Raw genomic sequence first — 56,076 nt, 5'->3', positions numbered from 1 at the left:
TGTATGGAAATGGATTTGTAATCAAAACGTTTTCGACAAAAGTCGAGGTTTCCTCTATAATAGGTGAAGCTCATATCATTCGATCGCGAAGGAGAAACTCATGAATTCAAGAACCCAAGCTCGTAGACGGCGCAAAGGCCCGTCTGCGTTTTATAAGCTGTTCAGCGCCCTTGTATTGATTGCCGTCATCGTTGGCTCAAGCATGTATGGAACGGCTTTTTATAAAGCGCATAACATGCTGTCAGGTACTCAAGTGACGCTTGAGGATGATCCGACTATCGAACCGACTCGATTTGATAAAGAGGATACCGAGAGCTTCCTCGTGCTCGGGACGGACTTGTCCCCGCAGAAGAAAGCGCGCGGCGAGTATGGTCGGTCTGACGTCATGATTGTCGTCATTCTGAACAAGAAAAACAAACAGACGACGATGCTCAGCATCCCGCGTGACTCGTACGTCAACATCGACTATACGGGCTTCAATATCCCGTACGGTAAGACGGGTCTCGATCAAGACAAAATCACGCACGCCTATTACTTCGGGTCGATGGATGAATCGAACCCGAACAACGGTATGCGGATGGCGACGAACACGATTGAAGACTTGGTCGGCATCGACATCGACCACGTCGTCTCCCTCAACTTCCAAGGGTTCGTCGACTTCATCGATGCCGTCGGCGGGGTCGAAATCGACGTCCCGTTCTCGTCTGAACAGAAGAGTTACGACGCCTCACGAGAAGTCGTCCAAGTCGAAGCAGGGCTTCAGCAGTTATCGGGCGAAGAGGCACTCGCTTACGTCCGTAACCGCTATGACGACCCACGCGGAGACATCGGTCGCGGACAGCGTCAGATGGAAGTCATCAATGCCGTCCTTGACCAAGCGCTCGGCACGTCGCTCATCAACAACTACGACAAAGTGTTGAAAGCAGTCGGGGACAACATGCAGACGACGCTCGGTCCGAACGATTATATGCGTTTAATCGAGGACGTCGGCGCCCTCAACAACACGGTTCAATATCAGTTGACCGGTGAAGGGGCCCGCGGTGTCGACGGTCATTTCTATTACTTCTTGAACGAGCCGTTGCTCGAAGAAGTTCGTTACCGCGTCCAACAGGCCGATGCCGGGAATGAAGTCGAGCCGATGACCGATACCGAGCTTGAGACGTATATGTACGACCCAGCCGGAATCACGTATGAAGCACAATAAAAAAATGGTTTGCCGTCCGCGGCAAACCATTTTTTATGTGCGTTCCATCGCAACGGTGAACGAGTAGGCGTCGCCGCGGAACAAGGAACGGCTATATTCGAACATGTCCCCGTTCTCGAGATACGTCCGTTGGTCGATTAAGAGCACAGGGGCGTTCGGAGAAATCGTCAACAGCTTTGCTTCCTCCGGTCCCGCGCTCCTCGCCTCGAGGGTTTGGGTCGCATTCTTCAACCGGAGCCCTGACTGCTCGGCGAACTCGTAAATCGAACCGACGGCATCTGTCTCGGTCAAGTTCGGTAGTAAGGCGACCGGGATGTATGCCGTCTCGAGGGCGAGCACGTTCTCATCGGCGAGACGGAGACGTCGCATCTCATAGACGGGCGTGTCGAGCGCGACGCTCAATTTTTGGGCGATTTTGGCCGGGGCTGAAATCGTCTGGAACGACAACAGGCGGCTAAACGGACGCATGCCCCGATGTTTGATTTCTTCCGAGAAACTTGTCAATCCGGACAAGGCCATCGTGATTTTCTTGTTGGCAACGAACGTGCCTCGGCCTTTTTGACGGCTCAAATAACCGGCGTTGACCAAGTTTGTGATCGCTTGGCGGACCGTCATCCGGCTCACGTTATAGCGCTCGGAAAACTCCCGTTCGGATGGGATGGATTCCCCGGGTTGGAGCTCGCCGGCATCTATTTGTTGCTTTAAATAGGCTTCGATTTGATAATAAATAGGTAGCGGTGATTGTTTATCAATCTGTAACATGCATATCGCTCCTGACTGCTAAAGTAAGTGTTTCTTATTATAGACCAAATTAGACTAGTTGTCTGAACATATCCTACAGAAAAGGCGGCGATCAAGATGAAGCCATGGCAATTTGAAACGACGGTGACCGACGTGCGCACCGATGCGCGCGGGACGTGGGTCGCGCTTGAATCCACATTATTTTATGCGGAAGGCGGGGGCCAACCTCCGGACGTCGGAACACTCGACGGACAACCCGTTCTCGATGTGCAACGGGTCGAGGAGGTCGTCTGGCATTTAGTCGAACCGGGGCTCGAACGTGGGACGTTCGTGACCGGCATAGTCGATGAAGCGATCCGTCACGACCACTCGATTCAACACACGGCTCAGCACGTGTTGACAGCTTTATTGGAAGACGAATACGGCATTCAGACGCTCAGCTTCGGCATCGGACAAGAGGAGTCGTCGCTTGAAATCGAGACAGAGACGCTCGATTGGACTCAAATCGAGTCGTTGGAACGAGACGTGCAACGCATCATCTTTGAGAACCGTCCCGTCTCCACGTACGAACTCGCGTCCGCAGAGGTCGAGGTCGATCGGTTACGCAAACCGACCGATCGCACCGGGATGATCCGGATCGTCGACATTGAGGGACTCGATTACAACGCGTGCGGTGGGACACATGTCGAGACGACCGGCCAACTTGGGATCGTCCATGTGACCTCGATGAAGAAAGTTCGTGGGAACGTTCGTTTGACGTATGTTGCCGGTCACCGGGCCTTGTCCGCCATCCATTCGTCACGGACGGCGTTGCGGACGATTCACCAAACGTTATCGACGACGAACGAGACGGTCGCTGCCCGTGTCCTCGAGGAACGAAATCTTCGTCTCGAGCGGGACAAGGAAGTGAAGGCGCTCGAGGCGCGTGTCGCGAAAGCGAAAGTCGCTGCCTTTTTGCAGGAAGACAATTACGTCATCACCCATATCGGTAAGACGGAAGCGGAGACGTTGACGACGACCATCGTCGAACGCATCGCCGCGACGGGCCGAATCGCTGTCGGAGCCAATCATACGGGTCAAAAGCTATGGCTCATGCATGACGGGACACATGACATCGCCATCGGTAAATTCTTAAAACGGACGCTCGACGACCTCGGCATCGGTCGCGGTGGCGGCAGTCATAAACAAGCCCAGGCCCGATTCGAATCGGTCATCGAGTTGGAACGCGCGACGGCAGAAATCGTGAAACGGCTTCAGGAAGGGATGGTATCATGTTGAAGATTGAGCACGGCAAGGAAGCAGAACTGATTGAACAGGCACGGGTTGTGCGGGCGACAGTGTTTATTCACGAGCAAGGCATCGCCCCTGAAATCGAATATGATGAGCTTGACCCAGACTGTATCCATTTCGTCGGGACAGTGGACGGTGAGCCGGTGACGACGGCGCGTCTGCGTCCAATCGGTGACGCGGTCGGGAAAGTCGAGCGCGTCGCCACACTCGCTTCGGCGCGCGGCAACGGATATGCCAAGGAGGTTATGCTCGCTATCGAGTCCTTCGCCCGGACGAGCGAGTTACATGAGCTCAAACTTGGCGCTCAACTGACGGCACTCCCTTTCTATGAGCGTCTCGGATATGAGGCGTACGGGGACGATTTTTTAGACGCGGACATCCCGCATCGGATGATGAAGAAGACGTGGTGATTGTTTTTAGAAATTTTCCTTTTTTCTAAAAAAAGGTTGGCAAGCCGGGATGCATTTGTTATAACTAAAACTAACAACTGACAGATAGAGGTTGCGAATGACATGAGTACGCTTGATCGACACGGACGCATTCCGGATCGAGCCGAAAGGGGAATTTCGCCGAAGTCGACGTTCGCATGCGTACGAACGAAGGCTGGGGTAGTCGTGAATAACGCCTACACTGCCATGGATGAAATGCCATGGAGCGCTATCTACGGAACGATTCTTTAATCGTTTTTCAACTGCGCGTACAAGCGGCAGACCGTAGGGAGAGTGCTTCCTACCGGTCTGCCGCTTTTTCTGTTGGTGGACATCATGAAAGTGGGGAACCTGATGACAACCGTATTGAAATTTGGAGGCAGCTCCGTTGCCACGATTGAACAAATCCAGGCCATTTCCGAATATTTACAGACACGGGCCGCGGCCGGAGAAAAACTTGTCGTCGTCGTCTCCGCGATGGGGAAAACGACTGACTCACTGTTGTCACTCGCCAAACAAATCACGGAACGCCCGATGATTCGTGAACTGGACCGCTTGCTCGCGGTCGGTGAGGAGCAGACGATCAGCCTGCTCAGCATCGCTTTAAACTCTCGAGGCGTGGCTGCCATCTCGCTTACCGGACAACAAGCCGGGATCGACACGATGGGCATTCACACGAAAAGTAAAATCAAGGCGATTCGCAAAGAAGTGCTCGAAGAGAAGCTCCGGACATATGACGTCGTCATCGTCGCCGGTTTCCAAGGTGTCAACGAGTTCGGTGATGTGACGACGCTCGGACGAGGCGGATCGGATACGACCGCTGTCGCCTTGGCCGCCGTCCTCAGCAAACGCTGTGAGATTTACACAGACGTCGCCGGTGTCTATACGGCTGACCCGCGCATCCATCCGACGGCCCGCCGATTAGATACCGTCTCGTATGACGAGATGATGGAGATGAGCGCGCTCGGGTCGAAAGTGATGGAGATGCGTAGCGTAGAGCTCGCGAAAAAATTTGATGTGAACATCTTTGTAGGAAAGACGCTTGCGAGCGAAGGAGGAACATGGATCATGGATATGACACAGGCGATGGAACAAAAAGCGGTGACGAGCGTGAGCGTCGTGAAGAACGTGCTCAGCGTCTCAATCAAACATATTCCACATTCGGTGGCAGGAGTTGCCGACATTTTCGAGAAATTGTCACAGCGTCATGTCAATATCGATATGATCAGTCAGACCGCGTTCGATGGTGAAGTATTCCTGTCGTTCACCTGTCCGCTCGATGAAGAAGCGTTTCTCGAAGAGGCGCTCGCGGAACTGACTGAGACGTTCCCACAAATCAAAATCGACCGTCATACCGAGCATGCGAAAATCTCGGTCGTCGGCATCGGCATGCGTGACGCGACCGGTGTCGCAGCCGAACTGTTCGCCACGTTCCGCGAGAGCGGAATCCCATTCTATCAAGTCACGACATCCGAGATTAGCATCTCGTACACGATTAACGAACAAGACGTCGAAGCAGCCGTCGCGGCCATCGCGACCCGCTTCAAGTTATAAGGAGGACGCCACATGTATAACGTAGCCGTCGTCGGTGCGACCGGTGCCGTCGGCCAAAAGATGATTGAAGTATTGACCGAGTATGAATTCCCGATTAACGAATTGATGTTGTACGCATCATCTCGTTCGGCCGGGAAGACCGTGAACGTGAACGGCAAGGACGTCGTCATCCGGGAACTGTCGGACGCGATTTATGCGGACCCAATCGATATCGCGCTCTTCTCAGCCGGTGGGAGCATCAGTGAACAATATGCGCCTCGCCTGAGTGAACAAGGTGTCATCGTCATCGACAACTCGAGTGCATTCCGGATGCAGGCGGACATTCCGCTCATCGTACCGGAAGTGAACCGAGTCGAACTGAGCCCGGACAAGACGCTCATCGCCAACCCGAACTGCTCGACGATCCAATCGGTCGTCGCGCTCGCACCACTCGCGGAAGTATACGGATTGACGCGTGTCGCCTATACGTCGTATCAAGCCGTCTCTGGCTCGGGCCAAAAAGGGATTGAAGACTTGGAACGCGGAGCACGTGGGGAAGAGCCGAAGAACTATCCGTATCCGATTTACGATAACGTCTTGCCACACATTGATGTGTTCTTAGAGAACGGTTATACGAAAGAAGAACAGAAGATGATTGAAGAGACACGCAAGATTTTAAACGCGCCGAACCTCGGTGTCACCGCAACATGTGTCCGTGTCCCGGTCCGCAACAGCCACGCCGTCTCCATCACAGTCACGCTCGACCGCGACGCGACGCTCGCCGAAGTGAAAGCCGTGCTCGCGGACGCGCCAGGTGTCGTCTTGATGGATAACCCAGGGGAACTCGTCTATCCGACACCGCTCGATGCGAACGGGACAGACGACGTGTACGTCGGTCGTATCCGTGTCGACGAGTCACAGCCGAACACGTTCCATCTCTGGTGCGTCGCTGATAACGTTCGAAAAGGCGCGGCAGCGAACGCCGTCCAAATCGCCCAATGCATGATTGGGCAGACTGCTACGAAATAAGGGGGAGATTATATGTTCACAGGAGTCGCAACCGCACTCGCTACACCGTTTCAAGCAGACGGTCAGCTAAATCTCACAGCATGGGAAGCGTTGATTGAAGATCAAATTAAAGAAGGTGTCAGCGGTCTCGTGATCGGGGGAACGACTGGTGAGGGCATGACCATCACGGACGAAGAGTTCGAGACGCTTCTCGTCAAAGCGATTGAAGTCGCTGCCGGGCGCGCCGTTATCATCGCCGGAACCGGGTCGAACAACACGGCGCTCAGCATTCAAAAGACGAAACGGGCCGCCGAACTCGGAGCCGAGATGGCGATGGTCGTCACGCCTTATTACAACAAGTCGACGCAAGCGGGTCTGATTGCCCACTTCACAGCGATTGCCGACGCGTCACCGATTCCGCTCATGCTCTACAACGTACCATCGCGGACGGGCGTCGCCCTTGATCCGGCAACGGTTGGGGAACTCGCTGATCACCCACGCATCGCTGCGCTCAAAGAAGCGAGCGGGGATATCTCAGTGATGGCTCAAATGATGGCGCACGTGCCGGAAGGGTTCCCAGTCTATTGCGGGAACGATGATCAAATCCTTCCTTATATGGCTTGGGGGGCGCAAGGTGTTGTCTCGGTCCTTTCGAACGTCTATCCGGGTGCAACGGTCGCATTAGCTGAAGCGCTCCTCGCCGGAGATTTGGAAACGGCACGCACATGGCAGCTCCGACTGCTCCCGGTCATCGACGAATTGTTCGCGGAAGTGAATCCGATTCCGGTCAAAGCAGCATTGAATGCACGCGGCTTCGAGTTCGGTGCACCACGTCTCCCGCTCGTCCCGATGAGCGCGACGGCCGAGGCCCGCTTGTTATCGGCAATGGAGCAGTTCAATGAGGTGAGACAGTGAACTTACTCATTCATGGATACGGCGCGATGGGACAGATCGTCGAAGAAGTCGCCCGGACACAAAACTTGACCGTTGCAGCCATCGTCTCACCGGCCGGAGGGGAACATCCCGTCTCGATACAAGATGTCGAGGCCGACGTCGATGTCGTCATCGACTTCTCGAACCCGGCGTTGTTGGATGACGTACTCGCGTTCGGGAAAGCCAAGCAAATCCCGCTCGTCATCGCGACGACGGGCTTCTCGGAAGCAGAGCTCGTCAAAATTGAAGCGGCGTCTCAGGAGATCCCGATTTTCCAGTCGTATAATACGTCTTATGGGATCGCGCTCCTGAAACAGTTGCTCGACCAACTCGTCCCGCTCACGCTCGGTTACGACATCGAAGTGATTGAGGCGCACCACCGCAAAAAAGTCGATGCACCGAGCGGGACGGCGGAATTGCTCGCCCGTGCCATCGAGGCGAAACGCGACGTGACACCGGTATATGACCGGACACCGCGCCGCGAAGCGCGTGCAGCCGATGAACTCGGCATGCATTCGGTACGCGGGGGGACGATTTTTGGAGAACATACCGTCCTCTTTGCCGGAGACGACGAAATGCTTGAATTGAAACACACGGCCCTGTCCAAACGCGTCTTCGCGAACGGGGCACTCGCTGCGGCGGCAACGATTCTTGACCGCCCAGCCGGACTATACAATTTAACGAACCTATACGAGGAGGCCACTCATGTTACTCACAAACGCTTATGAAATCGCGCAATACATTAAAGATGCCAAGAAAGAAACGCCTGTCAAATTGTACGTTAACGGTCAATTGGCCGGTCTGACAATCGAAGATGCCAAAGCTTTTGGAACAGACGAGTCGAAACTGTTCCTTACAACGGCTGAACGTGCGGCTGCTTTCCTAGAAGCGAACGCTGCCGTCATCACGGACACGCACCTCGAATACGATCGCCGGAACAGCGCCGTACCGATGCTCGATACGACGCAGTTGAATGCCCGCATCGAACCAGGTTCGTTCATTCGCGACCACGTTCAAATCGGGAACAACGTCGTCGTCATGATGGGTGCTGTCATCAATATCGGTGCCGTCATCGGTGACGGGTCGATGGTCGATATGAACGCGGTCATCGGTGCCCGCGGGACACTCGGGAAAAACGTCCACCTTGGCGCTGGCGCTGTCGTGGCGGGTGTTCTTGAGCCACCTTCAAAAGATCCGGTCATCATCGAAGACGGTGTCATGGTCGGTGCGAACGCCGTCATTTTGGAAGGCGTCCGCATCGGTGAAAATGCCGTTGTCGCAGCAGGTAGTGTCGTCACGCAAGACGTACCGCCAGGCGTCGTCGTTGCCGGTACACCAGCCCGCGTCATTAAGCAAAAAGATGAAAAAACCGCAGAAAAAACACAACTTGTTGATGACTTACGCTCCCTGTAACGTATAATAGACAGAAAATATCAAAAATGAATGGGAGAGTTGAACAATGGAACAGTATGGACAATGGATGTGGCAAGACGGGGCTTGGATCGAGCCGAGTGATGCGAACACGAGTATCATGACGCACGCAATTCACTACGGTAGTGGGTTCTTTGAAGGGATTCGGGCATACCACACAGAGGAAGGCCCGGCCATCTTCCGACTCCGTGAACACTTGGAGCGACTCGTTCGTTCGTGTGCATACTATCACGTCGACTTGCCGTACACGGTCGATGAGCTCGAACAAGCAACAATCGAATTGATTGAACGCAACGGATTTGAAGCTTGTTACATCCGCCCATTCGTTTTCCTCGGCACACCTTGGCAGGCACTCATGCCGACGCAGGAAACAAAAGTACACGTCGCGATCTCGTGCTGGCCGCTCGGCGAATATTTCAGCAAGACGGTCGGAATCCGTGCGAAAGTCGCCTCGTATCGCCGCGTCTCTTCGACGATGATGCCGATGCAAGCGAAAGCGGCAGCGAACTATATGAACTCGCAACTCCTTAAAGGAGAAGCGGTCCGTGATGGATATGACGAAGCGATTGCCCTCGACATGAACGGAAACGTCAGCGAGGCGAGCGTCGCCAACATCTTCCTCGTAAAAGGAAACAAAATTTTCACACCGTCACTCGATTGCTCGGTGCTCGACGGCATCACGCGTCAAACGGTGATCGAACTTGCCCGTGAGGAAGGGTTCGAGGTCATCGAACGCCACATCGGACGTGACGAACTATATGTGGCAGATGAGATTTTCTTAACAGGAACGGCGGCTGAAGTGACGAGCGTCATCGAAATCGACAATATTTCGATTGGTGGCGGCGTTCAAACGGTCGCGACGAATATGCTCTCGCGTTACCGTGAGGCTGTGACAGGACAAATCGCAGGCCACCGTGATTGGGTCACGTTCGTCAAAGCTGGAGTCAAAGAGTAAAGGAGTTTTTTGTATGGGAGTCACAATTGACTTGAATGCGGTTCGCGAAAACAAACGTCGGATTGAAGCGCTTGGCCGACCGGTGTTCGCCGTCGTAAAAAACAACGCCTATAACTTAGGGATGGAGCCAGTTGTGACGACACTGTACGAAGAAGGGGTGCGTCACTTCATGGTGACGACGCTTGACGAGGCGAGCGAGGTCCGGGCATCAGCTCCGGAAGCACGCGTTCTTGTCATGAACCCGGTATACGAGTGGACAAGCGTCCATCGTGACCAACTTGACGTCGCCATCGGTTCCTATGACTGGCTCGTCTCGCAACGGGACCAGCTCGACGGGGTCCGGCTTCATTTGAAGCTCGACGTCGGCATGAACCGGTTCGGTGCGAAGACGTTCCAGGAAGCGTTGGCCATCGTCGCCTTTTGCCAAGACGAGGGGCTCGATCTTGTCGGGTTATGTACACATTTCCCACTCGCTGACGCGGATAACGCCGAAATCGAGCACAGTGTGCACGTGGAGCGGTTCGCCGACTGGTCGAATCGTCTCATGGAGCGGCATACGTTCGACATCGTGCACGCAGCCAACAGTGCAGCGACGCTTCAAGCGGACCCGCGTCTCGGGCATTGCACGCACGTCCGTGTCGGTATCTTTCTCTATGGCTACTCTTCGGTCGAACCGGTCGATTGGCTCATCCCGGCGTTTCGCTGGGAAACAGAAGTCGTCGCCGTGCATGACATCGAGGCCGGTGCCCACGTCGGTTACGGTACGGGCTACACGGCCGAGACGAAAGAACGCATCGCCGTACTCTCGGTCGGCTATGGTGACGGACTCATGCGAGCCCGGCGCTTCTTACCAGCCCATATCGAAGGACGAGCCTATCCGTTCATCAGCAACATTTTCATGAGCCACAGTTTTTTACGCGTCGATGACACCGTACAAGTCGGAGATCGTGTGGAGCTGTATGGCCATCTTACGAAAATCGATGACGTGACCCGTACCGGTCACGCCAATAACTCAGAACAATTATGCGCACGCTCATGGCGTGTCCCGCATCGCTTTGAAGGAGGCAATGTATGTACACCACCAACCAATCAGTTTGTATGATCGAAGGCGTGTCCGTCCGTGAACTTCAAGCGACGTACGGGACACCGCTCTATATCATGAGCGAGCCTGAACTCGAACGTCGTCTCGACCTTGTCCGGAACGCGTTCCTCGACAAGTATCCGAACACGTACGCGCTGTACGCATCGAAAGCGATGTCGATTGCGGCCGTATACGATAAAGTGATGGCAGCGGGTCTGAGCATCGACGTCGTCTCGCGGGGCGAGATGTTCGTCGCGCTCCACGCCGGTGTCCCGGCTGACCGGATTCACGTCCACGGCTCGAACAAGACGGTGCAGGACATCACGTTCGCGCTCGAGAACGGAATTACCCACTTCACCATCGACAACATGCGTGAGATTGGGCTGTTGTCGGGTCTGGCCGCTGAGCAAGGGGTAGACGTCGATGTCTTGCTCCGCATCGTCCCACAAGTCGTCGGAGGCGCCCATGAGGCGATTCAGACGGGCGGGGTCGATACGAAATTCGGCTTCCCGACCCATGATGATACGTATCTCGAAGCGATCAAAGCAACGCTACAAGCGGAACGACTGCAACTGCGAGGCATTCACTGTCACGTCGGCTCGCAGATTCAAGAACCGACGCTGTTCATCAATACGGTCAAAACGATGGTCAACTTCATCGAGACGATCCGTCAAGAGACGGGGTATACGGCCGACGTCTTGAATATCGGTGGCGGCTTCGGTGTCGCCTATCTCGAGTCGGACGACCCGCTCGACTTCGCCGACACGATGACGCAAGTGATGGACACGCTCGTCGCGGAAGTGGAACGCTTCGGCTTGCCGCTTCCGAAAATCGGCATTGAACCGGGCCGTTGGCTCGTCGCCAACGCCGGCGCGACGCTCTATGAAGTCGGGACGGTGAAAGAAGTGAGCGGTGTCCGCACGTACGTCTCGGTCGATGGAGGGATGACGGATAACATTCGTCCCGCTCTCTATGACGCTGAATATGACGTCATTGCGGCGACACGGATGGATGAAGCGAAGACGCTCGAGGCGAAAATCGTCGGGGCGTGCTGCGAGTCGGGAGACATCATCTCGAACCGTTCGCTTATCCCGCCGGTCGAAGCTGGTGATCTCTTGCTCGTCAAAGCGACGGGAGCGTATAACTTCTCGATGGCAAGCAACTATAACCAGATGCTCCGCCCGGCCGTCGTCTTCGTGAAAGACGGGACACATCGTCTCGTCGTCCGGAGACAGACGCTCGAAGACTTGGTCGCCTGTGAGATTGTCGGACAATCGACGTGACGCCATAAACGCATTCCTGATTCAGGGATGCGTTTTTTAATGGAAGTCGTTCTTCTTCAAATGAGAAATGCTTTTAATTATGATGGGGGAGAGAGAACAGAGGGGGAAGTGACTTCAATGGAAAAGACAGCAGGACAACAGTTGATTGAATCGCGGCGGACGATTCGCATGTTCACGGAAGAACCAATTGCGACGAAAGTACTCTATGAGTTGTTGGCGTCAGCTCACCAAGCGCCGTTTCATAACAAAGTCGAACCGTGGAATCTCTATTTGTTCAACGGGGATGGAAAAGACGTCTTGCTTCAGGCGCTCGAACCGGCGTTTCAAGATGGACCGGAATCGAAACGTGAGAAGATCGCCGGGCGGATTCGTAACGCGGCCGCATGTGTCTACGTGACGACGAAAGCGTTCGAGACGGACAAAGGGAAGAAAGATGCGCTACTCGCGACGGCGACGATGATTCAAAACTTTCATTTATTGTGTAGTGAGCAACAAATCGGCCTCGTCTGGCGGACGGGCGGTATTTTTGAGGATGCTAGGCTTCAAGAGATGATTGGAGCTGAAGGGGAGACGTTTGTCGGGTTACTCCAGCTCGGTCGTTACGAAGACGTGCCACCGACGAAGCAACGTCAATCGATTGACGCTAGTTTGACAATTTTTGAGTGAACGAAAAGGCCCGAGCGTAGGTGACTACGACCGGGCCAATCTTTATAGGTCAATGAGACTGAGCCGTTCATGTGAGCGCTCAGTTTATTTTTTTAACTTGGCTGCAAGCCAGTCTTGAATGACATTCGTTGGAATCATTGTGTTCACGTTCCCTCAGTTTTAATTTCTTTCTCTATATTATTATCCAATTGCAGTCGTTCCCAAACCTCTCGATGTGTACCTTGTAGCGTATCATCGAACGAATCCTCGATATGCAGGCAATAACTTGGGTTAACGGACGAAGCGTACAAGTCTAACATCAGTTCGGCATGATTTGGATACATACAAATTGGCCCCTTTCGACACGTCGGCTTGACTACATCCTCAGTATACAAAGGAAACATAAAGAAAAATCGGGGAAATCGTTAACATTTTATGAATCTTGTAAACGCTTTCACAAACTTTATGTGGATGTCAGTGGTTCACACGTCTGTCTGTACTGCTCGGCTCGTTTCGCATATTTGTTGACGGTCCGTTCCATGATGAAGCGATCTTCGTCGTTAAGCGGACGGACGACTTTGGCAGGGACGCCCATGACCATGACGCCTTCCGGAATTTGCATGTTCGGTGTGACGAGAGCACCAGCGGCGATGAACGAGCCCTTCCCGATTTTTGCACCGTCGAGAACGGTGGCATGCATCCCGATGAGACAACCTTCTTCAATCTCACAGCCGTGAATCATCGCCATATGTCCGATGGAGACGCGGTCATGAATGACTGTCGGGGAACCTTCATATTGGTGGACCATCGATCCGTCTTGGATATTCACGTAAGAACCGATGCGAATCGGTCCCTCATCGCCTCGAATGACCGTGTTGAACCAGACGCCGGAATGGGCGCCGATGGTGACATCACCGATCACGTGGGACCCAGGTGCGAGAAAAACCGTCTCGTCAACTTGCGGCATCAATTTGCCTAATTTGTACTGCATAAGTGTAACCCCTTTCAAACAGATATGCTTTCATTGTCGCATAAGTTGAAAAAGAAATTGCGTCTGAAAGATTATTCTTGTTAAGATAGTAAAAATACGTAGGAAAAAGGAGACACATAGATGGAGAAACAACATTTGATCGACATCGCGGCGAAGAAAAAGAAAGCAGCGGTCGTCTTTAAAGATGTGGCGGTCATCGACGTCTACAGTCGTGAGACGATTCGCACGGATGTCGCTATCGATGCGGGATACATCGTGGCCATCGGAGACGGTTACGAAGGGGAGACGGAATACCACGACCCGTCCTGGACGCTCGCACCGTCGTTCATCGATTCACACGTCCATATTGAATCATCGATGGTACCGCCTCACGAGTTCGCCAAGGCGGTCCTGCCGCTCGGAGTCACGACAGTCATCGCCGATCCGCATGAGATTGCGAACGTCAACGGGGCGCTCGGAATCGAGTATATGTTGGCGGATGCCAAAGGCTTGCCGCTCGATGTGCGCATGATGCTCCCAAGCTGTGTGCCGGCGACACCGTTCGAGCACGCAGGTGCGAAGCTATACGCCGAGGACTTGGCACCGTTTTTAGGAGATCCGGGCGTACACGGTCTCGGCGAAGTGATGGACTATCCGTCCGTCGAGTCGGGTAGTGCGGATATGCTTCAAAAGATCGCCCAGACAGAACTTGCCGGAAAAGTCGTCGACGGTCATGCCTCAGGTCTTGGCCCGGATCAGTTGAATGTGTATCGCACGGCCGGCATCATGACCGATCATGAGTGTACGACGGCTGAGGAGGCGCTCGAACGGGTGCGTCGCGGCTTTTACGTTCAAATTCGTGAAGGGTCGGTTGCCCGGAACGTGGAAAAAGTCAGCCGGGCCATCACGGAGAGCAACGCCCACCGGTTCTTATTCTGTACGGACGATAAGCATTTGGACGATCTCGTCGTTGAGGGTGGGATCGACTACAACATTCGCATGGCGATTAAACAAGGCGTCAAGCCAGAGACGGCCTATGCCGTTGCTAGTCTGCACGCGGCCGAGGCGTATGGACTAACCGACGTGGGTGCTATCGCCCCGGGCAAGCGCGCGAACTTTGTCATCTTGTCAGACGTCGAATCGGTAACGATTGACACCGTCTACGTGAACGGGAAAGTCGTCGCTAAAGATGGTGAGGCGACGTTCGAGGCTGACGGGATTGAAGTGCCGAAACCGATGAAAGGTGAGCTGAAGCTGCCGGACTTGACGGATGATTCGTTCCGTTTGGCCGTGAAGGAAGAAGCGGTCGATGTGATTCAAGTATTGCCGAATAGTCTCTTGACGAAGCGACAGCGTCTTGTCTTCACACCTGACGCGTCCGGAGCCGACCTCAAGCAAGATATCGCCACGCTCGCCGTCATCGAACGCCACCACGGGACGGGTCATATGGCCCTCGCACCGGTAACCGGTTTCGGCTTGAAACGAGGGGCGCTCGCGGCCACGGTCGCGCACGACAGCCATAACCTCGTCATCGCCGGGGTGAGCCCGGACGATATGTTGCTCGCTGCCGAGACGCTTGAAAAAGTGGGCGGTGGGGTCGTCGCGGTGTCAGAAGGCAAGGTGCTGGCCGTCTTACCGCTTGAAATTGGTGGACTCATGACGAAACGTCCTTATGCGGAAGTGGCGGACGTGCTCGAACAGTTGAACGATGCGCTCGACGTCGTCGGGGCCCATCGTCACTTCAACCCGTATTTGACGATGTCGTTCCTGGCGCTTCCGGTCATCCCGGATTTGAAATTGACCGATATGGGACTATTCGACGTGACGACGTTCTCATTCATCGAGTCGTAAGTCAGTCTAACGTATGATTTTTGTTAAGAACGACCCGAAACGATTGAACGGCTCGGCTTAAGTTGGTATAGTTACGACAAGTTTCATCGGTACAAATGGAAAGGGGGGATATAACAGATGGAACAAGTTGCTTACAACAGGTCGTATGATGAACATGAGGATTTGATCAATTCTGTGTATCGTGCCTTCCAGGATCGATGTGAAGAATTGCCTGACGAGACGCGGACGAAACGGCGGTTGCGTCAACTCGTCTTACTGACGATTAAAGACCATACATCGTCACACGCCGAACGATTCGTCTTGTATCATTTCTTTAGTGATTTCTTTAAAGCGGTCGAGTCTGACGATCAAGCCGCACTCGCTGTGTTAAAACAAATCATCCGAGATGAAAAAAACTATTGATTAGTCACTATGACCTATGATAATTTAGACGTAACTTTAAATGAATATTCGTGCTATCGATGAGGTAGAGGTGCGATGCTGATGAGTAAGTAGTCCGAGGATGACAACGGTGAAGACTACAGAAAGGCAAGATCGCCGAAGTGTAAAGTCATGTCTCTGACTTTGTGCTGGGCTGACGGGAAATACCCGTCAGACTGCCATACATATTTACGTATGGAGCGCTCCAAGTCGGCTAAGAAAGACGGAACATCCAGCGAGGGTGTCGGCTTTGTTGCCGATGCCCTCGCTTTGCGTTTTTTTAAGCATAGGGGGGCCTCATCTCAAATAGAAGAGGAGGAAATCAGCATGGTAGATTATTCAACTTCGGTACTATCACTCGTACCGGCTTTACTCGCCATTATTATGGCCATCACAACACGGAAAGTCATTCCGTCACTCGGTGTCGGGATTATTGCAGGGGTCTTATTGCTTCACAATTTTAACCCGCTCGAATCGATTCAATATTTGTGGTCGAACGTCATCGCCTTATTCTGGGTCGACGGAGCCATTAATGAATGGAACGTGCTCTTGATTGCGTTCTTGCTCTTGCTTGGGATTTTGTCATCGATCATCCAAACGTCGGGCGGCGCCCGCGCGTTCGGAGAGTGGGCCGCTTCAAACGTCAAGACAGCCCGCGGTGCTCGTCTCGTCTCGTTCGGACTTGGGATTTTAATTTTCATCGACGATTACTTTAACAGTTTAGCCGTCGGGAACATCAGCCGACCGCTCACAGACCGTAAAAAAGTATCACGTGCAAAACTCGCCTACATGATTGACTCGACTGCCGCACCGGTCTGCGTCATCAGCCCGCTCTCGAGTTGGGGAGCTTATATCATCGCCATCATCGCAGGTATCCTGGCGAAGTATTCGATTGATAGCTACTCATCGTTCTCAGCGTTCATCCAAATCATCCCGATGAACTTCTACGCGGTATTCGCGCTTCTCTTGACGGCTTACGTCGCCTACACGGGACTTGCTATCGGACCGATGCGCACACATGAACTCCGTGCCCTCCAAGGGGAGCTCTACGATACATCGAAAGGTGCACCGATGGGGATGAGTGAAGACTTGAACGAACATGAAGGCGGAAAAGTACGTGACTTGATCGTTCCGATTATTGCCTTGATTATCGCGACGGTGTCGGCCATGCTCTACACGGGCGGACAGGCGCTTGCCGCTGACGGTCAGAGCTTCTCGTTGATCGGAGCGTTCGAATCAACAGACGTGACACGTTCACTCGTAACGGGTGCTGTCATCAGCTTGATTGTTGCCCTCTTATTGTTGATTGGCCGCAAGATTCCGGCGAAAGACTATGGACAAGCGACATGGGGCGGAATTCGCGCCATGTGGCCAGCCGTGCTCATCTTGTTGTTTGCTTGGACGATTATCGCCGTCATCGGTGACATGAAGACAGGTGACTACTTGGCAAGTTTCGTTACGGATTCGATTTCACCGTCTTACTTGCCGTTCCTCTTGTTCATGATCGCCGGTCTCATGGCGTTCTCGACAGGAACGAGCTGGGGAACGTTCGGTCTCATGCTTCCAATCGGAGCCGATTTGATTATGGCAGTCGAGCCGGAACTCTTGCTTCCGACACTTGCCGCTGTTCTCGCCGGAGCGGTGTTCGGAGACCACTGTTCACCAATCTCGGATACGACGATTCTCAGTTCGACGGGTGCCGGATCGCACCATATAGACCACGTGTTGACGCAACTTCCATACGCGTTGATTGCGGCTAGTGTGTCGGCGGTCGGATATTTGGTCCTCGGTATCTCAGGCTCGATGTGGGTCGGATTCTTCACGGCACTTGCGACATTCGTTGTCTTGCTCGTCATCGCGCAAATCATTTCAAAACGTGGACGCGTACCAGCCGATATGCGGGCTGAGCGCGAAGCGTAATCATCTAGATAAGGGACGTACCACAACTTCGTGGTACGTCCCCTTTTTTTGCGTCACAACGGCATAGCCCCAACAAACAAACCCTACCGCAAGCAAGCGGCAGGGTTTGTGGGTTAGTTGACGTCCAACCATTTGAAGCTAGCGTCAGCTCCGAACGGGTGGCGGTACATGTTTTCGATGTTTGAACGCTCAAGGTAAGCTTCACCTTTTTGGTAAATCGGTGCGATCGCGAAATCATCTTCGAGCAAGATGCGTTCTGCTTCTTGCATCGATTCCCAGCGTTTCATTTGATCGGCTTCTTGTTTCGCGCCTTGAATCAACTTGTCGTACTCGTCGTTCGAGTAAGCCATGCGGTTGAACGGACCGTCTGTGACCCACATGTCGAGGTACGTCATCGGATCTTGATAGTCAGGACCCCAACCGGCAGCGGAGACGTCATAGTCGCCAGCACCTTCAAGTTCAAGGAAGTTTTTGAACGGCTGTTGCTTAATGTTAAGTGTGAGGCCAGGAAGGTTCTTCTCGAGCTCACCTTTGATATACTCGTTGACTTTCTTGAACGCTTCTTCGTCACGTGAGAGGAACTCAAGTTCGATTGTCTCGACACCGAGTTCGGCAAGACCTTTCTCCCATGCAGCTTTCGCCTCGTCGACGTTATAGCTTTGAAGGTCTGGATACTTCTCGCGGAAGTCAGCTCCATCTTCTGTGAACGTGAAGTCTTTCGCGACGATATAGTTGGCCGGCTGTGAACCGTCCGTCAAGATGACGTCTGTGACGCCTTGCTTATCGAAGCCTTTTGCGAGTGCCTCACGAATGTTGACGTTTTGAAGTGATTCGTTCTTCTGGTTGAAACGAAGGAAGTTGATTCGTGCGTCGGCACGTGTCTTGAACTCATCCGAGTCTTGGAATTGTGGAACGAATTCAGATGACAAGAGCGTGTAATCGACTTCGCCCGATTCGAACAAGTTGACGCCCGTCGCGACTTCTTTAACGACCTTGACGTTGATCGTATCCATCTTGACGTTTTCAGCGTCCCAATACTCAGGGTTCTTTTTATAGACCCAACCTTCATTGTCTTGCCAGCTATCTAACACGTATGGTCCGTTGTAAAGTGTCTTATCGACAGCTGTCGCAAACGACTCGCCTTGTTCTTCGACGAACTCTTGCTTTTGCGGCATGTACGTCGGGAATCCTGTCAACCCGAGGAAGTAAGGGGCAGGTGCCTCCAATTGTACTTCGAGTGTCTTCTCATCGAGCGCTTTCGCGCCAAGCGTATCGAGTTCTTCTTCGCCTGCGAGAATCTTATTGGCGTTTTTCAAATCTTGAAGGATATACGCGTACTCGGCACCTGTCTCAGGATTGAGGGCACGTTTCCATGAGTAGACGAAATCTTCAGCTGTGACCGGTGAACCGTCTGACCAGTTCGCGTCACGCAATTTGAAGGTGTATGTAAGTCCATCTTCTGAAATTTCTACGTCTTCAGCAATTCCCGGTACCGGTTGGTTATTTTCATCCAGACGATACAGTCCCTCGAAGACGTTGTTCGTCACGATGATTGACGTCGAGTCCGTTGTGAGCGTCGGATCGAGCTGTGGTAAATCTGTCGCCGAGACGAGCGTGATTTCCTTTTTCGCATCACTTGATGAAGATCCTTCAGACGAATCTGTTGTTTCTTCTCCGCCGCCACATGCTGCTGTCGCAAGCAAAGCGACACCCGATAAAGCTAACCATTTTTTGTTGCGCATTGTGTTACCTCCCGAAAATTCTGATTGTTTCGAATATATTGCAATTAAACTACAAACAAGATGAATGCGCAATAAAATTTTTTAAATTATTCGAAAATATAAACATTAGCAAAATACCTATCTAAACACCATTAGTTTCAGTAGAATAAGGAAATCATCGAATGATTATACATTATCGATGTATAGTTATTCGTCAGACGTCAACTTTTTGTGGAGGGTTTTAAATGAAGTCACAGTCAGCCGGAATCGGCTTTTTTGGGCTTGCTGCCATGGTCGTTGGAACGATGATTGGCGGAGGCGCATTTAATTTACCGGGAGCGATGGCACAAGGTGCTGGAGTCGGTTCGGTGTTAATCGGATGGACGATCACCGGTATCGGGATGGTCATGCTCGCGTTCGTGTTTCAATTTTTAGCCAATACACGTCCTGAACTTGAAGGTGGGATTTACGCCTATGCGAAAGAAGGATTCGGCAAGTTTGTCGGATTCAATAGCGGGTGGGGCTACTGGATGTCGGCGTGGATCGGGACGGTCGCGAACATCACGTTAATCTTCAGCACGCTCAGCTACTTCTTCCCGATCTTTTCGGCCGAGCACCGGACGTTCCGCTTACTTATGAGTGCGGTCGTCATTTGGGGGCTGTTTTGGATTATCTCGCGCGGGATGAGAGAAGCGGCGCTACTCAATATCGTCACGACGATCGCAAAACTTGTACCCATCTTTTTGTTTATTGTCCTCATCTTGTTTGCGTTTCGAATCGATACGTTCCAAATCGACTTCTGGGGTCAATCTGGATTCAGCTGGTCACAAGTGTTCCCGCAAGTGAAGTCGACGATGCTCGTGACGCTTTGGGCGTTCGTCGGGATTGAAGGGGCGGTCGTCCTATCATCACGGGCTCGTCATAAACGAGACGTCGGTCGGGCGACGGTGATCGGACTCGTTGGAACGCTTGTCATTTATATGATGATCTCGATTTTATCGTTCGGGGTGATGACCCAGGAACAACTCGCGGCACTTTCGGAACCGTCGATGGCGTACGTGCTCGAGGCCGTCGTCGGACCGGTCGGTGCGACCATCATCAATATCGGACTCCTCGTCTCGCTCTCGGGTGCCCTGCTCGGGTGGACGATTCTCGCGACGGAGATTTCGTACGTCGCCAGTCGTGACGGCGTGTTCCCGAAACTGTTCAATCGGCTCAATCGAAATGAGACGCCGGTGAGCGCCTTGTTCATCACACAAGCGTTCACGCAACTCGTCACCATCATCGCTCTCTTCTCGGAACAGACGTACTTGGTGCTCTCGAGCATCGCCGGCATCGCTGCGCTCGTGCCGTATTTGTTCTCGGCCTTGTTCGGTTGGAAAGAGGCACGGCGGACCGGAACACGCTCGATGCTCGTCATGTCCGGGATTGCGACCGTTTATGCGGCCTGGCTCCTTTATGCGTCAGGTGTCGAGTATATGCTCATCGCCATGATTTTGTACGCGCCGGGCGTGTTCGTCTTCATGTTGGCCGAACGCGAACAAGGCCGGCCGTACCTCAGCCGGTTGCAATACATGATTGCGGTCGTCATCCTCTTGGCAGCCACGTACGGTGTATATGGACTATGGACGGCGACAATTAGCCTATAATAAAAAGTCATCGTACGTCGGGAGACGCGCGATGACTTTTTTCATTGACTGTTGTCCGTCAATAAGCGAACGACTTCAATTGGAGGAAGCGGCTTGGCGTACAAGAACCCTTGGAACGAGTCGCAAGCGGTTTGCTTCAAGTGGTCGAGCATCTCTTGGTCCTCGACACCCTCGGCCACGACGTGCAGATTCAGGCTCTTGCCGAGGTGGACGATGACATCGAGTAAGTGTGACTTCGACGTCAACCAATCATCGAGGAAGACTTTATCGATTTTTAGCTCGTCGACCGGGAACGACTTCAAGTATTGCAGTGACGAGAAGCCGGTCCCGAAGTCGTCGATGGATAGGCGATAATCGAGACGTTTGATTTGATCCATCCGGGCGATAATCTCGTCCGTCTGCTGCATGACGAGACTCTCGGTAATCTCGAGGATGATGTCGGACGGGTTCAAATTGAGCTGTTGCTTGATATTACGGAGCGTATTGATGAAGCTGTCGCTCCGGAATTGATTCGGTGAAATGTTGACGGCCATCGACAACGGGCGATCGACGAGTTGCTGCCAGACTTTCAACTGTTTGGCCGCCTCAAGAATGACCCAGTTGTTGATTGGGACGATGAGTGCCATCTCCTCGGCGAGTGGGATGAACTCTGAAGGTGGGATCTGTCCAAGTTCATCATGATGCCAACGGAGAAGCGCCTCGAACCCGATGAGCGTGTCAGTCTTTAACTCATATTTTGGTTGATATTCTAAATAGAAGTGTTTTTCTTCAAGTGCTTGATAAAGTGCTTTCTCGATATGGATTTGACGGGAGAACGCATCGTCCATATCTTTCGTGACGAACTGGATTGTCCCGACACCGATTCGTTTGCCTTTGAACAGGGCGCTCTCGGCGCGCGTGTACAGTTCTTCTAATGAAGACGTGGCGGACGGATAGAAGACGCACCCGATGGAAATCGATACCATGATGGAGTGATGATAAATCCGGAACGGACGCTGCAATTCATGTTGCAGTTGGCGCAGCAACTGGAATACTTCTTCTTTCGACTGTTCAAAGAAAATCAACCCGAACAAGCCACCCGACGGATGGAACATGACGCTCGTCTCAGGCAAGAACTGCGCAGCCCGGTCCTTGATTTGAAGGAGCAATTCGTTGCCGACGCGTGAACCGAACGATTCATTGATGATTTTGAAGCGATCGATATCGAACAATGCGACGTGAACCAAGCCATCTCCTTGATCGACATCCGTCAACACGTGGCTGTACTGACGGAGCCATCCTTTCTTGTTCAAGAGTCCGGTCAAGTCGTTATGGTACGCGAGATAATTGACCTCTTGCTCGAGTCGCTTTTTATCTGAGACGTCAAAGCCGAAGGCGGTATACTGTACGATTTCGCCTTCATCACTCAAAATCGGGACGACCGTCAAATTGAGCCAACACATGTTGCGGACATGCCGCTCGGAACGGACGGGCATTTCACCGTTCCAGATGCGGTCGGTCGTAAGTGCTTGAAGCACGTCCTCGGCGATCGGGTCATTCTCGAATGACGGATGGATGAGCTCGAACCAATTACGACCGATAAATTGGTGGTCGGGGGCCCCGATCAATCCGCATAGCAACGAATTGATTTCTGTAATCTCGCCGTAAGCGTTTGTTGCCAAATAATACGTCGATTGTTCAATCATCGCTTGAAAGTGGTGAAGCAGATTGAACTGTTCCGTGCTGATGAGCGGACTAAACCCTTTCGGTAAAAAGGCTAAAAAATAGCCGGTGAAATCGTTGATGGAGAAGGATTGTAAATAGGCGGTCGCATAGACGACCGAACCGTTTTTATGTTTGAACGGCGTCATCGCCGTCGTCGAGAACGGATATTGAAGGAGCAGTGGCGACCACGTCTCGAGCGTATGCTCTAAGTGCTGGACGACCGGGAGTGGGTGGTGAAGGACCTCGTCCCGTTCCCATCCGAAGAGCGTTTCCGCATGCTCGTTCCAAAGAAGGACGTTGCCGTCGAGGTTGATGTAACAGCATGGGACAGATAAAGCATCGATGAACTCGTCAATCGGCAAATCGCGCAATGAAGCCACAGCATTTCCTCCAATCTACATCAAATGAATCGTACTCTACGTTCAGTGTACCTTATTTTCCCAACCCGAGGAATGGGCAAGTTGGTCGTTGTCAAAAGAAAGACGGTCATCATATACTGAAGGAGTAAGATAGTTTTTTGATAAGGGGGAAATCAAATGTCAAAGACACAAGAAGTGATTGAATTGACAGAGAAGTTCGGGGCGCACAACTATCATCCACTCCCAATCGTCATCTCGGAAGCGAAAGGGATCTGGGTGACGGATCCAGAGGGGAACCGCTACATGGATATGTTGAGTGCCTATTCGGCCGTCAACCAAGGTCATTGTCATCCGAAAATCATCCAAGCGCTAAAAGATCAGGCGGATAAAATCACGCTGACGTCACGTGCGTTTTACAATGATCAACTCGGTCGTTTCTACAAAAAAGTGGCAGCGCTTACAAACAAAGAGATGGTGTTGCCGATGAACACGGGTGCGGAAGCAGTCGAAACGGCTGTCAAAGCATCACGTCGCTGGGCGTATGAAGTGAAACAAATCCCAGGCCAAGCGGAAATCATCGTCTGCTCGGGCAACTTCCACGGCCGGACGATGGCAGCGGTGTCGATGTCGACAGAAGCGGAATATCAACGCGGATTCGGGCCGCTATTGCCAGGGTTTAAAGTCGTGCCGTACGGTGACATCGATGCGTTCGAGGCGGCTATCACTGAAAATACGGCGGCGTTCATTGTCGAACCGATTCAAGGCGAAGCCGGGATCATCATCCCACCGGCTGGTTACTTGAAACGTGCCAGTGAGCTCTGCCAGCAGCATAATGTCTTGTTCGTGGCCGATGAGATTCAATCGGGGCTCGGTCGCTCAGGTAAATGGTTCGCCATCGAATGGGAAGATGTGGAGCCAGATATGTATATTCTCGGAAAAGCGCTCGGGGGCGGCGTGTTCCCGGTATCGTGTGTGGCGGCCAATGAAAACGTCTTGAGTGTATTCAATCCAGGCTCACACGGTTCGACGTTCGGAGGGAATCCGCTCGCGGCGGCCGTGTCGATCGCGTCACTCGAAGTGTTAGAAGAAGAGCAGTTGCCACAACGTTCCCTCGAACTCGGGACATATTTCATGGACCGTTTGAAATCAATCGACAATCCGCTCATTAAAGATGTGCGCGGTCGCGGTCTGTTCATCGGGATCGAATTGACGGAAGCAGCCCGTCCATACTGTGAGGCGCTTAAAGAACGTGGCCTGCTCTGCAAAGAGACACATGAGACGGTGATTCGATTGGCACCACCACTCGTCATCACGAAAGAGGAGCTCGATGAGGCGTTCGAGGCCATCTCGGCCGTGTTCGCACCAGCAGCTATTTCGTGATTGCGCATCGCTTGTTATAATGAATACAGACTTAAACACCTGTCTCGCGACGTGCTCGCGGCAGGTGTTTTTTTGAAGGGAGACGGGGCCATGCTCTATGTATACGTCGGCTTGGCGGGAGCGCTCGGTGCCTTGGCACGTTATGGGATCGGAACAGGCATCGAGACGTTTTGGATCGGTATGTTTCCGCTCGGGACGCTGCTCATCAATTTATCAGGCAGTTTCGCGCTCGGTTGGCTGACACACTTTCTGTTTCGGTCCGGACGACTCTCCCCGAGTGTCGTCACCGCGGTCGGAACAGGATTCATCGGCTCGTTCACGACGTTCTCGACGTTCAGTGTGGAGACGATTGAGTTGCTGGAGTCCGGCGCAATTGGCATGGCCTTGCTCTACGTGACACTAAGCCTTATGCTCGGTCTGTTCAGTTCGTGGCTCGGGTTTTGGTTCGGACGGCGTCGGTTCAAACAGTTCAGGCGAGAAGAGGTGGTGCGATGACGATCGCCATCATTATGCTGGGGGCGTTCTTTGGAGCGATGGCACGGTTTGGCATTGGTCAGCTCGTCAAAACATGGACGACATCTATGTTCCCGTGGGCGACGCTGTTCGTCAATGTGAGTGGGTCGTTTTGTCTCGGCTATTTATATGCGTCGAGTGCCGGCCCGTCGCTCATGCTCGGACTCGGTGTCGGCTTTCTCGGTTCGTTCACGACGTTCTCGACGTTCAAGCTCGAAGTGATGCGGTTCGTCGCCAAAGACTGGCTTCGTTTCGGGATGTATTTGCTTGCGACCTATGTACTTGGTCTGCTGGCGGCCTATCTCGGTTATCATCTGCCATGACAAATCCCTCGGAACACGTTTCCGAGGGATTGTTTTATTCGCTAAGTTGGAGTTTTTCAGCACAAGATGGGCACGTGTTCTCGTAAGACTCGCACTGCTCATCCATCTGTTTCCCGCACTCTTGACACGTCTTGTCCGGTAACTTCCGATAAAATTCGACGGAAGATTCAAGTCGGCTTGCCCATTCATTCATTGTAACTGCCCCCTTTATTTAAGTAACGTAGCTGTTATGTTGTTTTGATTGTATTATAACAGAGGGTGATAAGTCAACAATAATATATAACAGATTTATAAATCGGATTTTGTTAGAATGAGAGTATAGAAAATGAGGTGAGATGGATGAAAGCACCCCAATGCGAAACGATTGCCATTCAGAATGAGGATGTCGGGGTATTACAACAAGCGTTGACCGATCTTGATGCGACGCGGGTCAGTCGATTATTCAAAGCGTTCGCCGATCCGACCCGACTTAAAGTGCTCTACGTGCTCACGCTCGAAGCGGAACTGTGCGTCTGTGACGTGGCGGCCGTGATTAAACATTCGAATGCCACGGCGTCCCATCACTTACGGACATTGCTCGAGCAAGGACTTGTCAAATATCGAAAGGATGGAAAAGTCGTTTATTATTCGCTCGACGATGACCACGTCCGGTTGCTCGTCGAGATTGCGATGGCCCATAGCGCCGAGCAAGATGAGACTGAATCAGGCACGTGAGGCTGACTGGGATTCCAGTCGGCTTTTTTTTCGGTTGTAATTGTGAGGCGACCGCGTTATGATATATTCAAATGAACGTTTGAATATAAAAGGGGCGAAATTAAGATGAAACGAGATGTATTGCCCGTCGAAGGGATTACATGTACGAACTGCGCCGCCAAAATCGAGAAGAGTGTGACGGGAGAGGACAGTGTCGCCGCTTGTCAGATTGATTTTGCGACAAGTCGAATGATTATCGAATGGAATGATTCGAAGGATCATACGGAGACGCTACGGGCTATCGAAGCGTCGATGGCGCGAATTGAACCGGGTGCTCATTTTGTGAAAGATGATGAGGAAGTACCGATGTCGAGTCGCTTGTTATGGCGGTTCGGGATTGCATTCGCATTCCTGCTCGTCGGTCTGTATACCGATTCGCTTGTCGTGTACGGAATCGCCTACGTGGTTGCGGGTTATGATGTCGTCTATGCCGCATTTCGTAACGTATGGCATCGGGAATGGTTTGATGAGAAATTTTTAATGACGATTGCGACGGTCGGTGCGATTGCGATTTCGGAGTATCCGGAAGCGGTCGCCGTCATGCTGTTTTATCAACTCGGTGAGTATTTCCAAGCGAAAGCGGTCCACGCTTCACGGCGGTCGATTCAATCGCTATTGAATTTGAAACCGACACGCGCACGCGTTCTTGTTGAGGGGCGAGAAGTTGAGCAACGACCTGAGGACGTAACGGTCGGCTCCGTCATCATAGTGCGGGCTGGTGAACAAGTGCCGATGGATGGTCAGGTGTTACAAGGGGACAGCTCACTGGATACGGCTTCTCTGACAGGAGAGTCGTTGCCACGCCAAGTCGGGCCTGGTGAAGACGTATTGGCCGGCATGATCAACCTCGAAGGGCGGCTCGAAGTTCGGGTCGAGCGACCGGCTGCGGAGTCGAGTCTTCAAAAGATGATTGCCCTCGTTGAACAGGCGAGCATGAACAAGGCGAAGACGGAACAGATGATCACACGATTAGCCAAAGTGTACACGCCAATCGTCGTCGTTTTAGCGGCTGTGGTCGCGTTTGTCCCGCCATTGTTTGTCGGAAATTTGGAGGAGTGGGTGTACCGGGCTTTAATCTTCCTCGTCATTAGTTGTCCGTGTGCCTTAGTGATCTCAATTCCGCTCGGTTATTTCGGTGGAATTGGTGCTGGCTCGCGGCGTGGCATTTTAGTGAAAGGCGGCGAGTATTTGGACGTCCTCGCCGAAGTTGAGACGGTTATCTTTGATAAGACCGGAACGCTCACGACGGGACGTTTTGAAGTGACGGATATTGCGACGAATGGAGAATTGACGAAGGACGAGTTGCTCCAACTTGCGTCCCGAGTCGAGATGGCTTCGACGCATCCGCTTGCAAAAGCAATCGTCGAGCAAGCCGGTCCGGTCGCGCCGTTCGCAACAATCCAAGAAGAGCCGGGTTACGGACTGATGGCTATAGACGGTGAACACCGCATTTACGTCGGTAGTGCCCGCTATATGAAAAAATTGGGCTACTCGATCCCGAAGGAGACGTCGGGGACGATTGTGCATGTCGTGAAAAATGATCGCTGGCTCGGACGAATCGAGTTGAGGGACGAAGTGAAGGCGGATGCGGAACAGACGATTCGTGCGTTGAAACAATACGGATATCGGACAGTCATGCTGACGGGTGATCGGCAAGAGGTCGCGAATGCCGTCGGTTCAGCGATTGGCATCGATGAAGTGTACAGCGAGTTGCTTCCACATCAAAAAGTAACGGAAGTCGAGCGGTTGGCAACAACCGGCAAGGTCGCTTTTGTCGGTGATGGCTTGAACGATGCGGCGGCGCTTGCGCGTGCTGATGTCGGACTCGTGATGGGTGGTGTCGGTAGTGATACTGCGGTCGCAGCAGCTGATCTTGTTCTCATGAATGATGCCCCACACGATGTTGTGGCGGCGATTGATTTGAGCAAAAAGACACGACGGATTGTCTGGCAAAACATTACGTTCGCGTTCGGGATGAAGGCGCTCTTCCTCTTACTCGGCGTATTCGGACTCGCCTCGATGTGGGAAGCCGTGTTTGCCGATGTCGGGGTCGCCTTACTCGCTATCGGAAATGCCGCCCGATTGATTCACGCCAAATAAAAAAACCTCGAGCATGCTCGAGGCTGGGAACCGACTCACTGGGGTCGGTTCTTTTTGCGTGTTTTGAAAATCAAAAATAAAATGACGATAATCGCAGCGCTAAGGAGGATGGCGATGGACGTGAGCGCTTGCATTAGCACATCGATTTGATTCTCCGTCGCAATCAATTGTTTGCGGATGTCGTCATACTGCATCTTTTTTAAGGCACGCAAATCTTCGAGGATCGTTTGGCGCTGATCGGTCATCGTCTCGGCTAGCTCGGTCGCGGCCTCGAGATCGCCGCGCTCATAAAAGACAAGCACTTCGGCGGCGCCTTGCTCCCATATTCCGTCACGGTAAAGCAAATCAATCAGCGAGCTCGGTGTGTGCGGGTCGTTCGTGATCGACGTCTTCAACTCTTCAGCTTGCTGGGACATACTGTAATACGATTCTAAAAAACGCCGGTCTTCGTAGGCGAGCAACCCGCGAATGGCGTTGGCTCGTTCAATGTTAAAATACATGATCTCTTCGATGGCATCATAGGAATCGAGGCGTTGACTATGAATCGACTCGAGTTGATGTCTCGTGTCTCGAAGTTGAAAGGCGAAACTAGCGAGAACGAGGATGGATAAGACGGATAACGAAATGAGTACGGTCAGCCATTTTCGTTGGGACATGGTCATCCCTCCTTCCATACAATCGTACATTATTTACCGATTTCGTCGCAAAATATTTTTTTGGAAAAGGAAAATTTCGGGTAAAGGTATAAAAATATAGTAATGCGTTTCTTGATATCGTTTACAATGATAGAGGAACGATTTTATTCATAAGGAGAATACACATGCCAGAGAACTCATCGTTAATCAAGTTGCACCAAGTCTTGAAAGAAAAACGAACGAACGTCCATTATGAGATTCCGACGTTATGGAACCGGCTGCAATTCGCTTCAGAGCCTGTACGTGATGGGGTCGAACGGGTCAATCCATATGATTTCTTGATCGAGACGATTGAAAAAGCGATTCTTCCCCATGCGGTCGACGGACGGGGTTACCATCAATCGGTCGCCCAAGCGGACGGATATTTGCAAACTGGCGGCGATTGGATCAAGCGGGCATCGGTCTACTCGATGCAAGTCCGGACGTCGACATCATGGGATCATGATGGATCAGGCTATGTCGAAATGGAGAACTCGATCGGCATGAAAGACACAGGGACGTTCGTCAAAACGCTCGCGTTGATTCCGCATCTCCTTTACATGGGAATCGACACGTTGTTCTTATTGCCAATCTCGCAACACAGTCATAAAAACAAAAAAGGCGAATTTGGTTCTCCTTATGCCGTGCAAGACTTTTTTGGAATCGATGAGGAACTGAAAGAGACGTTGACCGGAGACGGCTTGACGGTCGAAGAAGAGTTCGCGGCGTTCGTCGAAGCATGTCACATGGTGGGGATTCGTGTCGTCATCGATGTCATCCCGCGTACATGTGCTCGTGACAACCGACTCATTCTCGAAAATCCGGAATGGTTTTATTGGATTCCGGTGACCGAACTCGATTACTATCATCCGCCGCACGTACCAGGAATTGGTGAGAACGTGAAACCAGAGCATGCTTTCTTACCTATGATTTATGGGTCAGAAGACGTCTGGGCGCACTTACGTCGCTTCTCGATGGCACCGAATCTCGTCGATGCGGACAAGTGGGAGACGGTGAGAGCGTACTTGCTCGAGCATCCAGAAGAGAACTTGCTTGCCGTCATCGAGCGCGAGTTCGGCTTGACGACCGCTCCAGCCTTCTCCGATTGCATCAATGATCCGCAGCCACCATGGTCAGATGTGACGTATTTCCGTCTGTTCTTGGACCACCCGACAGCGGCAGCACCTTACGTGAGCGAAGCGAACTTGGCACCTTATATCTTGTTCGACTCGATCAAATCGAATCAATTCCGAGGCGATCAAATCAACGAGCCGCTCTGGGCGATGCTCGCCGACATCATTCCGCACTATCAGCGTGAATATGGGATTGATGGAGCTCGCATCGACATGGGGCACGCCTTGCCGGTCGATTTGGCGCAACGGATTCTACAGCAACCGCGTGAACTCGACGCCAACTTCAGCTTCATCGCTGAAGAATTGATTGAAATCGGTGCGTGGGCGGCGAAAGAAGCGGGCTATAACATGATTATCGGGTACGGGTTCTATAAAGAGCCACGCTTTGATACACATGAGACGCACCAGTTCGTATATGACTCGCGCTTCTTACCGTTACCGGTGTTTGCGGCCGGAGAAACGGCAGACACGCGCCGTATCGCGACACGAGATGGGGGACGGCAGGCGAGTCGCTTGCTCGCCGTCTTGAACGGCTTCGTACCGAACGGCATCCCGATGACGAACTCTGGACTCGAACTGTATGAGACACAGCCGATGAACACCGGGCTCGACTGCCGACCGGAAGAAGCGTATCAACTCTTCCCGACCGATCCGTACTTTGGAAAGCTTGCTTTCTTCGATGCGTACCAGTTCCATTGGGATCATCCGGAGCGAGACGAGATGATCGAACTGATGCATCAAGTGGCCGAGGTGCGTCGTCGTTGGTTGGACGTCCTCGTCAACCCGAGTCATTTCGAACCGCTCGCCATGGCACATATGGATGCCCCGTTCATCGGCCTCGCTTGGTTGCGTCCGGATACGAACGAGACGCTTCTCGTCGTGGCCAATACGGATATGCACCAACCGTTGCAAGGGAAAGTCCCGCTCGACGGGGTGCGACGCCGCAACTGGAACGCGAGCCGTTTCGCCGAGATGGTGTACTCACCGACGTCATGGCCGTACGCCGAGCATTCGTTCGATGAGAATTGGGACCTGTGGGTCGATTTGAAGCCGGGCGAAGTGAAGATTTATGAGATGAAATGAGCAAATGCCCCGAACCGGATACCGATTCGGGGCATGTTCGTTACATCGTCTTCTTCATATAGTAAATAACAAACTCATCGAGTGGCATCGGTTTCGCATAGCGATAGCCTTGCATCGAATCACAGCCGATTTTCCGTAAGAAATTCTCTTGATACTCGGTCTCGACACCTTCAGCGACGAGTGCCATCCCTAGTTGCCGGGCCATCGCGACGATGGTCGCGGTGACGGTTTGATACTCCCGGTTCTCTTCGAGTTGCATCGTGAACTCGCGCGGGATTTTCAGCTCATCGATTGGATAGCGGACGAGGTAGGCGAGCGAGCTGTAGCCGGTACCGAAATCGTCGATCGACAGTTTGATGCCAAGCGCCTTCAACTCGAGAATCCGTGTCAACACGCGGTCGGATTGATGGGCCGCGACCGTCTCGGTCAACTCGAAGTTAAGTCGGCCAGGTTCAATCGGGAACCGTTCGAATAACGTCGTCAAATATTCGATTAAGTGCTCATCGAACAGTTGGCGGACGGATAGGTTGACCGATAGTTTTGGTAAATCGATATCGCCTTGCTCGAATGCGTACATCAATTGGAATGTTTCATGAATCATCCAGCGGCCGAGATCATGGATATGCCCCGTCTCTTCGGCAATCGGGATGAACTGGCTTGGCGGGATGAAGACGCCATCTCGTTGCCAACGCATGAGCGCCTCGGCCCCGATGATGGCTTTCGTCGAAGCGTCAACTTGAGGCTGAAGATAAAGTGAGATCTCGCCTTTCTCGAGGGCGGTATCAAGCCCTTCCATCAACAGTTTGCGCTCTTCTTTGTGGGCCCGTAATTCAGGAGCGAAAAAAACGGTCTCGTTGCGTCCTTTGTCCTTCGCCTTATACATGGCAAGGTCGGCGTTCGACAGCAAATGCTTGAGCGTCGAACCGTGTTCAGGATAGCGGACGATACCGATGGACGCGTGAATCTCGACGAGCGTCCCGCCCATGAAGTACGGCGGACGATAGACGGAGCGCCGTAACCGTTCGACGAGCATCTCATCGTCGTCATGCTCGGCGACAACGATGAATTCGTCACCACCGAGCCGGCCCGCATACTCGTTCGGCAACAAGGCGCCCCGCAGACGTTTACCGATATGTTGCAACAACTCGTCACCCATATGATGGCCGAACTGGTCGTTAATTTCTTTAAAACCGTCGAGGTCGGAGAACATGAGCGAGAACGGACGTCCTTCCGCGATCAGCCGTTCAATCTGTTCTTGCAGGGCGTAGCGGTTATGAAGCCCGGTTAGACTGTCATGGTTCGCTTGATAATAAATCTGTTCTTGTTGGACGATCATTTGCGTGATGTCCTTGACGATCGCATAGATGCCTTCGACTTCGCCGTCGATAATCATTGGAATATTCATCAACTGCCACACCCGTTTCGCCCCGTCTTCGGTGACGACATCGACGTCGAGCGTCCGGGGGCGACCGTTCGTTAAATCGTGCAACACGGTCGCATAGGCGGACCGGTCTTTTTGTTCGATAATGTCTAAAATGTTGGAGCCAATCAACGTTTCCGTATCATGACCAAGCACCGAGCTGCCGGCCTCGTTCACAGACAACACTTCGCCATGGAGGTCGAACAAGAAAATCGGTTCGGCATGATAGGCGAATAGCGAGCGATACTGTTGTTCGCGAACCTCGAGTTCATGCGCCTTCGTCGTCACCGCGACTTCGAGGTCGGTATTGACGGTATGTAAACGGTGACTGATCAATGCGTTTTGTTTGGCGACGACGAACTGACGGATGAGCAGCAACAAGACGGCGTTCGCCGTCATCGAGTCGAGCACAGATGTGCCGAGCAAACGATCCGAGGCGAGCATGAACAGCATGACGATTGCGCTATAGACGACGTAGTCGAACACGGAGTCATAGACGAGGGCATCTTCTCTCGATTCATCGAACACGTAGCTGATTGAAATGATAAAGATGCTACTCACTTGAAGCAGGTGCACCAACTCATGGCCGATGCCGTTGAAGATGAGCAATTGGTTCAAAATCGAGGCGGTCGTGAAGCCGAGAATGCCGATCAACAAGAGCACACGGAACGTTTGGCCGACCGAGGTGATGCGATTCAAGTACAGGAAGCCGAGCATCATGTAGAGACTAATCAACACCATCTGTTCTTCAAACCCGTTCAAGTGAGCCGCATAACGCCCACCGTCGTTCGAATAAATGAACAGATGCAACGCCCCGATCAACACGAAGCTGAACAAGGCGAAAATGTCGAATGTTCGCAGTTTCAATGTCCGAATTTCAATCGATTGCGTGATGACAATCAGCGACATAATCAAATAAAAAAAGTTCTGAATGAACGGCATATGGTTGATTGCTGTCGATGCGCCAAAATGGTGTCCGACCAAATAAGCGATGAAGCAGACATTGCCGGCGCTAATCAGTAAATGTATGTAGCGTCGCATCCCACGATTTTGAAACACGGCCGTCGCGCTGAAGACGGTCGCGATGAGAGTGACCGCCGTGAAATAGACGAACAAACTCGTCTCTCTCAAGGCGTAAGGGGTGAACAGAATCAATAAAAGTCCGAGAAAAAAGGTCCCGACGAGCAAAGCGGGGACTGTTTGGCGCAACGAGTGGTTGGTCAACTCATGCACCTCCTTCTGTATATGTCTAAGAGGCTCACCATTATTATCGGATTGTTCATGCGTTTGTTACACAAAAAAATCGACAGCAACTCGCTGTCGATTAAAGTGTATACGAATGTTCTTTGAAGTTACCGACGACCGAATCGATTTCGGAGACGGTGACGAACGCTTCTGAATCAATCTCGGAGACGATTTGACGCAGTTTTGGAATTTCGTTGTTCTGGACGACGACATACAACATCTTCTTCGAGTCGTTCGAGTAACCGCCGGTCGCGTCCATAATCGTGACGCCGCGTTTCAAGTTCTGCTTGATGACGAGGTTGATTTCATCGGCTTTCTTACAGATGATGAAACACTGCTTCTGCGCCGAGAAGAACCGGTGAATCGTCAACAACGTCCGCGACCGGACGAAACTCAGAACGAGCGCATACATGACCGCTTTAATGTCGAACGTGATGAACACGAGGATATAGACGATGATATCTTGTGTCAAAAAGATTTTCGGGAGTGATAAGTTCCGGTTGTTCGTATAAATGACTTTCCCGAGAATGTCGAGTCCTCCGGTCGAAGCGCCTGCGAACAACAGCAGGGCGAGCCCGAGGCCGGAAACGATCCCACTGAACACCGAGGCGACGAGCGGGTCATCGAGCGGTGTCGGCGGGATGAGCACGGGCAACGTGTCAATCAAGATGGATGATAAGACGACGACGAGGCCGGTCATGAGAATGAACCGTTTCCCCAGATATTTAATCCCGACGATGAAGAGCGGGATGTTCAAGACGAGTTGCGTGAATCCAATCGGCGTGTTGAACAGTTCATTGACGATCAACGTGATCCCGACGATACCCCCGGACCCGATTTCGTTTGGTTTGAGCAATAGACCGACAAAAATCGATTGTAGAATCGTTCCGGCGATGATGAACAAGGTCGTCTCGACGGCGATCCGTTTTCTAGTTTTTGCATACATAGATAATGGCTAGGCGCCATACGCCCCCTTTGAAATAAACTCATTCAAGCGTACTCCGACGATGTCGGAATTTCAAGCGTCGAATGATTACAATTCATTATGGAAGCGGTCGATATCACTTGCGAGCTGTTCATGAACGTAATCGATGACTTGAGCGTCATCGAATAAGCCGAGCGGAGCGTCATCCGGAATCGCATCGAATGGGGATACGAAGTAGAGGACGGCGGCGACGAGGGCGTGCTGTTTGTCTGGCTGCATCTCGAACTGGTCGTTATAGAGGGCGCGCAACATATTGAGCAACTGTTTCATTTGGAAGTAGAGCGTCAGTTCTTCTTCCCGTTCGATATTGCTAATCTCGCTTGACGCGACATCGACTGTCACTTTAGCGAGAGCGAGTTCACCTTGGACCAAGAGGTCACCCAATTTTTCTTTGTTGGTATAGTCCTCGGTCGCGCTTGTTAAAAAGTGTGTGTACGTCGTTTTCCAATCTGACATGTATATTCCTCCTTCTGTCTTCATCTACTAATATGCCCGTTTTTGCGATTTGGTTGCAACTTTTCCGAAAATTTAAGAAAATAGGAATAAGTGAAAAAGGAGGAACTGTACATATGTCTACTGTAACCATGCCGACCGAGGCAGAATTTGCCCGCTACGCTGAGCTTGCCGTCAAAAAAGGCGTCAACATTCAGCCGGGCCAACAGCTCGAAGTCCGAGCTGATATTAGCCAAGCAGCGCTCGTCCGTCAAATCGTGAAAGCAGCTTACGCGGCTGGCGCGAAACAAGTGTATGTCAACTGGAGTGACGAAGAGACGACGAAAGTCCGTTACTTCAACGCCCCGGCGGATGCCTTCAAAGAATACCCGGAATGGCTCAAGGCACGCTTTGAACAATTGGCCGAAGAGAAGACAGCCTTCCTATCAATCGTCAGCGACGACCCGGACGCACTGAACGGCGTTGAGTCATCACGCATCGCGGACTCGAATCGTGCTGCCGGCGTGGCACTTGCCAAATGGCGTAAATACGTCATGAGCGACAACGTCAGCTGGTCAATCGTCGCTGGCGCTTCGGAAGCGTGGGCGAAGAAAGTCTTCCCAGACCGTGAAGACGCTGTACCGGCCCTTTGGAAAGCGATTTTCGAAGCGACGCGAATGGACCAACCGGATGTCGTTGCGGCGTGGGATACGCACGACACATCGCTCCGTGAACGCGCGACATTACTCACGAATAAGAAGTATGCGAAGCTCCACTACAAGGCACCGGGCACGGAATTGACGATCGGCTTGCCGAAGAAGCACGTCTTCCTTGGCGGCGGCGGTCCGAACATCGACGGCGTCGATTTCATCGCCAACATGCCGACCGAAGAAGTGTTCACGCTCGCTGATAAAGATTCGGTCGAAGGACACGTCTCGAGCACGAAACCGCTCAGCTACAGCGGCAACTTGATTGATGGGTTCACGCTTTGGTTCGAAGGCGGGAAAGTCGTGAAGGCGGAAGCGAAACAAGGCCAACAGGCACTCGATGAGTTGTTGAACCTCGATGAAGGGGCGCGTCGTATCGGAGAAGTTGCGCTCGTGCCGGACGACTCACCAATCTCGAACTCGGGTCTCCTTTTCTATAACACGTTATTCGACGAGAACGCATCATGCCACTTGGCGCTCGGACGCGCCTACTCGACATGTCTCGAAGGCGGACCACAAATGTCAGCTGAAGAGCTCGCCGAGAACGGTGCGAACGACTCGATGACACACGTCGACTTCATGATTGGCTCGGCCGAGATGAACATCGACGGTGAACTCGAAGACGGTTCACGCGAAGCCATCATGCGTGACGGCAACTGGGTCATTTAATCAAGCAAGAGACGAATCCCTTCGTGGAATTCGTCTCTTTTTTATGTCAATTCATAGAGGAAGGCGAGGGCATTCGGTAGCCGACGCCGCCACGCGATTTCATTATGGACGGCACCGGGCTCGACTTCATAGCGGAAGGCAATCCCTGTTCGCGCGACAGTCTCGACGAGTTTCGCGTTCGTATAGAGGTAATCCTCGGGCGTGATCGGTCCGCTCGTCTCGTTCGTCCCGATGTCCATATAGAGGCGCGCCGTCACATCGGCCTGCTTCACATCCCGAATGAGGGAGTCGAGATTGGCCCAAGCGGCTGTCGAGAGCGAGCCGACGCGCCGGATGGACGGATAGGCCGTCATCATATAGAGCGAGATGACCCCGCCCATCGAGCTGCCCATCACGCCGACGTCGTCCGGGTCGGTCGCGTAGCGTTCATCAATCCACGGCTTCAACTCTTTCATGAGCCAGTCGGCGTAAGCCCGACCTCTCCCGCCGAGCGTGGGCCGTGTCTTGGCGAGTTCCGGCCCGATTCGGCGATATAGCATCTCATCCTCATAAAACGAATACTCATCGTAGCGGTCGAGCCAGTCCGGGGCACTCGCGATGGCGACGACCATGAGCGGCAATTGCAAGTCCTCGATGTGGCGGTCGATTGACCAACCTTCGCCGATCGTGGCGGTCTTGCCGTCGAACACGTTTTGACCGTCGTGCATATAGAGGACCGGGATTCGTTCGTCAGCCGACACGAAGTCGGGACGATAGACACGGACAATCCGCTTCCGGCCACGTATGGCCTCGGTCGGTAAGGTGAAGCTGAATTGGTCGAGCATATAAAGCGCTCCTTTCGCAGTCAACTGGTTTTAGTTTGCCGGGTGTGGACGAGAAATGCAATCGCGACACTTGACTACCTACCGTTCGTTAGGTAAAGTGATAATGAAGAAAGGGGTCGATGACGGATGAATACGAAACAACGAATCGAGCTGGCGGCACGGCGGCGCTTTGCGCTTGAAGGGTATGAAGGACTATCATTAGCGGCACTCGCCGAGGATGTTGGCATTAAGAAAGCGTCGCTATACGCCCATATCGAAGGAAAAGAGCAATTGTTCAAACAAGTCGTCGAGGACATGGCAAATCGTTACGATCGCGTCTGGCGAGAAGCGCGGGACGCCACTGAGGGCGCGGCACCGCTCGAACGGATCGAGGCCATCGTCGAGACGTTGATTCGCTTCTTTGAAGAAGAGGAGACATGGATGCTGACGAAGCGGATGTTGCTCGTCCCGCCTCCTGAATTGCGATTGTTCATCGAGACGACGCTCGGGTCGGTCGAGACGGACTTGCAAGCGTTTGAGAAAGAACAGTTTCGATTGGCGATGGAGCAAGGGGCGTTACCCGAACAGTCGCTCGAGGACGTTTACGATGCCTACTATTGTTTTCTCGACGGCGCGCTCATCTCACTCTTCACGCTCGAGACGAATCGCGTCAAGCGGCAACAGGCCGCATTCACCATCTATAAGAAAGGAGTCGGATGGACATGAAACAAGATCAAATGGCCTGGGTTTGGCTCATTCTAGCCGGCCTGCTTGAAATCGTCTGGGCCACGACGATGAAACTGTCGAACGGCTTCACGGTGCTCGGTCCGAGCACCGTGACCGTTCTCTTATTAGTTGTGAGCTTTGGGTTGTTGGCGATGTCGTTCCGGACGTTACCGGCCGGGACCGGTTATGCAGTGTTCACCGGCATCGGGGCCGTCGGAACGGTCATCGTCGGTGCAGTCTTGTTCGATGAGGCGCTGACCGGCATGAAGCTCGTCTTTATCGCGACGCTCCTCATCGGTGTGATTGGACTGAAACAAGTGACAGGAGGAGAATCGGCATGAGTTGGGTATTTTTGATTGGCGCGGGTCTTGCCGAGATGATGGCGGTCTTTTGGATGGGAAAATCGAAAGGCTATCAGATTGTTAAATGGTCGATCTTGTCCGTCGGAACGTTTGCCTTAAGTTTTTATTTGTTGTCGCGCTCGCTCGAGACGCTCCCGCTCGGGCTGGCATATTCGATTTGGGTCGGGATTGGGGCGGCCGGCGGCGTCGTGCTCGGCATGCTGTATTTGAACGAATCGCGGGACCGGTGGCGTATCTTCTTCTTATTGCTTATTATCGGGAGTGTCATCGGATTAAAAGTTGTCGCGTGATCAGGATTAGCTTCGAATAAAAACGGGAATTAAATAGTTCAGACTGTGAACGAAAGGGGCGGGGACGATGAGTCATATCAAACTGCAATCCGAGCGTCTACGACTCGAACCTTACACGATTGCTGATTTTTATTTCGTGAAATCGCTACTCCAAGATCCGCGCGTGATGCGTTTCATTAGCCCGGATGGAAAGCCATATACGGATGAACAGACGATCGAATGGTTCGAGCGCCAGTTGGCCCGCTATCAGACGGGTCGTCAAACCGGGTTGCTCAAATTGATGTCGCATGAAAATGACGAGCCAATCGGTCATGCCGGCACGTTGCTCCATGAACTCGACGGCACGATTGAACTTGAAGTCGGATATTGGTTGGCGCCGAAGCATTGGCATATGGGCTACGGACGCGAGGCAGCGGCTCGTCTCATGCGTCATGCGTTCGAAGAAGGTGAGAAAGAGATCATTTCCTTGATTCATCCGGATAACGTCCCATCGCAACGGGTCGCGAAAGCGAACGGACTGCATTGGGATCGGGATACCGAATATCAAGGCATGCTCGTCTCGGTATATGCCGGTGATTTAGAACGGTTGTGCCGCCATATGAAACGGGAAGAAATGACGCGTTAAAAAAAAGTAAAAAAAGTTTTAAAAAACAGTTGCCAAGGCATTAGTTTCTTGATATATTAATAGTGTCCTTAAGAGAGGACACGACCTGATTCTGTAGCTCAGCTGGGAGAGCGCTACCTTGACAGGGTAGAGGTCGCTGGTTCGAGCCCAGTCAGAATCACTTGGGTGCCAAACCCGATGCGAAACCCATAGGAACGTGGGTTTCCGCGACGCCACTTCTTGCGAGAAGTGGCTTTTTTTTTGTTTTTCTTTCAATTGACAGCCTACATAAACAGTTGGTATATTCCTCTCAATACATACAGAAACGGGGAATTATACGATGGTCTTAACCGGAACAATCGTCAACGCGGCGTTGATCGTGATTGGCACATTACTTGGACTCTTGTTTCACCGCATCCCCGAACGAATGAAAGAGACGGTCACCGCAGCCATCGGTCTCGCCGTCGTCTTGCTTGGCGTTCAAATGGGGATGAAAAGTGAGAACTTTTTAATCGTCATCGGCAGTCTCGTCATCGGGGCTGCACTCGGCGAATGGTGGAAGCTCGATGAGAAGTTGAACGAGGTCGGCTATCAATTGGAACGCCGCCTCGGGGGCAAGAGTAAGTCAAGTATCGCCGAAGGCTTCATCACGGCGACGCTCATCTTCGTCATTGGTGCGATGGCTGTCATCGGCGCGCTCGACAGCGGATTGCGCGGGGATCATGACGTCCTCTATACGAAAGGATTGATTGACGGTTTCACGGCACTCGTCCTCAGCTCGACGCTCGGCATCGGGGTCATGTTCTCGGCCGTCCCGGTACTCTTATACCAAGGAGCAATCGCCTTGCTCGCCATTCAAATCATGAAGTTCATCCCGGAGTCGCTCATGGATGACTTTATTTTAGAGATGACGGCGACCGGTGGTGTCATGATTGTCGCGATTGGGTTGAACTTGGTCGGCATCACGCGGATTCGTGTCGCGAACTTATTGCCGGGAATCTTGATGGTCGCGGTCATCGTCTCGATTTTACATATCGTCCAATAAAAAAATCCGAGAGACGCGATGCGTTTCTCGGATTTTTTCAATTCTTCGGTTGTTCGACTTCTTCTCTCGCACTTTCGCGAAGGGCAGAAGCCATGACGTCTGCTAAATCGCGCGAGCGGAGCACACCGACACCGCGGTCGGTCGGACCGTCTGGCGCGGCCACGTCCGCAATCAAGTCGTTCGTCGGCCGTGTCTCGTGAAGCAACAGTTCAGCCGATCCTTTCATCGCCTGGGCGACGATTTGGCGCGCCGTCGCTTCATCGAAACCGGCATCGGTCAAGACGGGCGTCATCGAACCGACGATTTCATAAAAGAAAGCGGGGCTGCATCCGGCGGCAGCCATGAAGGCGGACATCTTCTTCGCATCCGTCACGGCCGTCCGTCCGACGCGTTCAAACAGCGCCGTCGCGGTCTCACGGACCGTATCATCGGTCTCTGGGCCGAACCAGAGTCCGGTCATCCCGCTCCGATAAGCGACTGGGGTATTCGGCATCGCGCAGACGGCAGGGAGACCTGACGCCTCTTCAATCTCGCTCGGTTCGATATGAGCTGCTACGGAGACGAGGAGCGGTGTGCTCCACGTTTTAGATTGCACGTAAGGAATGACCCCGTCCGGTTGCATCGCGAGGACGACGATGTCATACGCGTTGACATCTTCCTCGTCGACGATTTGCACGCCGAGCTCGGCCTGTAACGCTGTCAAACGGGTCCGGTCACTCCGGTTCGTCATCGTGATTTGTTCAGGCGACACACCAGAGGCAAGCCATCCGCGTACGAGTGACTCACTCATCGATCCTGCACCTACCATTAAAATATTCATTCTCGTCACCTCTTCATATAGATTCGGTCGTATATATACATGTTGCTTATCATAACAAATGACGCAACAAATAGCGCCCATCGTGCTCAAATTGTAAAACAAAGGAAAAAAAGATGAGCGGTTTGTCATTTGATTGTCGCATGCGCCATAGATGACAAGCTGGCCCGGGCAAGCTATTATGGCAGTAATCAAACTGGAGGCGATGAGAGTGAAACGAGTGTTAGTGCGGGGGATTCAAGGGTATCAACGGTTCATCTCGCCGTTGAAACCGCCGACTTGCCGTTTTTATCCGACGTGTTCGCACTATGGAATCGAGGCGATTGAAAAGCATGGTGCCCTTAAAGGTGGGTATTTGACGACTCGCCGCTTAATGCGGTGCCAACCGTTCCATTCGGGCGGACTCGACTACGTGCCGGATGAATTTGATTGGCGCGCCCCTTTACAACGTGAAAAACCCCCTTCTCAGCGAGACGTCTAATCGGCGGCTCGCTGTTTTAGATACAGCTTAAAAATCAAATCGTTGTTTTATTACAATACTTTTGACAATCTTCTAAGTATTCTGAAAAAATAGAGGTGTACGATTACATAAGGGGAAGGGGAATTCAATATGAGTCAATCGTTCAGTGAACTCATCGGTACGATTTCGAACTTTGTGTGGGGACCACCGTTATTGATTTTGCTTGTGGGGACAGGCATCTACTTGACGGTACGGCTCGGGGGACTTCAAGTCACGAAGTTGCCGTACGCATTGAAGCTCGCGTTTTCTAAAAATCAAGACAAAACATCGAAAGGGGATATCAGTCACTTCCAAGCGCTCATGACGGCGCTCGCAGCAACCGTCGGTACGGGGAATATCGTCGGGGTTGCGACCGCGGTCGTGCTCGGTGGACCGGGGGCGATCGTCTGGATGTGGGTATCCGGATTTTTCGGTATGGCGACGAAATACGCCGAAGCCGTGCTCGCCGTTAAATATCGGGTGACCGATGAACGCGGACAAATGGCCGGGGGGCCGATGTATTACTTAGAACGTGGCTTGAAGCAACGTTGGCTCGCCGTCGCATTCGCAGGATTCGCCTCGCTCGCGGCATTTGGGATTGGGAACGGGGTGCAGACGAACTCGGTCGCGATGGCGCTCAAGACGACCTTTGACGTGCCGTTGTATGTCTCTGGTATCTTGATTATGATTTTCACAGGCGCGGTCATCTTGGGCGGTGTCAAATCAATCGGTCGCGTCGTCAGTTACTTCGTACCAGTCATGATCGTCTTTTATCTCGGCAGCGGATTGTTGATTATGGTGATGAACTACACGCTCATTCCGGATGCCATCGCCCTCATCTTCAGCAGCACGTTCAGTGCCGAAGCAATCGGTGGCGGAGCCATCGGGGCCGCCATTCGTTACGGTGTGGCGCGCGGCGTCTTCTCGAACGAGGCAGGTCTCGGTTCGGCGCCGATTGCCGCAGCGGCTGCTAAAACGGATATGCCGGGACGTCAGGCGCTCGTCTCGATGACGCAAGTGTTTCTCGATACGCTCATCGTCTGTTCTGTCACGGGAATCACGCTCGTCATGGGCGGTCAAATCGGTTCGGGCCTCGAGGGGGTCGAATTGACGACGGCGACGTTCGAGCAATTCCTTGGACCGGCCGGCGGTTATATCGTGACGATTGGACTGGTCATGTTCGCCTACTCGACGGTGCTCGGGTGGTCATACTACGGGGAACGGTCGATTCATTACTTGTTCGGTCAAAAATCGATTCTTCCTTATCGGATTGCGTTCGTTCTCGTTGCCGGTCTCGGTGCGATGACGACGAACCTCAACTTGGTTTGGGCGCTCTCGGACGTGTTCAACGGTTTGATGGCCATCCCGAACTTGATTGGCTTACTGTTCTTGTCGGGTGTCGTCATTGCTGAAACGAAGCGATTCAATCAACAGCTCGAACTCGAAAATCGAAATCGAAAAGCTTCTTAAACCAATACGCCACCATCCTTACGGGGACGGTGGCGTATTGCGTTTGCGAACCTCTTCGAGCCGTGCTTGTTGAAGATGGTCGAACACTTTCGTGATGAAACCGACCATGATGCCGACACCCGTGATGACATAGCCGATCGTGAACACTTTGCCGATATCGGTCGTCGGGACAAAATCCCCATAGCCGATTGTCGTGAGTGTGACGATACTGAAATACAGGGCATCGAGCCAACGCATGTCTTCGAAGCGTGAGTAGAACAGTGTCCCGGAGAGGATGGTCAGGAAGGCTAGACTGAACAAGACTTGAAACTCCGCATCCTTCAAGCCACGCCAAATCCCGCGGAACATGCGCCGGAACGTCAAGATGAAAGATAGCATTTCATTTCCTCCTTTCCCTATAGGTTTGTTCGCTAGCAACAGGGGAACATCCTTTATAGCAAAACTGGAGAGGATGATCATGATGACACGACTGATTCCAAAAGAAGAAGGGCTCGATCATAGCCTGGCGTTCCTACGGGAAGGATATTTATACGTCCCGAACCGTCGGAAGAGCTTTCAATCCACTCTGTTTGAAACACGCTTGCTCGGCGAACGCGTCATCTGTCTCGGAGGCGGCGAGGCGGCAGCCTTGTTTTATGACGCGGACAAGTTCGTGCGCAAAGATGCGGCACCGAAACGGTTGCTGAAAACACTATTCGGTGAGGATGGTGTGCAGACGTTAGACGGCTCGGCCCATACACATCGCAAACAGATGTTCATGGCGCTCATGTTCCCACAAAATATCAAGCGGTTAACGAAGCTGGTCAGCCGGGAGTGGGAACGGGCGCTCGACGCGGCAGCTGACGAGACGGTGCTCTATGACACGGCGCAAGAAGTTCTCATGCGGGCCGTCTGTGAATGGGCCGGGGTCCCGCTCCATGAAAGCGAAGTAGCGCGTCGGACGGACGAGATGAAATTGTTATTTGAATCTGGGACTGCCCTCGGACCAAAACATGTTCGGGGGCGAGCGGCCCGCTCCTCGGCCGAGGCGTGGGTGCGTGGCATGGTCGAAGAAGTGCGGACGAACCGGCTTCTCCCAAACGAACAAACGGCGTTATACGAATTTTCTTGGCATCGGGATGAAGCGGGTCATCTGCTTCCGGCCGACGTCGTTGCTGTCGAAGTAATCAATATATTGCGCCCGACCGTGGCTGTCTCGATTTATGTGTTGTTCACTGTATTGGCGCTCCACCAATTTCCGGAAGCGCGGGACCGATTGGCGCGTGGTGAGACCGAACCGACATGGTTCGTCCAAGAAGTGAGACGCTTTTATCCATTTTTCCCCGTGACCGCTGCGAGGGTCAAGCAAGATTTCGAGTGGAACGGATTTACGTTCGAAGAAGGGACGCTCGTCTTGCTCGATTTATATGGGACGAATCATGACCCTTCCTTGTGGACGGAACCGGATACATTCAACCCCGATCGGTTCAAAGACTGGACGGAAAGTCCGTTCACGTTCATTCCGCAAGGCGGCGGGGATGTCGATTTCGGACACCGCTGTGCGGGGGAGCACGTGACGATTGCAATCATGCGCGAGACGATCGACGTGTTCCTAACACGTTACCGTTACGAGGTGCCTCCGCAAGACCTCAGTTATAGCTTTGTCGACTTTCCGAGTTTACCGAAGAGCCGTTTCGTGCTGAATCAAATTCGAAAGAACAAATAAATGAGTCGCCCGCGGGCGACTCATTTCGTGTGTAACGCTAGCCGTTTTGTAATCGGTTGAATCGTGATATTCGTATCGACCATTCGATTATCACGTTTCGGTTCATCAGTCTGTTCGATTTGCCACGACGTATCATGTGACTCTTTGAGCGCCATCGCGATGTCATACAGAGAGTGACTCGAATTGCCGTTCAATTGGTACAGCCCGGGCCCTCGCTTCGTCAAAATCTCGAACAAGGCATCGGCCGTGTCTTCCAAAAACGAGCAAGACGGGTACCAGTGAGCGCTCGCGACGATGACGCCATGTCGTTTCATCTCGTTCTCGAAATAATCCATCATGTTATTCGAACCGGCACGATGCCCGATTTGCCAACCGAGCCGTACGATTTGGGCACCAGGATTGGTCCGGGCAATCGTCTCTTCGCAGGCCCGCTTATAGGCCCCGTATTCATCGGTCGCGTCAGGAGGCATGTCCGGTGTGATTGGCCCTGTCACGTTGTCAGAGAACACCGAGACGGTGCTCGTGAAGAGAAATGGAATCTTATATTCTCCGCATAGCCGAGCTAGCGTGTCGGCCCATTCGACGGCACCCATCCCGATATGAAGAAAGTAGTTCGGACGCACCGATTCGATGAAACGTCGCATCTCGGCCTCATCTGTGGTCGATACTTTCGTTCGGTCCCAGGCCACGGGCTCGATGCCATGCCGCGTTAACGTCTCGGCGACGACAGGGGCGACGGTCCCGTTCATACCTGTTAAAATTGCTTTCATCATGCATTCCTCCCTTTTGTTTCTATCATCCCACACTTCATGAACTGACAAACCCTTTGTGGACAGCTTTATGCTAGACTGTTGAGTGGAGGCGATAATGATGAATATTCGAAAAGCGACACCGGACGATCAGTTGCAGATTGCACCGCTCGTCTATACGGCGATTCATGAAATCGCCTATTCATTGACCGGCACATCCGATCAAGAGCACATGCTCGTTCGACTCGCGATGTGGATTGGTCAGCCTGGCAACCGCTTGAGCTACGAGAACATATGGGTGGCCGAATCCGATGCGACGATTGCAGGCATCCTGATTGCGTATCATGGCGAGCAGGCGGCAATGCTCGATGAACCGATTAAAGCTTGGCTCCGGACAAACGGTCAGTCTGACGAGTTGGATGTCGAAACGGAAGGCGACGTCCTGTATATCGACTCGGTCGCCGTCGACGCGACGTTCGGCGGACGCGGGATTGGGACGGGCTTGATTCAACAGGCGATTGCTCATGCGCGTGCCATGAACATTCCTCGCGTCACGCTCAACGTCGATCAGACGAACCCGGCAGCAGGTCGATTGTATGAACGTCTCGGCTTTATGAAAGAGAAAGAGATTGAGATATCCGGGGGACGGTTCGATTATATGACGTTTACGGTAAGCGAGAACGCCTGAACACGTCACGAAACCGATGCAAACCGATCTGGACTCGGCTATACTATATGCTTGATCACATTGAGAGAGAAAAAGGAGATTGTGTATGGAGTGGAAGAATATGTTGCGCGGCATCGCGATGGGAACGAGTGATTTGATTCCTGGCGTCAGCGGCGGGACGATTGCAGTCATTTTAGGAATTTATGACCGTTTGATTGAAGCAATCAGTGGTATCTTCAGTCGGCATTGGAAACAGCACTTGTTGTTCTTGATTCCGCTCGGGATTGGAATGGCAGGGGCGATTTTAGGACTCAGCCGCGTGATTGAGTTCCTCTTGCTCGAATATTATGAACCGACCCAGTTCTTTTTCATCGGATTGATTCTCGGGATTATCCCGATGCTCTTCTTTGAATTTCGAACGAGAGCCATTATGCGACCGGTGCATATCGTCGCGATGGTCATCGGAGCGATTCTTGTGGCCAGCATGGCAATCATCAAACCAGCAGATACGGCGATCATCACGGAACTCTCGACAGGGACGACGATTCTCTTGTTCTTCTCAGGATGGCTCGGCAGTATGGCGATGTTGTTGCCGGGAATCAGTGGCTCATTCGTATTGCTTTTGATCGGGGTGTATCCGACCGTCATCAGCGCGTTGTCGAACTTGAACTTGCTCATTATCGGCATCGTCGGTCTTGGAGTGGCCGTCGGTTTTATCGTCAGCAGTAAAGTGATTCGCTATTTGCTCGGTCATTTTCCGGGCATGACGTTTTCGGTCATCATCGGGTTGGTCATCGGCTCGCTTGCGGTCGTGTTCCCAGGTCTGCCGGACACGACAATCATGTGGATACTCAGTATCTTCTCGTTCTTCGCTGGATTCATCATCGTCCGTCTACTTGGACGTTTCTCCGTTTAACCAAACATGCACGCCCGTCAATGAAGACGAGCGTGCATGTTTTTTGCTTAATAAATGAACGGGATCAAGCGTTTACGTGACTTGGCCCACGTCTGATACGTCACACCGAAGTGAGACGTCAACATCTTCTCCTCGATATGGATGCGCCATAAGAGAGCGAGACTCATCAAACATGTACCGACGAGAGCAATCGTCCAAGGTGCGAAAAAGAGTGAAAATCCGAACGTGATAAATAAGAGCCCTGTGTAGAGGGGGTGGCGTAAATAACGATACGGTCCCGAACTGACGAGCTCATCCGCGGGCCGGACGACGACGTGGCGGGTGAACTGATGGCGCAATTGTCGGATGCCCCAATAGCGAAGTGAGACACCGGCGATGAACCCGCTCAGGCCGAGCAGGCGTTGCAGTGTGGCCTGACGTGTATCGGTCCAAACAGAAAGTCCGATCGAGATAGCGAATACGGTAACCATCATCAATGAGACGATATAAAAACTGGCGTGCTCACTGGCACCATCGGTCGGTTCGGACCGGTTTCGGTATCGCCAAATTTCATATAGCCAAGCGACCGAGGTGAGAACAAATAATCCATCGAGCCAATCCATAACGTGCCTCCTTTTTCAATACCTTCGATGTATTACCCGTGTCTTCCTCCTCACTAACGTGCAGGAGACGAAAAAACGTCTCGCGATGTGCGGGACGTCAAGAAAGCCTAACGGGCATTGGCAAGCAAAGTTGCGGCGGCCTGCTGGGCAGGGGGCGCTTCTTTTAGCTCATCTTTAATCAAATGGTAAGTGAGACACATCGGTTTTTCGGTCCGGGGGTCACGCCCGATGATGGCATCGATATGGAACACTTGTCTGAGCACGAGCGGACAAATGACTTCCTCAGCCGAACCGGTCGCGAGCACCTCGCCGTCTTTCATCGCAACGATATGATCGGCAAAGCGAGCGGCCTGGTTCAAATCGTGGAGCACCATGACGATGGTCCGCCCTTGCTCTCGATTGAGCGTTTCGAGCAGTTCGAGCACTTCGAGCTGATGGGCCAAATCAAGGTAAGTCGTCGGTTCATCCAAGAAGATTAAATCGGTCTCTTGGGCGAGTGCCATCGCAATCCACACGCGTTGACGTTGTCCCCCAGACAGGGCGTCGACGCTGCGGTCTTTATAAGCGAGCGTCCCGGTCACATCGAGTGCCCAATCGATGACTTCATGGTCATGTTTCGAGAGGCGTCCAAATCCGGACTGATAAGGGAATCGACCGTAGGAGACGAGTTCGCCGACGGTCAAGCCGCCGGCACCTTCCGGCGTTTGCGGCAAGATGGCCATTTTACGGGCAATCTCTTTCGTATTACATTTCGCGATGTCGGCCCCGTCTAAATGCACAGCGCCAGCAGATGGAGAAAGAATCCGTGTCATCGCTTTTAAGAGCGTCGATTTTCCACAACCGTTCGGTCCGATAATCGTCGTGATTTTATGGTCGGGAATCGACAAGCTCAATTGTTTTACAATCGTCTTGTCCCCATATCCGACCTCGATATCCGTCGTATGTATCCGTGACATGATGGATTCCCCCTTTCCGTAAATGACGCCCGTGATAATGATTCTCAATATCGAGTTTACTATAGCAAGTGCGACACATCGTGTCAATGTTTGTTTGATGTCAAAATAGATTGTCGAGCGGTCTAATTCGCGGTATAGTGAATGAGAATGAGAATCAATGGCGCAGGAGTTTTGAGGAAGGGTGAGGACGATGAGCGAACAGGACCTATATGATGTAACGATTATTGGAGGCGGACCGGCCGGGCTATATGCGACGTTTTACAGCGGATTGCGGGGGATGAAAACGAAGTTGATTGAGTTTCAACCGCATCTCGGCGGGAAAATCCATGTCTATCCAGAGAAGATGATTTGGGACGTCGGGGGTGTCACGCCGACGACCGGGGCTCGACTCATCGAACAACTGGTAGAACAAGGCTTGACGTTCGACCCGACCGTCGTGCTCGGAGAAAAGGTCGAATCGATGACGAAAGATCACGATGGCCATTTCGTATTGGATACGACGCACGGGCAACATCGATCGAAAACGGTCATTGTCGCGACAGGAAGTGGTATCCTGCAACCGCAGAAAATTGATATTAGCGGAGCGGAGCGCTTCGAGGTCTCCAACTTACACTATACGGTCAAATCGCTCATGGCGTTCAAAGGGAAGACGGTGTTGATTTCGGGTGGCGGCAACAGTGCGATTGATTGGGCCAACGAGCTTGAACCGATTGCCGAGCGTGTCATTTTGACGTATCGAAAAGAGGCGCTTAAAGGACATGAGTCGCAAGTCGATAAGCTCCTCTGTGGACGTGTCGACTGTCGATTGCATACGCAAATCGAGGATTTGATTTCCCGGGACGGGACGACGATTCATGCCGTCGCTCTCGTCGATTGCGGAACAGGCGCCCGCGAGGTTGTGGAAGTGGACGAGGTCGTCATCAATCATGGGTATGAGCAGGATACAGCGCTTCTCGGGGAATGTGAGCTTCAAGTCGAGATGGTGAACGATTTTTACGTGAAAGGCAATGCGAGCAGTGAGTCGTCGGTGCCAGGTCTATACGCAGCGGGCGACATTTTGACGCATGAAGGGAAAGTCCATCTGATTGCGGGTGCTTTCCAAGATGCGGCCAACGCTGTCAACCGAGCGAAAACGTTCATCGATCCGGACGCGACGAAAACCGCAATGGTATCATCCCATAACGAACGATTGAAAACGAAGAACCGGGATATCATCGAACAGGCATTACAAAAGCAGTGAGGGGAGCCCTCACTGCTTTATTGTTGGATAATCACATAGTTCGACGATGACGCCTCCGGAATGACGGGGGTCCATATAGATGAGGCGCCGGCCTTTGGCCGTCGTCCGCAACGTGTCCTCTAAAAAAGTTACACCGTCACGTTTAAGTGACTCGATTGACTCGTCCAAATCCTCGACGCGATAGGCGATATGGTGAACACCTTTACCACGCGCTTTCATGAAGCGAGCGATTGGGCTGGTCGGACTCGTCGGCAATAACAGTTCAATTACGTCGTCACCCACGTGGATGACGGCAATCTCCGTCTCGACGCCGATGGCTGTGTTCGTATAACGGTCGACCAACTTTCCTTGTAGAACGGTCGTGTAAAATGTGATCGCCTCGTCTAAGTCACGGACGGCGATTCCGGTATGGTCAATGTGCATGGTTGTTCCCTCCTCTCGCTCTAGTTTGACGAAACTTGAACAAATTGTCACTTCACAACGTTTTGTCGGAATCCGATATACTAAAAGAGGGAGGGACGGCGAAATGAACGGTAAGATCACTCTTGGATTGGTCAGCGCGTTCGCGCTGGTGTCATTTGTGTTTGGACTCTCACTTGCGACGTTTGTCGACTATCGGATCAATGAAGAGCAAGTCGTTCTGGAACGCTTGACGACCCATAAAAAAATTGGCCCATCTGAACTTCTATCCACAGAAGTGGACTTTCACTTGAACGGTTCGAACTACGCCCTGCGGTTTACAGACGAGCCCCACATCACGTACTGGTTCAGTGTGACGGATCGTGAAATTCAGTTCGACCGGATTGAATCGTTGGACCGACGTGATACGGGTCTTCGGACCGATCTCTTTGAAAAGATGCCACCGCTCGCGATGGATTCGACAAACGCTGCCGAATAAAAACACGAAACGAACGAGTCTGATTGACGGACCGCGGACGTTTCGTGTTTTTTTATTAATCGGTTCGCGCTGGGGTCAAGTACTTCAATAATGTATAAGTGGATGATGGCGTTGGACGGGCACCTTGCTCGTATAAAGCGTGTAGGACGTGTGTCTGCATCGAAGTGGCAGTGACACTCATCAATTCTGTCTTTTTAAATTTATCATAGTATGATTGCTGAAAAAATGAGATGCCTTCTTGAGTAAATTCTTTTTGGCCAACGATATGCAACTCGTGGAGGTACAATTGACCTTGCTTAATCTCGCCATACATCGTACCGACCACGGTGCCTTTCCATTTTAACGAATAAAAGATTGTTTGCCTTCGATGGAGCATATCAAGTGCCCGAGTCGTAAGAGGCACGGCTCCAGGCAAGAGCCAGAAATATTGATTTCGTTTTCGTAACCAATCTCCATGCGTCTCCGGATACTCTATACAAAATTGCCATTGGTCAAAAGTTGTTTTTGTGTACGGAACGAAAGGGAACTCAAACGACGTCGCCTCGAGGTGGGGAAGAAATCCAATGTCCTTGAAACCATTCAACAAATTGCCTGGTGCGTCAGTTGGGAGAGTTACCGAAACCGTTGTGTTGTGACGAACCTCTAATCGAAGTTGGAACAGGACCTGATCGATTAAACCGCTTAACATCATGCGATTTTTGCAAGTGGTGTCGCTCAAGCGAATCAAATGCGAGGTTTTGAAATCCTTGCAGTCAACTGTGACAGCGGCGACTGGCTTGTTACGAAACCATCCAGTATAGTGGTAGCAGTCGGCAGGCAGACAGAAAAGATGTGGAAGTTGACCTGCTGGATAGAGAGAGTGGAGCATGGACCGTTCATGGGGCTTGAGTTGTCGGCTTTCTTTGACGATAAAGGTGTGCTTCATGAAAGCAACCTACTTTCTACATTTATTGGAACACCCTTAAATTGTAAGCGTTACCACTTTAAAATGCTCGTATTAAAATGATGAACATTATTTGGTTAAAATAGGGATGAATTTAAGGCATTTTCCTGAGAGTCCCGTTTAAAAAGAACAGGAGAATGGCTTCAGAAATAGGTTTGTATCAAACTGAATCGAAAAAAACAAAACCAGATCTTTTTAAACGGAAATGGGTGTGAGAATTATTTAACTGGGGGGGGAACGAAGAAAACCGTGTCATGACTTTGAAATCGACATGCTATAATTGATGTAAAGAAACGAACCGAGGAGACGACTATGCGATATTTGACAGGCTTGTGGTTGATAGTAGTGCTGTTGGCGGGGACGCCGCTCGTGGCTCAAGCGGATACAGAAGAACCGATTGTGGTCCACGAGAATGTCATCGTCGACGAGGCGGTAGAACTATATGAGGGGTTTCGCTCCCCGAATGAGATGGTCTTTATTTTTGTGCTGATCGTGTTACTGTCCGTCATCGGTCTTGGAATCATTAATGCCATCGAATAACGTGAAAACGTTCACAAAAATGCAATATCTAAAACGGAAGCGGTTTCAAATCTGATTTATACTAAACGTGTAGGAAGGAAGTTCTGCACCAACTTCCCCTCCTTTTCAGATGAACACCCCTCGTTCATATCATGTATTGGAGTCAACCGACGATGTCGATTGACTCCCTTTTTTTCGTATGCAGCATGAGGTTACAACTGGATGCGCTTTTCTTTGGCGAGACGACGCAATCGTTTCGTTTCATTCGTATGTCCATGACTTTCAAGCATATTGACATACACTTTGAACGGTTCAGAACGATGCGAGAAGAACGGGATATATTCGGCGAACAATTTTTGTTCGGCCTCAGATAACAAGCCGCGTTCGACGAGCAATTCTAGCTCGAGCATTTTTAAAGCTTGATAATCGGCGAGCGCATTATCGTCTGTCTGGGCTTTCGCTAACGTACGGTCGCACAACGTGGTGAGGCGTTCGTGGAGCAAGTTCCATTCAGCTATACTATACGATTGCTCGAGGAGGGTCGAGAGCAAATCGACCCGGGTGGAATCGACATCTTTTGGGACGTGGAGCGCGGTATACAAAGACCGATCGATCCAAACGGCAGGGGCGGGGGCGTCGAGTTGATAATATTGAATCAGTTGGGATAACATCGTGGTTTGAGACAATTTTAATAGTCGAAACGGGTCACTTGTCGTGAATAGAGGTTCTTCTCCCGCTGAAGACGACAGCAACAAAAACATTTCTTCATACATCGTCCGAGCCTCGGGCTCATCGTCAGCGTAATGGACGAGGTCGCGAATAATCTTTTTAGCGTGAATGTACCAGTTTTTTTGATCCCGTTCGCTCATCACTTGATTGGGTACTAAATATAAATGGTCATATGCCAATTCGACAAAGCGCTCAGCGAGGATGATGGTCTGTGAGAGCGAATGACGTTCGTCTGACGACTTTTGTTCTTTATAGCGCGTGAACTGGCTGACCATAAAGTCGATGTCTTTCTCTTCAATCACGGTTTTTGGGATGTTGCGATACATCTCGACAATTACATCGCGAAGCGTGGCTTCACCGTATTGTTCCAGCAACATCCGTAACTTCCCGATACGCATTAGCTCTCCCTCCTTTCGAGAGGACGTCGAACAATCTATCCATCCACAGATGGGCAGACACCAATTATTATTCCTTTCCCGGTTTCGATTCAAAACAACCCTTCCGTCTCATGCTTAAGACGGATTTTTGCGCTAACCGTTGTCAGAATAGCGTTTGTCGATGATAATGTAGAAAAATCTAACCATACTAGAGGTACAGCATATGAATGACGATCAACACTTATCACGTGTCGAACGACGGAAACGGGAGCTTGAACGCGAACGATTAACCGAACAAGCCCGGCTAGACGAACAAGCTCGACTAGATGAAGAGGCTCGACACGGGACGCCCCAGCACCAAGGGCATGTAGAAGACAAGTTTAACAATGATTCGAATCGACCGACAGATACAGGGCAGGGCGAGCATCCGTTTTTAAATCGTTCGGAGGAAACGCCGTCGGAACGCAAGAAGAAATCGCTCAACGTCAAAAAACCGAAACTAAGTCTTCCCTTCGGTAAGAAGCGTAAGTCGAAGCCGCGCCGAGATGAACGACGTGAGCCTAGACAGAAAACACGAGAGCCGGAACGGACGCACGCCAAACGGGAGACGGCCGCTCCGAAGGAAAAACCACGCCGTCGCAAATGGAAAGGGAAATTGCTTCTCGTCCTGTTGCTCTTGATGATTGGGGCCGGCTATATGGCGACACGTCCGGTCACGTTTTTAGTCATGGGCAGTGATGCCCGGGTCGGAGAATCGTTATCAGGATCACGGACCGACTCGTTACAGCTGATGGAATTCGTGCCGCGTTCCCGCACTGTCCAAAACGTCTCGATTCCACGTGACACGTATACGGCGATTCCTTGTGAACCAGAGCGAGAAGGCGATAAAATCACCCATGCCTTCGCCTATGGCGGTGCTGACTGTACCGTTGGAGCGGTAGAGGGATTGACCGAAGCGTCTGTCGACGGTCAAGTCGTCATCACGTTCGAAACGTTCATGGAACTGATTGATTTGGTTGGCGGCGTCAACGTGACGGCGACCCACTCGTTCAGTGAGAAAGGCTTCAATCAGACGTATGAATACACGGAAGGTGTCTCGTACGCCATGGATGGAGATATGGCGCTCGCCTATGCTCGTCATCGGAAAACAGATACGGATGGGGCGCGATCGAATCGACAGACCGAGGTCATGTCAGCCGTCGCCGATAAATTGGCCAGTCCAACAGGCTGGACAAAAATCCCGGCAACGTATCGCTTTATGAAAGACGAGATGGGGCTTGAGATGAACCCGTTGCAAATGGCTTCAATCGGAATGACGATGGTGCTACAACCACAGGTGGACAAACTTCAAATCGAAGGGGAAGACGCCTACATCGATAACGTCTATTACTATCAACCGACCGAAGCGAGTGTTCAAGCCGTTCGCGATGCCCTCGACTTAACGATGTGGGGAACTGTTAGATAATTTTGCGAAAAGGGTTTGATTCCATCCCGAAAGAGGAAATTTAATCAAATGAACTACTCTTTTGAGGAGGGAAATTTGAATGAAAGTTTTAGTCATTGGAGCAACAGGAAAGATCGGTAGACGTGTATTGAAAAGTTTAGCGAAAACGCATCAAGTGACCGCTTTAATTCGTTATCCTGAACTACAGGCAGAGTATGAAAAAATGGGTGCGCGTGTGCTCACCGTCGACGTCGAGAAAGAATTGGATAAAGGGATACACGAGGCGACTTCCGGACAGGATGCCGTCATCATCGCAGCAACGGCTGGGGCAGAAGGTTCGAGCAAAGAAATCGAACTGCTGGACCGCAACGTCGCCATGAAAGCTATCGATGCTGCGAAAAAAGAACGGGTCCGCCACGTCGTTTTGCTCAGCGCTTACGGCGCCGATCAACCAGACGCTGCACCAAAAGAACATTTCAACTTCTTGTCTGCTAACAATGCGGCTGACGAGTATATCGAACATAGCGGTTTGAACTACACGATCATTTGCCCAGTGACAATCGTAGATGGTCCAGGGAAAGGCTCGATTGAGGCATCAGAAGATTTGAGTGATGCGAGTGACGCAACGATTTCTGAAACGGACGTCGCGACTATCATCGCCGCCTCGCTCGATAATCGAGGCTTGTACGGACGTCGGATTGAAGTCAAATCAGGCAGTACACCAATCAACGATGCGCTCGATTTCGACAGTCGTGGAGAAGTGGCGACAGGTGGCAGAACGACGCTCCGTCGACCACAGCGTTAACGAAAAACTGGAGGAGAAGGTGTCTTGATGGAACGAAAACTGTATAAAGATCCGTCGAATCAAATGATTGCTGGTGTTTGTTCGGGACTCGGGAACTACTTAGGTGTCGATGTGACATTGATGCGAATCATCTTCGTCGTTCTCGCCCTATTTGGAGGTCCAGGTCTTCTGATTTATATCGTCCTCGCCATCGTCATGAAAAAACCGCCTTCAGAGTATGAGGCGGAGCAAGACAGTCGCTTTTAACAAAACGTGCTGACCATAGCGGTCAGCACGTTTTTCAGTGTGCCCGGCATGGGCGTAATCTATAGGGTGCAAGTCCCGAACTGTGAAGGCAGAAGTAATAGTTAGCCAAGCGCAAGGGTGT

Annotated in this window: 57 protein-coding genes, 1 tRNA gene and 2 riboswitches; of the genes, 40 read left to right on the top strand and 18 right to left on the bottom strand. The window is 52.1% G+C overall.

The genetic code is table 11. The features are described from left to right. The first annotated feature begins 100 nt into the window (after positions 1 to 100). Positions 101 to 1,204 (top strand): LCP family protein, encoded by a 1,104-nt coding sequence (locus tag KNP82_RS12675; protein WP_021065222.1) that lies wholly within the window; start codon positions 101 to 103, stop codon positions 1,202 to 1,204. 33 nt (positions 1,205 to 1,237) lie between these two features. Here KNP82_RS12675 and KNP82_RS12670 read toward each other — a convergent pair whose 3' ends face one another. Continuing rightward, positions 1,238 to 1,966 (bottom strand): GntR family transcriptional regulator, encoded by a 729-nt coding sequence (locus tag KNP82_RS12670; protein ID WP_029596096.1) that lies wholly within the window; start codon positions 1,964 to 1,966, stop codon positions 1,238 to 1,240. Positions 1,967 to 2,062: 96 nt separating this feature from the next. Between KNP82_RS12670 and KNP82_RS12665 the strand changes: the two genes are divergently transcribed. The 11 genes from KNP82_RS12665 to KNP82_RS12615 all read left to right on the top strand — a co-directional run bounded on the left by KNP82_RS12665 (position 2,063) and on the right by KNP82_RS12615 (position 12,553). After that, the gene (locus KNP82_RS12665; RefSeq protein WP_021065224.1) at positions 2,063 to 3,223 is read left to right on the top strand and encodes an alanyl-tRNA editing protein; all 1,161 of its coding nucleotides are present in this window, start codon (positions 2,063 to 2,065) and stop codon (positions 3,221 to 3,223) included. Further along, the gene (locus KNP82_RS12660) at positions 3,217 to 3,645 is read left to right on the top strand and encodes a GNAT family N-acetyltransferase (protein ID WP_214756704.1); all 429 of its coding nucleotides are present in this window, start codon (positions 3,217 to 3,219) and stop codon (positions 3,643 to 3,645) included. Before KNP82_RS12665 ends, KNP82_RS12660 begins: the two co-directional genes overlap by 7 nt. Before the next feature lie 77 nt (positions 3,646 to 3,722). After that, a riboswitch (Lysine riboswitch) is annotated at positions 3,723 to 3,903 on the top strand. A 114-nt stretch (positions 3,904 to 4,017) separates the two neighbouring features. Continuing rightward, positions 4,018 to 5,217, top strand: a complete 1,200-nt coding sequence (locus KNP82_RS12655) for an aspartate kinase (RefSeq protein WP_021065226.1) — start codon at positions 4,018 to 4,020, stop codon at positions 5,215 to 5,217. Between the two features lie 12 nt (positions 5,218 to 5,229). Further along, the gene (locus tag KNP82_RS12650) at positions 5,230 to 6,225 is read left to right on the top strand and encodes an aspartate-semialdehyde dehydrogenase (protein WP_214828207.1); all 996 of its coding nucleotides are present in this window, start codon (positions 5,230 to 5,232) and stop codon (positions 6,223 to 6,225) included. A gap of 12 nt (positions 6,226 to 6,237) precedes the next feature. Beyond that, positions 6,238 to 7,119, top strand: coding sequence for a 4-hydroxy-tetrahydrodipicolinate synthase (dapA, locus tag KNP82_RS12645; protein WP_021065228.1), 882 nt, complete (start codon positions 6,238 to 6,240; stop codon positions 7,117 to 7,119). Then, the gene (dapB, locus tag KNP82_RS12640) at positions 7,116 to 7,865 is read left to right on the top strand and encodes a 4-hydroxy-tetrahydrodipicolinate reductase (protein WP_131472929.1); all 750 of its coding nucleotides are present in this window, start codon (positions 7,116 to 7,118) and stop codon (positions 7,863 to 7,865) included. Before dapA ends, dapB begins: the two co-directional genes overlap by 4 nt. Beyond that, positions 7,843 to 8,550 (top strand): 2,3,4,5-tetrahydropyridine-2,6-dicarboxylate N-acetyltransferase, encoded by a 708-nt coding sequence (gene dapD / locus KNP82_RS12635; protein WP_021065230.1) that lies wholly within the window; start codon positions 7,843 to 7,845, stop codon positions 8,548 to 8,550. Before dapB ends, dapD begins: the two co-directional genes overlap by 23 nt. A 46-nt stretch (positions 8,551 to 8,596) precedes the next feature. Then, positions 8,597 to 9,523 carry a branched-chain amino acid transaminase gene (locus KNP82_RS12630; RefSeq protein WP_021065231.1) on the top strand — a complete coding sequence of 309 codons (927 nt, stop codon included), beginning with the start codon at positions 8,597 to 8,599 and terminating at the stop codon, positions 9,521 to 9,523. A gap of 13 nt (positions 9,524 to 9,536) precedes the next feature. After that, a complete protein-coding gene (alr, locus tag KNP82_RS12625; RefSeq protein ID WP_021065232.1) occupies positions 9,537 to 10,625 on the top strand; it encodes an alanine racemase in 1,089 nt (362 codons plus the stop codon). Next, positions 10,595 to 11,887, top strand: coding sequence for a diaminopimelate decarboxylase (gene lysA, locus KNP82_RS12620; RefSeq protein WP_058765694.1), 1,293 nt, complete (start codon positions 10,595 to 10,597; stop codon positions 11,885 to 11,887). The genes alr and lysA overlap by 31 nt, the downstream gene beginning before the upstream one ends. Before the next feature lie 117 nt (positions 11,888 to 12,004). Beyond that, the gene (locus KNP82_RS12615) at positions 12,005 to 12,553 is read left to right on the top strand and encodes a nitroreductase family protein (RefSeq protein WP_021065234.1); all 549 of its coding nucleotides are present in this window, start codon (positions 12,005 to 12,007) and stop codon (positions 12,551 to 12,553) included. A 442-nt stretch (positions 12,554 to 12,995) separates the two neighbouring features. On the opposite strand, the gene KNP82_RS12610 is transcribed toward KNP82_RS12615, so the two are convergent. Beyond that, entirely contained in the window at positions 12,996 to 13,523 is a 528-nt protein-coding gene (locus KNP82_RS12610) for a gamma carbonic anhydrase family protein (protein ID WP_029596089.1), read from the bottom strand. A 120-nt stretch (positions 13,524 to 13,643) separates the two neighbouring features. Between KNP82_RS12610 and ade the strand changes: the two genes are divergently transcribed. The 3 genes from ade (at position 13,644) to KNP82_RS12595 (ending at position 17,693) form a co-directional block, all read left to right on the top strand. Beyond that, positions 13,644 to 15,353 (top strand): adenine deaminase, encoded by a 1,710-nt coding sequence (gene ade / locus KNP82_RS12605; protein WP_214756701.1) that lies wholly within the window; start codon positions 13,644 to 13,646, stop codon positions 15,351 to 15,353. A 117-nt stretch (positions 15,354 to 15,470) separates the two neighbouring features. Further along, positions 15,471 to 15,755 carry a hypothetical protein gene (locus tag KNP82_RS12600; RefSeq protein WP_138859995.1) on the top strand — a complete coding sequence of 95 codons (285 nt, stop codon included), beginning with the start codon at positions 15,471 to 15,473 and terminating at the stop codon, positions 15,753 to 15,755. A gap of 57 nt (positions 15,756 to 15,812) precedes the next feature. After that, a riboswitch (Lysine riboswitch) is annotated at positions 15,813 to 15,987 on the top strand. Between the two features lie 113 nt (positions 15,988 to 16,100). Beyond that, a complete protein-coding gene (locus KNP82_RS12595) occupies positions 16,101 to 17,693 on the top strand; it encodes a Na+/H+ antiporter NhaC family protein (RefSeq protein WP_131472933.1) in 1,593 nt (530 codons plus the stop codon). A gap of 113 nt (positions 17,694 to 17,806) precedes the next feature. Here KNP82_RS12595 and KNP82_RS12590 read toward each other — a convergent pair whose 3' ends face one another. Beyond that, positions 17,807 to 19,435, bottom strand: a complete 1,629-nt coding sequence (locus tag KNP82_RS12590) for a peptide ABC transporter substrate-binding protein (protein ID WP_131472414.1) — start codon at positions 19,433 to 19,435, stop codon at positions 17,807 to 17,809. 224 nt (positions 19,436 to 19,659) lie between these two features. Here KNP82_RS12590 and KNP82_RS12585 point away from each other — a divergent pair, with 224 nt between their 5' ends. Beyond that, positions 19,660 to 21,063: a basic amino acid/polyamine antiporter gene (locus KNP82_RS12585; protein ID WP_131472416.1), complete on the top strand. Its 1,404-nt coding sequence runs from the start codon at positions 19,660 to 19,662 to the stop codon at positions 21,061 to 21,063. 41 nt (positions 21,064 to 21,104) lie between these two features. On the opposite strand, the gene KNP82_RS12580 is transcribed toward KNP82_RS12585, so the two are convergent. Further along, positions 21,105 to 23,147 (bottom strand): EAL domain-containing protein, encoded by a 2,043-nt coding sequence (locus tag KNP82_RS12580; RefSeq protein WP_214828206.1) that lies wholly within the window; start codon positions 23,145 to 23,147, stop codon positions 21,105 to 21,107. A gap of 156 nt (positions 23,148 to 23,303) precedes the next feature. Between KNP82_RS12580 and KNP82_RS12575 the strand changes: the two genes are divergently transcribed. From KNP82_RS12575 to KNP82_RS12565, 3 genes are all read left to right on the top strand, one after another. After that, on the top strand, positions 23,304 to 24,506 hold the full coding sequence (locus KNP82_RS12575; protein WP_029596085.1) for an ornithine--oxo-acid transaminase: 1,203 nt from the start codon (positions 23,304 to 23,306) through the stop codon (positions 24,504 to 24,506). Positions 24,507 to 24,596: 90 nt separating this feature from the next. Next, positions 24,597 to 25,001, top strand: coding sequence for a fluoride efflux transporter CrcB (crcB, locus tag KNP82_RS12570; protein WP_131472420.1), 405 nt, complete (start codon positions 24,597 to 24,599; stop codon positions 24,999 to 25,001). Then, positions 24,998 to 25,342: a fluoride efflux transporter FluC gene (locus KNP82_RS12565; protein WP_029596084.1), complete on the top strand. Its 345-nt coding sequence runs from the start codon at positions 24,998 to 25,000 to the stop codon at positions 25,340 to 25,342. Before crcB ends, KNP82_RS12565 begins: the two co-directional genes overlap by 4 nt. A gap of 34 nt (positions 25,343 to 25,376) precedes the next feature. Here the strand turns inward: KNP82_RS12565 and yhfH are convergent, their stop codons facing one another. Further along, the gene (yhfH, locus tag KNP82_RS12560) at positions 25,377 to 25,535 is read right to left on the bottom strand and encodes a protein YhfH (protein ID WP_021065246.1); all 159 of its coding nucleotides are present in this window, start codon (positions 25,533 to 25,535) and stop codon (positions 25,377 to 25,379) included. A 146-nt stretch (positions 25,536 to 25,681) separates the two neighbouring features. Between yhfH and KNP82_RS12555 the strand changes: the two genes are divergently transcribed. Then, entirely contained in the window at positions 25,682 to 26,056 is a 375-nt protein-coding gene (locus KNP82_RS12555; protein ID WP_131472422.1) for an ArsR/SmtB family transcription factor, read from the top strand. A 105-nt stretch (positions 26,057 to 26,161) separates the two neighbouring features. Beyond that, positions 26,162 to 28,195 carry a heavy metal translocating P-type ATPase gene (locus KNP82_RS12550; RefSeq protein ID WP_131472424.1) on the top strand — a complete coding sequence of 678 codons (2,034 nt, stop codon included), beginning with the start codon at positions 26,162 to 26,164 and terminating at the stop codon, positions 28,193 to 28,195. Positions 28,196 to 28,230: 35 nt separating this feature from the next. On the opposite strand, the gene KNP82_RS12545 is transcribed toward KNP82_RS12550, so the two are convergent. Continuing rightward, a complete protein-coding gene (locus KNP82_RS12545) occupies positions 28,231 to 28,851 on the bottom strand; it encodes a hypothetical protein (RefSeq protein ID WP_251128748.1) in 621 nt (206 codons plus the stop codon). 164 nt (positions 28,852 to 29,015) lie between these two features. On the opposite strand from KNP82_RS12545, the gene KNP82_RS12540 reads away from it, so the two are divergent. Then, the gene (locus KNP82_RS12540) at positions 29,016 to 31,085 is read left to right on the top strand and encodes an alpha-amylase family protein (protein WP_251128747.1); all 2,070 of its coding nucleotides are present in this window, start codon (positions 29,016 to 29,018) and stop codon (positions 31,083 to 31,085) included. 40 nt (positions 31,086 to 31,125) lie between these two features. On the opposite strand, the gene KNP82_RS12535 is transcribed toward KNP82_RS12540, so the two are convergent. The 3 genes from KNP82_RS12535 to KNP82_RS12525 all read right to left on the bottom strand — a co-directional run bounded on the left by KNP82_RS12535 (position 31,126) and on the right by KNP82_RS12525 (position 35,191). After that, complete coding sequence (locus KNP82_RS12535) at positions 31,126 to 33,729, bottom strand: putative bifunctional diguanylate cyclase/phosphodiesterase (protein WP_242679029.1); 2,604 nt, start codon at positions 33,727 to 33,729, stop codon at positions 31,126 to 31,128. Positions 33,730 to 33,829: 100 nt separating this feature from the next. Next, positions 33,830 to 34,696 (bottom strand): YitT family protein, encoded by an 867-nt coding sequence (locus KNP82_RS12530; protein ID WP_021065252.1) that lies wholly within the window; start codon positions 34,694 to 34,696, stop codon positions 33,830 to 33,832. An 87-nt stretch (positions 34,697 to 34,783) separates the two neighbouring features. After that, positions 34,784 to 35,191 (bottom strand): YkvA family protein, encoded by a 408-nt coding sequence (locus KNP82_RS12525; protein WP_021065253.1) that lies wholly within the window; start codon positions 35,189 to 35,191, stop codon positions 34,784 to 34,786. A gap of 113 nt (positions 35,192 to 35,304) precedes the next feature. On the opposite strand from KNP82_RS12525, the gene KNP82_RS12520 reads away from it, so the two are divergent. After that, on the top strand, positions 35,305 to 36,543 hold the full coding sequence (locus KNP82_RS12520) for an aminopeptidase (protein WP_214828202.1): 1,239 nt from the start codon (positions 35,305 to 35,307) through the stop codon (positions 36,541 to 36,543). A 41-nt stretch (positions 36,544 to 36,584) separates the two neighbouring features. Here the strand turns inward: KNP82_RS12520 and KNP82_RS12515 are convergent, their stop codons facing one another. Continuing rightward, a complete protein-coding gene (locus KNP82_RS12515) occupies positions 36,585 to 37,367 on the bottom strand; it encodes an alpha/beta hydrolase (RefSeq protein ID WP_029596078.1) in 783 nt (260 codons plus the stop codon). A 126-nt stretch (positions 37,368 to 37,493) separates the two neighbouring features. Here KNP82_RS12515 and KNP82_RS12510 point away from each other — a divergent pair, with 126 nt between their 5' ends. The 6 genes from KNP82_RS12510 (at position 37,494) to KNP82_RS12485 (ending at position 40,373) form a co-directional block, all read left to right on the top strand. Continuing rightward, positions 37,494 to 38,072: a TetR/AcrR family transcriptional regulator gene (locus KNP82_RS12510; protein ID WP_214828200.1), complete on the top strand. Its 579-nt coding sequence runs from the start codon at positions 37,494 to 37,496 to the stop codon at positions 38,070 to 38,072. Positions 38,073 to 38,083: 11 nt separating this feature from the next. Then, complete coding sequence (locus KNP82_RS12505) at positions 38,084 to 38,413, top strand: DMT family transporter (protein ID WP_214756710.1); 330 nt, start codon at positions 38,084 to 38,086, stop codon at positions 38,411 to 38,413. Continuing rightward, positions 38,410 to 38,724, top strand: coding sequence for a DMT family transporter (locus tag KNP82_RS12500; protein ID WP_021065258.1), 315 nt, complete (start codon positions 38,410 to 38,412; stop codon positions 38,722 to 38,724). Before KNP82_RS12505 ends, KNP82_RS12500 begins: the two co-directional genes overlap by 4 nt. Positions 38,725 to 38,791: 67 nt before the next feature. Further along, on the top strand, positions 38,792 to 39,349 hold the full coding sequence (locus KNP82_RS12495; RefSeq protein WP_029596076.1) for a GNAT family N-acetyltransferase: 558 nt from the start codon (positions 38,792 to 38,794) through the stop codon (positions 39,347 to 39,349). 87 nt (positions 39,350 to 39,436) lie between these two features. Further along, positions 39,437 to 39,509, top strand: a tRNA-Val gene (locus KNP82_RS12490). A gap of 159 nt (positions 39,510 to 39,668) precedes the next feature. Beyond that, a complete protein-coding gene (locus tag KNP82_RS12485) occupies positions 39,669 to 40,373 on the top strand; it encodes a DUF554 domain-containing protein (RefSeq protein ID WP_021065260.1) in 705 nt (234 codons plus the stop codon). Between the two features lie 37 nt (positions 40,374 to 40,410). Here the strand turns inward: KNP82_RS12485 and KNP82_RS12480 are convergent, their stop codons facing one another. Then, the gene (locus tag KNP82_RS12480; RefSeq protein ID WP_214756692.1) at positions 40,411 to 41,193 is read right to left on the bottom strand and encodes a pyrroline-5-carboxylate reductase family protein; all 783 of its coding nucleotides are present in this window, start codon (positions 41,191 to 41,193) and stop codon (positions 40,411 to 40,413) included. A 202-nt stretch (positions 41,194 to 41,395) separates the two neighbouring features. Between KNP82_RS12480 and yidD the strand changes: the two genes are divergently transcribed. After that, a complete protein-coding gene (gene yidD, locus KNP82_RS12475; RefSeq protein ID WP_082665786.1) occupies positions 41,396 to 41,671 on the top strand; it encodes a membrane protein insertion efficiency factor YidD in 276 nt (91 codons plus the stop codon). Between the two features lie 129 nt (positions 41,672 to 41,800). Continuing rightward, positions 41,801 to 43,159 carry an alanine/glycine:cation symporter family protein gene (locus KNP82_RS12470; RefSeq protein WP_021065263.1) on the top strand — a complete coding sequence of 453 codons (1,359 nt, stop codon included), beginning with the start codon at positions 41,801 to 41,803 and terminating at the stop codon, positions 43,157 to 43,159. Between the two features lie 18 nt (positions 43,160 to 43,177). On the opposite strand, the gene KNP82_RS12465 is transcribed toward KNP82_RS12470, so the two are convergent. Beyond that, positions 43,178 to 43,537, bottom strand: a complete 360-nt coding sequence (locus KNP82_RS12465) for a potassium channel family protein (RefSeq protein ID WP_131472430.1) — start codon at positions 43,535 to 43,537, stop codon at positions 43,178 to 43,180. Between the two features lie 79 nt (positions 43,538 to 43,616). Between KNP82_RS12465 and cypC the strand changes: the two genes are divergently transcribed. After that, positions 43,617 to 44,864 carry a CYP152 family fatty-acid peroxygenase CypC gene (cypC, locus tag KNP82_RS12460; RefSeq protein ID WP_353048278.1) on the top strand — a complete coding sequence of 416 codons (1,248 nt, stop codon included), beginning with the start codon at positions 43,617 to 43,619 and terminating at the stop codon, positions 44,862 to 44,864. A gap of 20 nt (positions 44,865 to 44,884) precedes the next feature. On the opposite strand, the gene KNP82_RS12455 is transcribed toward cypC, so the two are convergent. Continuing rightward, positions 44,885 to 45,634, bottom strand: coding sequence for a sugar nucleotide-binding protein (locus KNP82_RS12455; protein WP_029596072.1), 750 nt, complete (start codon positions 45,632 to 45,634; stop codon positions 44,885 to 44,887). A 100-nt stretch (positions 45,635 to 45,734) separates the two neighbouring features. Here KNP82_RS12455 and KNP82_RS12450 point away from each other — a divergent pair, with 100 nt between their 5' ends. Continuing rightward, the gene (locus tag KNP82_RS12450) at positions 45,735 to 46,301 is read left to right on the top strand and encodes a GNAT family N-acetyltransferase (RefSeq protein ID WP_242679030.1); all 567 of its coding nucleotides are present in this window, start codon (positions 45,735 to 45,737) and stop codon (positions 46,299 to 46,301) included. A gap of 85 nt (positions 46,302 to 46,386) precedes the next feature. Next, on the top strand, positions 46,387 to 47,196 hold the full coding sequence (locus tag KNP82_RS12445; RefSeq protein ID WP_058765707.1) for a DUF368 domain-containing protein: 810 nt from the start codon (positions 46,387 to 46,389) through the stop codon (positions 47,194 to 47,196). 47 nt (positions 47,197 to 47,243) lie between these two features. On the opposite strand, the gene KNP82_RS12440 is transcribed toward KNP82_RS12445, so the two are convergent. Continuing rightward, the gene (locus tag KNP82_RS12440) at positions 47,244 to 47,798 is read right to left on the bottom strand and encodes a methyltransferase family protein (protein WP_021065269.1); all 555 of its coding nucleotides are present in this window, start codon (positions 47,796 to 47,798) and stop codon (positions 47,244 to 47,246) included. A 107-nt stretch (positions 47,799 to 47,905) separates the two neighbouring features. Continuing rightward, positions 47,906 to 48,754 (bottom strand): ABC transporter ATP-binding protein, encoded by an 849-nt coding sequence (locus KNP82_RS12435; RefSeq protein ID WP_051627751.1) that lies wholly within the window; start codon positions 48,752 to 48,754, stop codon positions 47,906 to 47,908. A 190-nt stretch (positions 48,755 to 48,944) separates the two neighbouring features. Here KNP82_RS12435 and KNP82_RS12430 point away from each other — a divergent pair, with 190 nt between their 5' ends. After that, positions 48,945 to 49,994: an NAD(P)/FAD-dependent oxidoreductase gene (locus tag KNP82_RS12430; protein ID WP_021065271.1), complete on the top strand. Its 1,050-nt coding sequence runs from the start codon at positions 48,945 to 48,947 to the stop codon at positions 49,992 to 49,994. Positions 49,995 to 50,003: 9 nt separating this feature from the next. On the opposite strand, the gene KNP82_RS12425 is transcribed toward KNP82_RS12430, so the two are convergent. Further along, positions 50,004 to 50,417 carry a VOC family protein gene (locus tag KNP82_RS12425; RefSeq protein WP_131472437.1) on the bottom strand — a complete coding sequence of 138 codons (414 nt, stop codon included), beginning with the start codon at positions 50,415 to 50,417 and terminating at the stop codon, positions 50,004 to 50,006. Positions 50,418 to 50,520: 103 nt separating this feature from the next. On the opposite strand from KNP82_RS12425, the gene KNP82_RS12420 reads away from it, so the two are divergent. Beyond that, a complete protein-coding gene (locus KNP82_RS12420) occupies positions 50,521 to 50,892 on the top strand; it encodes a hypothetical protein (RefSeq protein ID WP_021065273.1) in 372 nt (123 codons plus the stop codon). Positions 50,893 to 50,947: 55 nt separating this feature from the next. On the opposite strand, the gene KNP82_RS12415 is transcribed toward KNP82_RS12420, so the two are convergent. After that, positions 50,948 to 51,817, bottom strand: a complete 870-nt coding sequence (locus KNP82_RS12415; protein ID WP_131472439.1) for a hypothetical protein — start codon at positions 51,815 to 51,817, stop codon at positions 50,948 to 50,950. Positions 51,818 to 52,147: 330 nt separating this feature from the next. Between KNP82_RS12415 and KNP82_RS12410 the strand changes: the two genes are divergently transcribed. After that, a complete protein-coding gene (locus KNP82_RS12410; protein ID WP_021065275.1) occupies positions 52,148 to 52,375 on the top strand; it encodes a hypothetical protein in 228 nt (75 codons plus the stop codon). Between the two features lie 191 nt (positions 52,376 to 52,566). Here the strand turns inward: KNP82_RS12410 and KNP82_RS12405 are convergent, their stop codons facing one another. Next, entirely contained in the window at positions 52,567 to 53,481 is a 915-nt protein-coding gene (locus KNP82_RS12405) for a hypothetical protein (RefSeq protein WP_021065276.1), read from the bottom strand. Positions 53,482 to 53,683: 202 nt separating this feature from the next. Here KNP82_RS12405 and KNP82_RS12400 point away from each other — a divergent pair, with 202 nt between their 5' ends. From KNP82_RS12400 to KNP82_RS12390, 3 genes are all read left to right on the top strand, one after another. After that, positions 53,684 to 54,925, top strand: a complete 1,242-nt coding sequence (locus tag KNP82_RS12400; RefSeq protein WP_214828197.1) for an LCP family protein — start codon at positions 53,684 to 53,686, stop codon at positions 54,923 to 54,925. Between the two features lie 79 nt (positions 54,926 to 55,004). Then, positions 55,005 to 55,709, top strand: coding sequence for an NAD(P)H-binding protein (locus KNP82_RS12395; RefSeq protein WP_021065278.1), 705 nt, complete (start codon positions 55,005 to 55,007; stop codon positions 55,707 to 55,709). Positions 55,710 to 55,736: 27 nt separating this feature from the next. Continuing rightward, positions 55,737 to 55,955, top strand: coding sequence for a PspC domain-containing protein (locus KNP82_RS12390; RefSeq protein WP_021065279.1), 219 nt, complete (start codon positions 55,737 to 55,739; stop codon positions 55,953 to 55,955). Positions 55,956 to 56,076: the final 121 nt, after the last annotated feature.

It is taken from the genome of Exiguobacterium sp. s26, assembly GCF_018618235.1.
Classification (GTDB): domain Bacteria; phylum Bacillota; class Bacilli; order Exiguobacteriales; family Exiguobacteriaceae; genus Exiguobacterium; species Exiguobacterium chiriqhucha.
The sequence above is the reverse complement of the archived record's forward strand: the minus strand, read 5'-3'. Positions and strand labels throughout refer to the sequence as shown.

What these genes read in the sequence shown, in the direction of transcription:
- KNP82_RS12430 (WP_021065271.1), top strand. Translation starts at nt 48,945, where the DNA reads ATGAGCGAACAGGACCTATATGATGTAACGATTATTGGAGGCGGACCG.
- KNP82_RS12545 (WP_251128748.1), bottom strand. Translation starts at nt 28,851, where the DNA reads ATGTCCCAACGAAAATGGCTGACCGTACTCATTTCGTTATCCGTCTTA.
- KNP82_RS12465 (WP_131472430.1), bottom strand. Translation starts at nt 43,537, where the DNA reads ATGCTATCTTTCATCTTGACGTTCCGGCGCATGTTCCGCGGGATTTGG.
- KNP82_RS12650 (WP_214828207.1), top strand. Translation starts at nt 5,230, where the DNA reads ATGTATAACGTAGCCGTCGTCGGTGCGACCGGTGCCGTCGGCCAAAAG.
- KNP82_RS12470 (WP_021065263.1), top strand. Translation starts at nt 41,801, where the DNA reads ATGAGTCAATCGTTCAGTGAACTCATCGGTACGATTTCGAACTTTGTG.
- KNP82_RS12600 (WP_138859995.1), top strand. Translation starts at nt 15,471, where the DNA reads ATGGAACAAGTTGCTTACAACAGGTCGTATGATGAACATGAGGATTTG.
- KNP82_RS12435 (WP_051627751.1), bottom strand. Translation starts at nt 48,754, where the DNA reads ATGTCACGGATACATACGACGGATATCGAGGTCGGATATGGGGACAAG.
- lysA (WP_058765694.1), top strand. Translation starts at nt 10,595, where the DNA reads ATGTACACCACCAACCAATCAGTTTGTATGATCGAAGGCGTGTCCGTC.
- KNP82_RS12660 (WP_214756704.1), top strand. Translation starts at nt 3,217, where the DNA reads ATGTTGAAGATTGAGCACGGCAAGGAAGCAGAACTGATTGAACAGGCA.
- KNP82_RS12630 (WP_021065231.1), top strand. Translation starts at nt 8,597, where the DNA reads ATGGAACAGTATGGACAATGGATGTGGCAAGACGGGGCTTGGATCGAG.
- KNP82_RS12395 (WP_021065278.1), top strand. Translation starts at nt 55,005, where the DNA reads ATGAAAGTTTTAGTCATTGGAGCAACAGGAAAGATCGGTAGACGTGTA.
- KNP82_RS12610 (WP_029596089.1), bottom strand. Translation starts at nt 13,523, where the DNA reads ATGCAGTACAAATTAGGCAAATTGATGCCGCAAGTTGACGAGACGGTT.
- KNP82_RS12425 (WP_131472437.1), bottom strand. Translation starts at nt 50,417, where the DNA reads ATGCACATTGACCATACCGGAATCGCCGTCCGTGACTTAGACGAGGCG.
- KNP82_RS12575 (WP_029596085.1), top strand. Translation starts at nt 23,304, where the DNA reads ATGTCAAAGACACAAGAAGTGATTGAATTGACAGAGAAGTTCGGGGCG.
- KNP82_RS12655 (WP_021065226.1), top strand. Translation starts at nt 4,018, where the DNA reads ATGACAACCGTATTGAAATTTGGAGGCAGCTCCGTTGCCACGATTGAA.
- KNP82_RS12590 (WP_131472414.1), bottom strand. Translation starts at nt 19,435, where the DNA reads ATGCGCAACAAAAAATGGTTAGCTTTATCGGGTGTCGCTTTGCTTGCG.
- KNP82_RS12525 (WP_021065253.1), bottom strand. Translation starts at nt 35,191, where the DNA reads ATGTCAGATTGGAAAACGACGTACACACACTTTTTAACAAGCGCGACC.
- dapD (WP_021065230.1), top strand. Translation starts at nt 7,843, where the DNA reads ATGTTACTCACAAACGCTTATGAAATCGCGCAATACATTAAAGATGCC.
- cypC (WP_353048278.1), top strand. Translation starts at nt 43,617, where the DNA reads ATGATGACACGACTGATTCCAAAAGAAGAAGGGCTCGATCATAGCCTG.
- KNP82_RS12485 (WP_021065260.1), top strand. Translation starts at nt 39,669, where the DNA reads ATGGTCTTAACCGGAACAATCGTCAACGCGGCGTTGATCGTGATTGGC.
- KNP82_RS12530 (WP_021065252.1), bottom strand. Translation starts at nt 34,696, where the DNA reads ATGTATGCAAAAACTAGAAAACGGATCGCCGTCGAGACGACCTTGTTC.
- KNP82_RS12555 (WP_131472422.1), top strand. Translation starts at nt 25,682, where the DNA reads ATGAAAGCACCCCAATGCGAAACGATTGCCATTCAGAATGAGGATGTC.
- alr (WP_021065232.1), top strand. Translation starts at nt 9,537, where the DNA reads ATGGGAGTCACAATTGACTTGAATGCGGTTCGCGAAAACAAACGTCGG.
- KNP82_RS12405 (WP_021065276.1), bottom strand. Translation starts at nt 53,481, where the DNA reads ATGCGTATCGGGAAGTTACGGATGTTGCTGGAACAATACGGTGAAGCC.
- KNP82_RS12510 (WP_214828200.1), top strand. Translation starts at nt 37,494, where the DNA reads ATGAATACGAAACAACGAATCGAGCTGGCGGCACGGCGGCGCTTTGCG.
- KNP82_RS12450 (WP_242679030.1), top strand. Translation starts at nt 45,735, where the DNA reads ATGAATATTCGAAAAGCGACACCGGACGATCAGTTGCAGATTGCACCG.
- KNP82_RS12500 (WP_021065258.1), top strand. Translation starts at nt 38,410, where the DNA reads ATGAGTTGGGTATTTTTGATTGGCGCGGGTCTTGCCGAGATGATGGCG.
- KNP82_RS12550 (WP_131472424.1), top strand. Translation starts at nt 26,162, where the DNA reads ATGAAACGAGATGTATTGCCCGTCGAAGGGATTACATGTACGAACTGC.
- KNP82_RS12455 (WP_029596072.1), bottom strand. Translation starts at nt 45,634, where the DNA reads ATGAAAGCAATTTTAACAGGTATGAACGGGACCGTCGCCCCTGTCGTC.
- yidD (WP_082665786.1), top strand. Translation starts at nt 41,396, where the DNA reads ATGAGAGTGAAACGAGTGTTAGTGCGGGGGATTCAAGGGTATCAACGG.
- KNP82_RS12565 (WP_029596084.1), top strand. Translation starts at nt 24,998, where the DNA reads ATGACGATCGCCATCATTATGCTGGGGGCGTTCTTTGGAGCGATGGCA.
- KNP82_RS12520 (WP_214828202.1), top strand. Translation starts at nt 35,305, where the DNA reads ATGTCTACTGTAACCATGCCGACCGAGGCAGAATTTGCCCGCTACGCT.
- KNP82_RS12420 (WP_021065273.1), top strand. Translation starts at nt 50,521, where the DNA reads ATGAACGGTAAGATCACTCTTGGATTGGTCAGCGCGTTCGCGCTGGTG.
- KNP82_RS12670 (WP_029596096.1), bottom strand. Translation starts at nt 1,966, where the DNA reads ATGTTACAGATTGATAAACAATCACCGCTACCTATTTATTATCAAATC.
- ade (WP_214756701.1), top strand. Translation starts at nt 13,644, where the DNA reads ATGGAGAAACAACATTTGATCGACATCGCGGCGAAGAAAAAGAAAGCA.
- crcB (WP_131472420.1), top strand. Translation starts at nt 24,597, where the DNA reads ATGCTCTATGTATACGTCGGCTTGGCGGGAGCGCTCGGTGCCTTGGCA.
- KNP82_RS12440 (WP_021065269.1), bottom strand. Translation starts at nt 47,798, where the DNA reads ATGGATTGGCTCGATGGATTATTTGTTCTCACCTCGGTCGCTTGGCTA.
- KNP82_RS12480 (WP_214756692.1), bottom strand. Translation starts at nt 41,193, where the DNA reads ATGAATATTTTAATGGTAGGTGCAGGATCGATGAGTGAGTCACTCGTA.
- KNP82_RS12675 (WP_021065222.1), top strand. Translation starts at nt 101, where the DNA reads ATGAATTCAAGAACCCAAGCTCGTAGACGGCGCAAAGGCCCGTCTGCG.
- KNP82_RS12505 (WP_214756710.1), top strand. Translation starts at nt 38,084, where the DNA reads ATGGCCTGGGTTTGGCTCATTCTAGCCGGCCTGCTTGAAATCGTCTGG.
- KNP82_RS12390 (WP_021065279.1), top strand. Translation starts at nt 55,737, where the DNA reads ATGGAACGAAAACTGTATAAAGATCCGTCGAATCAAATGATTGCTGGT.
- KNP82_RS12445 (WP_058765707.1), top strand. Translation starts at nt 46,387, where the DNA reads ATGGAGTGGAAGAATATGTTGCGCGGCATCGCGATGGGAACGAGTGAT.
- KNP82_RS12615 (WP_021065234.1), top strand. Translation starts at nt 12,005, where the DNA reads ATGGAAAAGACAGCAGGACAACAGTTGATTGAATCGCGGCGGACGATT.
- KNP82_RS12595 (WP_131472933.1), top strand. Translation starts at nt 16,101, where the DNA reads ATGGTAGATTATTCAACTTCGGTACTATCACTCGTACCGGCTTTACTC.
- KNP82_RS12665 (WP_021065224.1), top strand. Translation starts at nt 2,063, where the DNA reads ATGAAGCCATGGCAATTTGAAACGACGGTGACCGACGTGCGCACCGAT.
- KNP82_RS12540 (WP_251128747.1), top strand. Translation starts at nt 29,016, where the DNA reads ATGCCAGAGAACTCATCGTTAATCAAGTTGCACCAAGTCTTGAAAGAA.
- KNP82_RS12515 (WP_029596078.1), bottom strand. Translation starts at nt 37,367, where the DNA reads ATGCTCGACCAATTCAGCTTCACCTTACCGACCGAGGCCATACGTGGC.
- yhfH (WP_021065246.1), bottom strand. Translation starts at nt 25,535, where the DNA reads ATGAATGAATGGGCAAGCCGACTTGAATCTTCCGTCGAATTTTATCGG.
- KNP82_RS12585 (WP_131472416.1), top strand. Translation starts at nt 19,660, where the DNA reads ATGAAGTCACAGTCAGCCGGAATCGGCTTTTTTGGGCTTGCTGCCATG.
- KNP82_RS12495 (WP_029596076.1), top strand. Translation starts at nt 38,792, where the DNA reads ATGAGTCATATCAAACTGCAATCCGAGCGTCTACGACTCGAACCTTAC.
- KNP82_RS12400 (WP_214828197.1), top strand. Translation starts at nt 53,684, where the DNA reads ATGAATGACGATCAACACTTATCACGTGTCGAACGACGGAAACGGGAG.
- dapA (WP_021065228.1), top strand. Translation starts at nt 6,238, where the DNA reads ATGTTCACAGGAGTCGCAACCGCACTCGCTACACCGTTTCAAGCAGAC.
- KNP82_RS12410 (WP_021065275.1), top strand. Translation starts at nt 52,148, where the DNA reads ATGCGATATTTGACAGGCTTGTGGTTGATAGTAGTGCTGTTGGCGGGG.
- KNP82_RS12415 (WP_131472439.1), bottom strand. Translation starts at nt 51,817, where the DNA reads ATGAAGCACACCTTTATCGTCAAAGAAAGCCGACAACTCAAGCCCCAT.